Below are 57,671 nucleotides of genomic sequence, written 5' to 3'. Positions count from 1 at the left end.
CTACTCCGTGAGTGCCTGGGTGGAGATTGAGCCGGGCAAGGAGCGGGAGACAACGCTTTCCATCGAGGGCGGTGTGGAACCGGCAACCGAGACGGTGAGCAGCTCCGGAGCGGAGAACTTCATCGCCGCGGATGAGAAGCACGGCACCCACTTCCAGCGCCTGCGGGTTCTGATCGATGTTCCCGAGCGCGGTGCGGCTCCCAAGCTCACCATTCAAGCTGCCGACGGCGAAGCGCCCGTGCGCGTGGATGACATCCGCGTGAACAAGACTGAGCGGGTTCCCACCGAAGGTGTGCTGGCCGAGGACTTCGAGAACGTGGACCAGGGCTGGGGCCCCTTCGTGAAGGGCAACGCCGGGGGAGCGAATGATCCGAGGACGCATCTGTCCGAACTGAACGCCCCGTACACCCAGAAGGGGTGGAACGGTAAGGCAGTTGACGATGCGATCGACGGCAAGTGGTCGCTGAAGGCGCACGAGGAGAACCGCGGCCCCGGCGGCGGTCCCGGCCTTGTGTACCGTACGTCGAACTACACGGTGCCGATGACTCCGGGCCATGAGTACCGGGTGTCCTTCGACTACCAGAACGCCCTGGCCGACCAGTACAACTGGGTCGGCGGGTATGACGGGACGAACGGTGTTGTGCAGACCCAGTCGCAGGCCCTTCCACAGGCGCTTGAGACCACGCGGTTTGAGCACACCATCGTAGCCGGTGGTTGTGGCGAGGCGTGGGTTGGCCTGGAGCGCTCCGGCGGCTCAGGGGGTGCGGACTTCATCCTGGACAACCTGCTCGTGGAGGATCTCGGTCCGGCCGAGGCCATCCCCGCCTGTGCGCAGCTTTCCGTTGACATGGTCCCGGATGTGGTGACCCAGAACGCCGAGAACGAGTTCACCACGACCTTCACGTCGGACGAACCGGCAGTCATCAACGACGTGGCCGTGAACCTCGACCTTCCCGAGGGCTGGACCGCGGAGGCGGAGACGCCGAATACCGCCGCCACTCTGGCGCCGGGCGCTTCGCTGACCACGAAGTGGCAGGTCACCGCCCCGGCGAGTGCCGACGGAAACTACACCATCGGTTCCGACGCAACCTACACCACAACCAGCGAACCCGTCGGGGAACGCACGGCACGTGGCGAAGTGAGCGTGTATACGCTGCCGCAGGCGCCAACGGAAACCGTGTTCGCCAGCGACCACCAGTGGGTGAGCGCCTCCAACGGGTGGGGACCGGTTGAGCGCGATCTCTCCAATGGCGATCAGGGTACCGGCGACGGTACGCCGCTGACCCTCAACGGCACCGCCTACGAGAAGGGCCTCGGTGCGCACGCTGCGAGCGACATCGAGTATTTCGTTGGTGGCCAGTGCACCCGCTTCACCGCCGATGTCGGTGTTGATGACGCTCAGCCGACACGCGGAACCATCCAGTTCGAGGTGTGGGCAGACGGGCGGCGACTCACGCAGACCCCGGTCATGCGTCCGGACAGCCAGACGATTGAGCTCGACGTCGACCTGACCGGTGCCCGGTACGTCAATCTCATCGTGGGCAACGCCGGAGACGGCGTTGGCAACGATCACGGTGACTGGGCAGATGCGCAGTTCCACTGTGGATAGGAAACGCCGCTAGATCGTCAGTCGGCTGATCCATGGTTGAGGCCCCGCACCATTACAGTGCGGGGCCTCAATCGTGTCCGGACTTTCCGTCGTGTGTCCACTGCCGGCCCCCCATCCAAGCGAGACTGCTGCACTCAACCCGCGGATCCGTTTCCTCCGCGCGTTCGCCGCGGTTTCCGCACATCTTCGTATGCGCGGAGTCAACGGTTCCGTTGGAAAGGTGCAACGTGTGAAAGTCGGGGCCTACGGGTGACGAGTCCCGACGCCGCGCAAGACGGCGCGGTAGCCGTCGCGGTACGTCGGGTAGGTGAACTCGAAACCGCTGCGCTGCAGCAGCGAACTGTCGCAGCGCTTGCCGGTCGCGGGCTGCAGGGCTGAGTCGTCGTCGTCGTGCTCGTGCCGGAAAGGAAGCCCGAGCTCGTCCGCAAGGAAGCGGTGAACGTCGGCAAGGAGCGCGGGTTCGCAGTCGCTTCCCAGATACGCGGGCGCCGGAATCTCAAGGCGTGCGAGGTGCACGATGGCGGCGGCGGCGTCGTCGCGGTGAATCCGGTTGGTCCAATGCGGCGCGGACTTCAGAGCGGCGCCGGAACGTACCTGGTCGATCAGCCGCGTGCGGCCCGGCCCGTAGATCCCCGAGAGACGCAGCAGTACCGTCTGCGGAGCCCGGTCGGTGAGCATCGTCTCGGTCTCACGGAGGATCTTGCCGGTGGGAGTCGCGGGCTCGGGGAGCGCCGATTCATCGATCCACGCGCCGTCGTCGTTCCCGTAGACAGCGGTGGAGGACACGAAGATGATCCGACGCGGCTTCACGCCGTCACGCTCGAAGGCGTTCAGCAGGTTGACCGCACCGTCGTAGTACGTCGAGCGGTAGGCAGCCTCTGTGCGACCGCCTGCTGTCAGGGCGATTACGACGACGTCGGTCGCCTCCGGGAGTGCGGGCAGGGGACGCGTCAGGTCCACCGCGGCACCATCGATCTCAGGAGGAAGTTTCTCCGGGGAGCGCCGCCACCCCACCACGCGGTGCCCCGAGGCGGCAAAGTTAAGCCCGGTCTGCGTGCCGAGATCTCCGCAACCGGCAATCAGAATGGTCATTCCCCGAGCTTCCCATACACACAGGTCAGAGAAGGGGAACGTCCCGGGGCCGGCGGCCTCTCACGACGATGATCACCACGAAAGCAATGAGGGCCAGCGCGCTTACGGCGTACAGCACCTTTCCCCATGGAGCATGGTCGCCGCCACTGATTCCGAACGTGTCCGCAAGGCTCATGCCATGGGTGAACGAGGCGGACCAGTAGGAAGGAGTACCCATCACTACAAGCAGCAGGTGCGGGATAATCACGTTCAGCGGGCGTGCGTCCGGCCGCCGCAGGACGACAATCAGAACAAGGACGGCGAGCAGCGGCCCAACAGCAGCCCAAATAATCACGCCGGTGGGTTCCAGCGGCTCATTGGCCCCGGCTGCCGCGGCGTGGATCTCCTCCAGCGTCATCCCCGGCATGGCGGCGAGCGGATTCCATACGGTTATCTGCAGCAGCCCCACCACCGCGTAAGCGGCCAGCACCAGCACTCCGATAATCCCCGCAAACCATATATGGCCACGCCTTTGATTCCCCATAGCCCAACACTACGTGTGGGCTTCCCACGCGTAGTGAGCGAAACGGACACGGGACCGAGGAGAGTGGGCTGCGGGGAGGGAAATGTCGCCCACCCCGGTCCGGGTTGCTCCCGGCTCAGTGAAAGCCGGGCATGCCAGACTTGGCCCATGGCCTCCAGGTTGCTCATCATCGCGGACACCCACCTGCCCAAGCGGGCCCGCCGCCTGCCTCCGGTTCTCTGGACGGAAGCGGAGGCCGCCGACGTCGTCATCCATGCCGGCGACTGGGTGAGCACCGAACTCCTCGAGGAATTTGAGCGGCGGACGCGGAAGGTCATCGGCGTCTACGGAAATAACGACGGCGCGGACCTGCAGGCCCGCCTGCCCGAGATCGCGCGGGCAGAGCTGGAAGGCGTACGGTTCGCCGTCATCCACGAAACGGGCTCCGCCGCAGGCCGGGAGAAGCGCATGGATGACCTGTTCGACGACGTCGACATCCTGGTCTTCGGGCACAGCCACATCCCGTGGGACACCCTCACACTGGGCGGCATGCGGCTGCTCAACCCGGGCTCGCCCACCGACCGGCGCAGGCAACCGCACTGCACCTACCTGACGGCCGTTGCGCGGGACGGCGTGCTGGGGGAAGTGCAGCTGAAGAACGTCACAGCCCGGTAACTCCTTGGGCTGCTCCTTTTGGTCAGCCTGCTTAGTTGGTAGGAATGAATGAAGAAACTTCCCGAATTTCCGAAGGAGAACCACGTGGAAACCCCTCATGCACCCAAGCCCAAGGCGGCGCGCCTCGCGGCAGTCGCCGTCGTCGCGTCCCTCGCCCTTGCCGGTTGCACAGCAACCGATGAGCCCGCCGAAGAATCCAGTTCTCCAGCGGCGGAGACGGGCCAGACGGGTAGTGACGCCGTCGATACTCCGGCCGCGACGGTCGCCGACATCCCCGGAATCATCGACGACGTCCAGCCCTCAGTGGTGACGATCTTCCTGGAAAGCGGCGGCCTCGGGAGCGGCGTGATCTATACCGAGGACGGGCTCATCCTCACCAACGAGCATGTGGTGCGCGGGGCCGAGGAAGTGCAGGTGGCTTTCGCTGATGGCCAGCGCGTGACCGGCACGGTGGTCGCGACCGACGTCGTTACCGACCTCGCTCTCGTACAGGCGGACCGCACCGGGCTGCCGGCCGCCGAGTTCCAGACCGAACTGCCCGAGGTGGGGGAGCTGGCGATTGTGATCGGCAGCCCGCTCGGCTTCGAGAACACCGCAACGGCGGGCATCATTTCCGGCCTGCACCGCGAGATCCCGGGATCCGCGACCAACAGCCAGTCACTGGTGGATCTCGTCCAGACCGACGCCGCGATCAGCCCCGGCAATTCCGGCGGCGCAGTGGTGAACGGGGAGGGGCAGGTTGTCGGCATCAGCGAGGCCTATATCCCGCCGCAGGCAGGCGCCGTGTCCCTCGGTTTCGCGATCCCGGCGGGTACCGCCGTCGAAGTCGCGGAGGAACTGCTGGAGGACGGCACCGCCGAGCACGCGTTCCTCGGCCTGGCCCCGCGCACTGTGACGCCGCAGATCGCCCAACAGCTGGGGCTCGACGTCGAACAGGGCGTGGCAGTGCTCGCGGTGGAGGAGGGCAGCCCCGCAGCGGAAGCCGGCATCGAGACCGGGGACATCATGGTCTCCCTGGACGGCGAGCCGCTCGCCAGCTCAGAGCAATTGCTGGCGGCGCTCCGCGGGTTCAACCCGGGCGAAACCGTAACAGCGGAAGTGCTGCGTGAGGGTGAGACGGTGGAAGTCGAAATTACCCTCGGCGAACGTCCCGTAGAGGAGGGCTGATCCTCATTGACCAGCCCTCCGGCGTGAGGTGCTGCGGTTCAGCATGAAGGAAAGGACGAACGCGAGGATGGCGGCGGCGAAGAGCACGAACTTCGCCGTCGTCAGGAAGCTGGCAAGCGAAACTTCTGAAGCCGTCATTTCAACTGAGGCGAACATTGCCTCGATTGCGAAGTTCTCAGCGATATCCGTTGCCGCATAGAGGACAGCGACGGCATAGAAGATCCACCGCAGCCCGCTGCCCCCGCTGAAGCGCTGAACCAGCAGAATGATCAGGGCCGCGAAGGCCACAGGGAAGAGGAGGTCCCACAGGTAGTGCACGCTCTGGTAGCGCTCAATGACGGGGGCGCTCAACAGATCGCGGACCGCCTGGGCGTAGTCGGCGTCGTACCCTCCCACCATTGTGTCCGGAACCTGGACTCCGATGGCGCGCTCCACGGACTGCAACTGCAACCAGCCAAGTGCCAGTGTTGCTGCCGAAACCACACCGGCCGCGATGATGCCCAGCGTACGACGACGGTGGGCCTTATGCCCGCGCTGTGCATCGTCCGCGCTGAACCTTCGCTTGTCCGCTCTCATTTCGCTCATATCTCCCATTCTTAACTGATAAGCAGGCTGACTGATCTCACGATTCGGTTACATTCGCTCGCTGCGCCCGCCGGGACGCCCACAGGATCACGCATACGCCGGCAAGCAGTGAACCGGCCCCGCCGGCAGCCATATCGCCAATCGTGTCCACATAACCGACGTGGATGGACGAGGAAATGAAGGCGTTCCCGAACCACTCCAGGAACTCCCACAGCACCGCAATGGTGAAGCCGAACGCCAGCGTCAGCGTGATGAGGCGCCAACGGTTCCGCAGGCCGCTGCCGTCAACCATGGGATGAACAATGTCGGCCCGGTCAAGCAGGAAGCATGCCATCGCCGCGCACGCGCCTGTAGTCAGCAGGTGCACGGGAATGTCCCACCAGGAGATCTGCGCATACCAGCCAGCGACGCCGCTCCACGCGGCTACGAGGACGGTGGCGCTGAAGGCAAGGTCGAAGCCACCGGGCACCCGGGCAATGCGCGGCACCAACAGGAGGACAAACACCACCACGAACCGGATGATCTCGGTGATGTCCCACCAGATGGCTGAGGCAAAACAGCTCAGCAGGGCCGCCGCCCGGACAACATCTGCCAGGCGGCGGCCTTTCCTGCTCACGGGATGCGCCGCGTTGTCAGCGCTCACAACATCCCCCAAACTCGCTTCGCTCGCTCGGGGACCTGAGCGTTGTCAGCTGTCTGCATCAACGGAGGTGTCCACTTCACTGGCGACGATGTAGTTCTCGCCGTCATAGTCGGCGTACGCGTCGTCCTCCAAATCCAGTCCGGTTTCTTCCTCGACCGTCGGAAGATCGAATGACTCCATCACGGTGCCAGTAACGGACACCGTCAGGCCCGGCTCCACTTCGGTCATCTCGCCCTCGGTGACCACCAGGAGCGCCTCTACGGTGGTGTCATCGGTGCCGGCAATCGTGAATGAGGTGTCCGAGACGATCTCGTTGACGTCAGCCGATACGGTCACTTCCTCACCGATGTAGCTGGAGTAGGCGTCGTGGAACTCGGAATCAAGCGCACCGTTGTAGGGTGCAACCTCCTCGTCCTCGTCCACTACGTCCTCCACGTCTGCGCCTTCCTCAGTGCCGGAGGTGCTGTTGCAACCCACGAGGCTCAGTGTGGCCAATGGGATGAGGCCCGCGAGTGCCAGAGTTCGGGTCCGTGACATGTGCTTGCGCGTGTTCATACCGGTCTCCTCTTCGGTTGACTGTCGCTCCGTACGCAGCGTTCCTGCTGTGTGGTTTCCGCGGCGCACTATTGACGCTAAGCATGCTTGGCATCCGCTTCAACCCGGCGTGATCGGCCTGTGATCGAGTGATCGATGGAGAAACGCAGGGGTGCTTTTCCGGGGAAACTGCGGATCCACACCATTGCGGGGAACGACGACGACGGCGGGTCCCGGCGCTGTGATCCGCGCCACTGGGGATCGTTATTTCCGCGTTACCGGCGCACGGCGGCGCACCGCAGCGCGGCTCGGGCGACGCTGTGCGGCCCGGCGACACCGTTACGACTGGGCCGCCGGGCCGAAACGCGGCCCATCAGCCGTTGCGCGTGAGTTTCTCGACCAGCTTGCGCACGCGGTCGACCTCCCGCGCCGCTTCCTTCGCGGCCCGCTCAGCTTCCGTGCGTTCGCGGGAAGCGTCGTCTGCGTCGTCGTCGATCGCGTCAATGTCCTGTTCCAGCGAACGGATCCGCTTGCGGAGATCCTTGACGCGATTGGCCAGGTCCTCCCGGTCGCGGTCCAGTTGCTCAACGCGCTCCGTTGCGCGAACGAGTGCCTGTTCGGCTTCTTCCGCGCGGTCTTCGGCGTCTTTCAACTCAGCGCGGGCTTCCGCTGAAGTGTCGTTCGCTTCCTCATCCGTATGGTCGCCGTCCTTATCGCGACCGTTCTCATCGGAGGCGTGACCGGCGTTGAACGGTCCACCGACCGCACCGGCAAGGTCCACGGCTTCCCAGCCCGACGCCTCGAGCGGCCGGATCAGGCGGGCCGTGCCGACGGCAGCGGCAGCACCGGCGTCGGCCATTGCCGCGCGCAGCGTCTGCTCGACCTCCGTGGCCACGGCAGCACTCGCCGGGTGGCCCAGCTCCGTGGCCAGCGCCGTCCCGTCCTTCACCAGCGCTGCGATCAACTGCTGGCGCTGCGTCCCAAGCTTCTTCAGCTCGCTGCGGTCCAGCTCGTTCTGCGCCTGGCGCATCGCGGCGCCCAATTGCAGCGCTTCAGCCAACTGGGACCCGCGGTGCAGGCTCATCATGTTGAGCAGCCAGGCCGACGCCGAGGGTTTGCGTAGCGCCTTGACCTCCTTGGCGAGGTCCTTGTCCGCAAGCGACTTTGCCCGCTCATTGCGGGAAGCTGTGAAGTCATCCAGCGGCTTCGAGTACAGGTCAGCTGCGATCTCGGCGAGGTCAGTCACTTCGGCGTTGGACTCCAGGGGCGTCTATGTCGGGACGGAATGTCAATGCAGGGAAGGAATGGACGGACCCGGCTCCGGGAACGGCCGGTCAGGTGAGGGGCCCGGATCCGGTTCGGGCGGAATATTGGGTGAGTCAGGGCCGGGACCGGGCAGCGGGTACGGGTCGGGCGAGGGCTGCGGCTCCGGAGCCGGTTCACCCGGCGGCCGAGGTTGGGAGGGATCCGGGTGGGGCTCATTCGGCGGCGTGGTGGTCATGGCGTGTACTTCCTTTCGTGCGTCAACGGGTGGTTGGGTAGGCAGCACGGGCGCTCAACAGCAACAGTACGCCCGCGGGCCGGTGCCGGGAATAAGTTCCGGAACATCTGGCTTGGAACCACTGTGCGGTTCTCGCCCCACACCAACCAGCAACTTTCCCAGGGGGATTTCCGTGTCGCAAAGTACGGACCAGGTGACCGCACCAGCCGGTGAGATCTCGGCACGCGACCGGCTGGTCATCTCCCTGCTGCTTGTCTCGGCGTTTGTGGTCATCCTGAACGAGACAATCATGGGCGTCGCGCTCCCGCGCCTGATGGAAGATCTGCAGATCACGGCTACCGCCGGCCAGTGGCTGACGACGGCGTTCATGCTCACCATGGCGGTTGTCATTCCGATCACGGGCTTCCTGATCCAGCGCTTCAACACAAGGCCCGTGTTCCTTGTGGCGATGAGCCTGTTCAGTCTGGGAACGCTGGTCTCCGCGATGGCTCCGGGCTTCGAGATGCTGCTGGTGGGCCGCGTGATCCAGGCGAGCGGTACGGCCATCATGATGCCGCTGCTCATGACCACGGTCATGACCCTCGTGCCGCCGTCGTCGCGCGGAAAGACAATGGGCAATATTTCGATCGTCATCTCGGTTGCTCCGGCGATCGGCCCCACCATCTCGGGAATCATCCTCAGTGTCTTGGACTGGCGGTGGATGTTCTGGCTCGTGCTGCCGATCGCGGTGGCTTCCCTGGTGCTCGGTGGAATCCGGATCCAGAACGTGACAACGCCGCACCGCGCACCCATCGATGTGCTCTCCGTGATCCTCTCGGCCTTCGCGTTCGGTGGGATCATCTACGGCCTTAGCCAGTTCGGCGAGGCGGCCGGCGGCTCCGCCGTTCCGGGCTGGGTGCCGCTCGCCGTCGGGCTGGTGGGGTTGGCCGGCTTCGTGAGCCGTCAACTGGTGCTTCAGCGCCGCGACCGGGCGCTCCTTGATCTGCGGACCTTCCGTTCGCGCACGTTCACCGTATCCATTCTTGTGTTGTCGATCAGCATGATGGCCCTCTTCGGAACCATCATCCTGCTCCCGATCTACCTGCAGGACGTCCTCGGCCTTGAGCCCGCTCAGGCAGGACTGATGCTGCTGCCGGGCGGTCTCGCGATGGGGCTCCTGGGACCCGTGGTCGGCCGGATCTTTGACCGGCATGGTCCGCGCGTACTTGTAGTTCCCGGAGCGGTGATCGTCGCAGCGGTGTTCTGGTCGTTGACCCTGGTGAGTGAATCCACGCCGGTTCCGTTGGTGCTGGCTCTTCACGTGCTGTTGAGCGTGGGCCTGGCCGGAATGTTCACCCCGCTGTTCACCTCCGCGCTCGGGTCGGTGCAGCCCAAGCTCTACTCGCACGCGAGCGCCGTGGTCGGGACCGTCCAGCAGTTGGCCGGTGCAGCGGGTATTGCCCTGTTTGTCTCGGTGATGGCCATTCAGAGCGGCGCGCTGACAGCCGGGGGCGCCTCTGAAATACCGGCTCTTGCCGGCGGAATCCGGATGGCGTTTCTCTGCGGAGCGGTGATCTTCCTCTTTGCGGTGGTTGCGGCGCTCTTCGTGCGGAAGCCGGCAGCTCCCGCCGGGCCGGATGCTGCAACCGTGCGCCCCGCTTCAGCAGAACCGGTTGCTTCACCGGATCACGACGACGACGCGCCGTCGTTCACTTCCGCGCACTGACCTTCCGTATCCTTCTACCTGTGTAGATATGTTCATTTGGTGTTCAAGTGAGCAAAATCGCTGGACAGCGTGCGAACGGTTGCCAGAACATAGTGGGACGCATCACAGCCGATGACGATTATGAGAACAGCATCCTCGCCCTGTCTCATCGGCTCCGTCCGAGAGAAGGAAGAACATGCACAACCACGAAATGACGCGTCGCACAGCGATTCAGGTTGGCGGCGTAGCCGGACTGGCTGCTGCCCTGGGATTTGCCGCGGCAGCTCCAGCAACAGCTACAGGGGTCAGCGCCTTCCGCGGACCAGCCAAGGGCACTGAAATCCTCGACCTCGGCCCCGCCGTCGTTCAGTTTTCCCTCATGGCGGCAGTGCGCATCGGCGACACCCTCTATGTCGGCTCCCGTAACCTGAACCCGGTTCGCATCGTTGCGTTCCACATTCCCACCCAGAAGGTTGTTGCCACTACTGAGCTTGGAACCGGGCACACCATCCAGGCACTGGCCGCTGACCCGAGCGGACGCTATCTCTATGCGGGTGTCCTTCAGGACGCAGGCGGCCCCCAGGCGAACCTCTACCGCTGGGACGTGAATTCCCTCAGCACCCCGATTGCGGCGATCGGCCGAATCGGAGACCGCGACGTGCGTGACCTCAGCGTCGCACCGAATGGGCTGGTCTACGCGGTCGGTGGAGGCAGTGGAACAGCACCGGCCCTGTGGGAGTACTCACCGGTCACCGGGCAGGTGGTGAATCTTGGCGTCCCCGACCCGGGCGCAACCCTTGCCCGAGGTGTCGCCGCATCCGACACCACAGTGTTCTTCGGCGCGGGAAGCACCATCGCGGGCGGTGGCAAGACGAGCCGGGCCTGCCTGTATGCCTACGACCGGGCGACCAGGAGATTCACCAACATCACGCCTACCGAGATGCTGCCGGACCCAAGCATCCGCGACCTGTCCATCTTCAACGACAAGCTCCTTGTCGGTACGGCGTCATCATTGGAACCGTCCAAGGTCGCTGCAATCGACCTTGCAGACCTTGGATCCTACACAATAGCGACCTCGATCGGCAAGACAGCGAAGAACTTCGCCATCATCGATGACAACGTCTACTTCGCCAACGAGTTCGGCGTGATGGTCTACTCCCTGGCCACCAACGCGATCGCGCAGCTCGAGTTCGAGGGACCATCCCTGGGTGAAATCTGGGGCGTTGACAGCAGGAACGGCAAGCTCCTCGTCACCTCCGGCTATGGGTTCATCGCCGAGATCGATCCGGTTGCGAAAACCTCGGTGGCATGGGATCTGGGCGAAGCAGGTGCCCCAGCGGATCCGCAGACAGTCATGGGAATCGCCGCAGGGGCCGGATACGCGTATGTGGGCGGCAACGGCGTCATCGCCCGGCACACCCTCGGCACCGACGAGGTCCTCAATATGCAGGCGCCCGGCGAAGCGAAGGACGCCATCGTAGTCGGCGGTGTGCTCTACACCGGCCAATACAGCTCCCAGGGCATCTGGAAGTACGATCCGGCCAGCGGCAAGCCGATCCACCAGGTGGCCACGTTCCCCGCAGCGCAGAACAGGCCGCTGGACGTGGTCTGGGACGAGGTGAACCAGCTGGTGCTGGTGGTGGCCCAGGCGGACACCGAGGGCGGAGGCTCGCTCTGGACCTACGATCCCGCCACCGGAGAATCCCGCTCCTTCATCAATCCCATCGATAACGTTCAGCTGGTCCGTGCGGTTGCCACCAGGGAAGGGATTGCCTATCTGGGCGGAAGCCTGCCGGGCACCGGAGGACCGGGGACGATCGTTGCCTTCGACCCCGTTGCAGGCAAGGAGTTGTGGAGGATCGATCCGCAGCTGGGAGCCGGTACCTCAGCGCTAGCGGTTCAGGGGCGCTACCTGTACGGCCTGTCGCGCAAGGGGCACGCATACGTCATCGATCTGCCCAAGCGCACGCTCGTCCACACAGCAGACGTCCGCTCCGTCAGCAACGGGTTTGCCGCAATGGTCTCGAACCGCGGCGTGGTTTACGGGGTGTCGGACACGACAGTCTTCCGCTTCGATCCCAAGACCTTCGCGGTCACCACCGTGCTGGCTGACACTAAGGGCGGATGGTACAGCGGCTCACACATCACCAACGACGAGAACGGTTACCTGTACACGATGCGCGGCCGCAACCTGGTCAGGATCGACGACCACCCACGTCGCTGATCACGTTCCAGGGTTTGCCTTCAAAGCCCGCCCGTCCCGAAGAGGTTTCGGTGCGGGCGGGCTTTGTTGTGCAGTAACAGGCACTTCTATGTTCAGTTCTCGGAGGATATGCTCATCTGGACATTAGTGAACACAGCAGCAGGTCGATGGAGGGGTAGTTGTGCTCGGAGAAGAACGCCACGAAAAGATCCTCCGGGAACTGGAGCTCCGGGGGACGCTGAAGGTCAATGACTTCGCAGCACGCACCGGCTTGTCGGGAATGACTATCCGCCGGGACCTTGCGCAGCTCGCTGATCAGGGCTTGCTGAAGCGCGTCCATGGGGGAGCGGTACCGGCGGGTATCGGACGGACAAACGCTGCCCCAGGAGGACGGCGCACACGGCCGGTAGCTACGCTCGGGCTCATCGTGCCGACGTCGGGCTATTACTTCCCAGCCGTGATCCGCGGCGCAGAGGCGGCAGCACGAGTCCACAACGCGAGGCTCGTGCTAGGGGTCAGCAACTACTCAGTTGAGGAGGAGAGCCGCCAACTGGAGCGGCTCGTCGCCAACGGTGTGGACGGGATACTCCTGGCTAGTTCCGGCTCAACCGATGATGGTTCGCCCACTCTGGAATTGCTCTCCAGGTTGGGAGTGCCGGTGGTGCTCGTGGAACGTTCAGGTCGCGCTGAGCTTGCCGGGGCAAGTCTTGAATCGGTGATGTCCGACCACAGCTACGGGGCGGAACTTGCCGTGCGTCATCTGGCCTCCCTTGGTCACAACAGGATAGGTCTGGCCGTAGCCACCAGTCCCACGGCACCATGGCTGAGAGAGGGCCATGGAAGGGCTGTGCAGCGCCTTGGGCTCGAACCGGACGCGCCGGTTATCGAGTTCACCCGGGCAGGTCCGGGTATTGGGAACAACCGGGACGTCCTTCGAGCGTTTCTCGACGACTGCGTGGCCAGCGACACCCGCGCCGTGCTGGTGCTTCCCGATGAAGAGGCAATCGCGCTGGTGGGCATCGCCCAGGAGTCAGGGCTCGAGGTTCCGGAGGATCTCTCGATTGTGGCCTACGACGACGAGGTGGCTGAACTGGCAGGTGTGCCTCTGACCGCCGTGGCACCGCCGAAGCGCGACGTCGGATATTCGGCTGTGACGATGTGCATGGAGCGGCTGTCGCACCGCGGAAGCGGCGCGGCCTCGCATGTATTGCGCAGCGTCAATCTTGCGCCGAGTCTCATCGTCCGCGAGTCCACTGGGGCTGCCCACACAAGCGCCGTGACCATAGACGGCTAGTACCGGGACCTGGATGTTCAATATTGTTCAACTCAACACAATGTGATTGACCTGATCAGTTCTGAACACATTCAATGGTGGGACTAGAAGCTTTGTTGTGAGGAGAAACACAATGCGCAAGTCCCGTTCAACAACCCTCGGAGTCGGCCTTCTCGCCGGCGCCCTTTTCCTCTCTGCATGTGGCGGCGATGTCGGCGCCCCTGCGGAAGACGCATCACCTGCAGGCAATGCCAGCGGAGAAATCAGGTTCTCGTCCGCACTCGCCGGCATGGACAAGGTGGCAGAAGCGTTCAATGAAAGCCAGGACAGCATCACCGTCACTTTCGAAGAGGCAGCCAACACGGCCAACGGCGGCAACGCGCTGCTGACAACCGCCATCGAGGCCGGCAACGCCCCCGACGTCGCAATGGTCGAATACGCGTCCCTGCCCCAGTTCGTAACCTCCGGCAACGTCATCCCACTGGATGAGGTGCTGCCAGCCGAAATGATCGATGGGATTGAGCCTTCGATCACAGACCTGGTCACCCTCGGTGACCAGACCTGGGCTGCACCGTACGACACCCCGCCCATGGTTGCCTGGTACCGGGCAGACATGCTGGAGGTAGCAGGCGTGGAGCTGCCCACCAGTTGGGAGGAATTCGAAGCAGCCGGGCTCGCGGTGCAGGAGAAGTTCCCCGGAGTGGCGCTGGCTTCCTTCAACCCCAACGAAGCACCCATGCTCGCGGGCCAGGCCTGGGCCAACGGAGCGCAGTGGTTCGCCGCTGAGGAGGACACCTGGAAGGTCGGCATTACTGACGCCGCCTCCCTCGAGGTCGCTGACCGCTACCAGGGCCTGATCGACCAGGGAATCCTGAAGGTCGTCAACGCATTCAGCGACGAATGGACCGCCGACATCACAAACTCGAAGGTCGCAGGTTTGTTCGGCGGAAGCTGGAGTGCAACCGGTATCCGAGCACGCGCTGAGGGCCAGGAAGGCAACTGGGTTGCTGCACAGCTGCCAAGCGAAGGCGGGTCCCTCCTCGGTGGATCGAGCTTCGTGATTCCGAAGTCCTCCAAGAACGCTGCTGCCGCCGCCAAGTTCATTGAGTATGCGGCCACGAATCCGGCGGCTGTGGGAGCCCGGGGCGACACCGGCTCTGCCTACTTCGCCGACCCGGACCTGACCGCGGCAGCCAAGGAAGCCTATGACGCGACCTTCTTTGGCAACGACATCTATGAAGTGTTCGACGCCGCAGCAGCAACGATCAACTCCGGCTGGCAGTGGGGACCGAACTACGAAATCACCAACACCGCCCTGAAGGATGCCTTCAGCAAAGTTGCGCCGGACGGCCCGTCAGTGGCTGATGCTTTCGAAACCGCCCAAGCGGCAACCGTGGAAGGCCTCGAGCAGTCCGGCCTTTCCGTCACCGAATAGTACACATCCCACATGCGTCCCGGGCCCGCTTCAGAGCTGGGCCCGGGACGCAAGGGACAACCTTTACAAGGAGATCTGGGATGTCCAGTCCGGATACTGCGGTCGTGGTGAGCGCGGCGAAAGCGAAGCCGCTGACGCGGAAGCCGCGCAAGAACGTCGATAAGGGAGGCGGAGGCCGCACGGCTTCCATATTCCTCATACCCTTCTTCGCCCTGTTCATCCTTACGATGATCGCTCCGGTGATCTACTCGCTGGGGCTCAGCTTCTTCTCCGAAAGAAGTAGCGGATTGGGATTCGGCGGCGCGGAAACACTGTTCGTCGGCCTCGAGAACTACCAGCATGTGCTCGGTTCGGAAACCTTTGTCAGCGGCTTCGTCCGTCTGGGCCTGTACTGCCTGATGTACATCCCATTGATGCTGGGCGGAGCCATTTTCCTGGCACTCCTGCTGGACTCGGTGGTGGCACGGGCAAAGAAAACCTTCCAGGTACTCCTGTTCCTGCCGCACGCCGTCCCCGGAGCAATCGCCGCACTGATCTGGACCTACCTCTACAGCCCGGGCGTCAGTCCTATTGTCTCGACTCTCGCCAACGGTGGTATCACCATCGACTTCTTCTCCACCGAGCTGGTGTTGCCGGCCATGGTGAACATTGGAGTCTGGGAGTGGACAGGTTATAACGTCATCATTCTCTTCACCGCCCTGCAGGCTGTTCCGCGCGACGTACTGGAGGCCGCCGTCGTCGACGGTGCTTCCCAACTGCGCACTGCGATCAGCATCAAGTTGCCGCTGATTGCCCCCGCGCTCGGTGTGATCATGTTGTTCACTACGATCGCGACCCTGCAACTCTTCACCGAGCCGCAGATTCTCACCAAAGCCACGCCGGCGGTGACCGGCACGTTCGTTCCAAATATGTGGGCGTACGACGCCGCATTCAACAGGCAGGACCTGAACCTCGCCGCTGCAGCCTCCATCATCATCGCCCTGCTGGCCGCTGTACTTTCATTCGTCGTCACCCGATTCAGTTCCAGGAGTAGCAAGGGATGAGCACGCTAACCAGACCTCCGCAGACTTCAGCCACTCGCAAGCGCCGTCCCGAGCCGGAGCGTGTTGAAACCACCACCCGGCAGCCGATGGGCAGCAAGGTCACCGTCAACACCCTGCTGATCCTCGGGTCCGCCTACATGATCCTGCCCATTACCTGGCTGCTATTCGCGTCCACCAAGAGCGTGGACGAACTGTACGGTCTGAACGCGCTCAGCTTCGGCGGCGCCCTCATCGACAACGTGGTTGCCGTGTCCACCCAGGACAACGGCCTGTTTTACCGCTGGATCCTGAACAGCTTCCTGTACGCCGGAGTAGGCGCAGTATTCGGTGGGCTCATCTCCGTGATGGCCGGTTACGCGTTTGATAAGTTCCGGTTCCGTTTCAAGAACCAGCTCTTTGCCTTCGTCCTGGTCGGGGTGCTGATTCCGAACACCGCAACTGTTCTTCCCCTCTACCTGCTGGCTTCCACGGTGAATGCCACCAACACTATTTGGGCGATGATCCTGCCTGCACTCTGCAACCCGTTCAGCGTTTATCTGGCCCGCGTCTTCTCAGCGTCCTACATTCCGGACGAAACTCTCGAAGCCGCCCGCGTTGACGGTGCGGGTTCCATCCGGTCATTCATCTCAATCTCATTGCCGATGATCATGCCGGGTTTCATCACTATTGCGTTGTTCCAGTTCGTGAACGTCTGGAATAACTACATGCTTCCCCTGGTAATGCTGTCCAGCCAGGAGCTTTTCCCCGTAAGTTTGGGTATGGCTACCTGGCAGGGCTATACAACGCTTCTACCTGATTACGTACCCATGGTGATTACGGGCTCGCTGCTCTCGATCATCCCGCTGATCGCTGCGTTCATTATGTTGCAGCGGTTCTGGAAGGCCGGTCTTTCGGCAGGGAGCATCAAATGAGTCTCAACGTCGCGTTCAGCATGGGCGAGGATGTTTTCGCCCGGATCTTCCCTCCGCGGAGGCGGGCCCATCTCGGCCCCAGCCTGCCGGTGCTCGCTGATGAACCCCTCACTACCTTCAGCTCGCCCCTGGCTGACGCTGTGCTGCCCGAAGTGGAGGTCCTGATCACGGGTTGGGGCGCTCCCATGGTGGACGACGCCGTGCTGGACCGGGCGCCGAACCTGCGTTACGTCATCCATGCCGGCGGCTCCGTGAAGCACCACCTGGATGCCGCCTGCTGGGCCCGGGGAATCGAAGTGAGCACGGCTGCTACCGCCAATGCCATACCCGTGGCCGAGTACACGGTCGCGGCCATCCTCATGGCGAACAAGAAAGTGCTGCAGCTCAACGCCGCCCTGAAGTCGACAAGGGGTCACATCAATCCGGACGCCATGTTCCCGGAGATGGGCAATTTCGAGAAGCGGGTGGGTCTGGTTGGCGCATCACGCATCGGCCGGCATGTGATCGAGCTTCTGAAACCGTTCGCGCTTGAGGTGGTGGTGGCAGATCCCTACCTTGATGCTGATGCAGCGCGGGATTTGGGGGTCACCCTCATGGAGTTGGACGAACTGGCTTCCACGAGCGATGTGATCTCCCTCCATGCCCCATCCCTGCCCTCAACGCACAACCTGATCAGTGAGCGGGTCATCGGGCTGATGAAGCCCGGCGCTACCTTCATCAACACGGCGAGGGGTGAACTGGTTGACCAGGATGCCCTCATTCGGCGTCTGTGCAAGCAGGACCTGTACGCCATCCTCGATGTGACCACGCCGTGGGATCTGCCGGCCGACAATCAGCTCTATGACCTTCCGAATGTACTGCTGACACCGCACGCCGCGGGTTCGCTGGGCACGGAACTGCAGCGCCTGGCGGTCACCGCAATCGAGGAAGCGAACCGTGTGGCCGGGGGAGGCGAACTGGTTCACCGCGTCGCCGTGGAGGACCTGTTGCTCATGGCCTAGATGGAACTGCGAACAAACGACGACGTCGGCACCCAGGTCAGGTGCCGACGTCGTTGTTTGCTTGGGTCATGCTCGGGGACCCACCGCGATCCGCACCAGGTTGCGGCCCTTGATCGCGTAGAACTGTCCACGCTCGTCAACAGCCGCCCGCGGGATTCCGTACCACTCGCCGTTGAGGTCTGAAACGAGGTCGGCACGGACGAAGGTCTTCTTGTCGAAGCGGAAGAACGCCTTGTCCGAGGCCCCGTAGACCTGTCCGCGGCTGACCAGGAGCGTGCCGTAATTCGGCACCATGGGCCCGTGATTGGCCTGGTGGATGATCTGGCGGGTGGCCAGGTCGATTACGAAGAAGTCCCCGCGGAAGCACATCACGTAGAGGTGGCCGCCGCGGACCGTCAGCCCGGTAACACCAGTGGGGGCGCTCTGCGGGGTGATCCGCCACAGCTCCTGCTGCGCGATCGGGTCCCAGGCCACCACGGTTCCACCACGATTGTCCGTGGTTTGCCCCCCAAGGTAAGCGATGCCCTCGTGGCAGACCACCGCGCGCACCATCTGCTTGGCATCGATCGGGTTGACCGCGTTGGTGGTCTCGTTCGTCGCCGGGTCGAAGGTCATCACCGATCCGCCGTCCAGTGTGTCGGAGCGGTACCCCACTACAGCGATCTGGTTCACGTCGTCCCAAACGATCTGGTGCGGACGGTTCTGGTTCGGGTAAGAACTGGCGACCTTACGTGCCGTCCCGTCGTCGATGTCAGGATCGTAGGTCAGAATGCCGCCGCTGTTGTACTGGGCGAAGATCGCCACACCCTCCCGGACCAGGGTGTCCTTTGCCTCGCCGGGGGTCAGGATGCGGGTCTGCTCACCCGTGGTGAGGTCGTGTCGGCCTACAGCGTTGGTGCCGCCCACATAGACCGACTTCGCACCCGCGGCCACCGACATCGCCAGCTGCGGACCGACAGGCGCTCCACCAGTCACGAGGTCGTAGATCTTGCCCTGAGTAGTTACGGGATCGATCTCGATGATCAGCCCGAAAGCGGAGACCACCATTACCTTGTCGCCACGGATCCATAGTCCCCAGAGTTCACCCATGTCCAGCCCGGCGGGCGTGATCAGACGACTCGTCCCGGTGGTCAGCGAGTACTCCCGGACACCACCCGTGCCCGACCAGTAGATCTTGTCACCGAGCTTCTTCGGCATCCGGCCGCCAGTTCCCTCGATCACCCGCTGTTTGGTCGGGTCGGCCAAGTTGATGAATGCGAGCGCGGCGTAGCCCCCGCCCCGGCAGTGGACACACAATTCGTCACCCATGATCTCCAGCTCACGGATTTCGATCTTGCCCCCGAACTGCGGTGGCAGGATGGAACGTACCTCACCGGTGGCCCGATTCAGGGTGAAAAGACCGGCCTTCGTACTGGTTGGCGTGACCCCCTGGACCGCACCAGTACCAATGTAGACAGTTGTCTCGGTGGCTGCCAGGCTGCGAATCATCGGCACGTTCGGGTCCGGAGTAGCCACTACGGTGAGCTGTCCGGTCGAAGGGTCGTACTGCCGCAGCTTGGGGCCCTTCTCCTGGCCGCCGAAGAAGACCACCCCGTCGGGTGAGACAGTGATGGCGTACGGGTCCAGCCCGGGGATCGCGGCGAGATCCTCCTTGGGCGCCCCTGCCTTCGACAGATCCAGTCGGATGAATCCGGGACCGGGGGCGGAGTCGTACTCACGGATGGCGGAGTAGACGTAGCGGCCCTCCGGATCTGCCGCCAACAGTTGGGTGCTGATTCCGGGGCACGGCGTGATGCTGGTGACCTTCTCGGTGGTGAGGTCAAAACCGACAATTTGCATTGGTTCGATGTTGCGGGAGGCGACATAGACCTTGTCGTTGCCGACCGGGATGCCGGCCGCCAGCGAGAAGTTCAGCACTGCAGGGCCCAGGTCGGTGACGGTCACCCCTCCGGTCCTGCCTGGAGCGGCGAAGGCCATGCCGGGCGAGACGCCGGCGGCGAGGGACAATCCGCCCAGTCCGCCGATGGCACCCAGCTCAAGCAGACGGCGACGGGAGAGAGATGGGGATGGGGTTTGGTTCATGTCGAACTCCTTTGTCTGACGCGGCGACTTCGTTGAACGGCCGTGTGAAAAGGTATAGCAACTGCACTTGAACAAGATCCACAGTTTTCGCTCACTCGAACAGAAAGTGAACATCGATGCAGTTGGAACCGTAGGGTGACTTAGTCCCGGATCCGTATCGCGGTCTCCCGAAGGTATAGGTCAACCCGGGTGTAGGCGTCCCGTGTCAGGGCTTTCCACAGTTCGAGCGCAAGCCGCTGGTCCTCCGACTCCAAGCGCGATATTGCATCGGCTGTGAGCACCATTACTTCGACTTTGCCGGATGCCTTCACCGTGGTTTCCTGACGGTCGTCGCTGCCGAGGGCGAGTTCGCCGAAGGTCATGCCTGCGCTGAGGGTGGTGAGCTTGACGCGGTGACCCGTGGGGCCCTGCACGGATGTGGTGATCTTCCCGGACAGAATGAAAAACACGCCACCAAAGCGCTGCCCGATGCGTCGAATTACCTCGCTGTCCTGGTACTCGCGCGGTTCCATGCGTTCGGCCAGCTTCCGCACGTCATCGGGGCTCAGCGGGTTCAGCGCCGGGCATTCGGCGATGTCCACGCGGCTCGGCAGGCTCAGTTCGTCGCCATATCTGGTGATCAGCTGATTCTCGCACCACTCGACGGCGGCGGTCCGGGTGTCGAAGGTCGGCACCGCGCGGTCAACGTCCTCGAAAGTTTCAGAGAGGGTACCTTCGCTGTCTATGAGGACGAGTTCCCGTCCGTCGTCGACCAGGTTCTCCCGGGCTTCTGCAAGCAGGCGCAGCGACACATCTGCAACTTCATCCACTCGGCGGAGGTCCAGAATCACCAGCTCGACGTTCTCTTCCAGCGCGCTCAGCTCACGGACCATCGATTCCGTTCCGGCGAAGAGGAGGTCACCGTTCAGCTCAATGACCCGAGCACGGTGGCCATGGTTGCGAAGAATGTCCGTGGCCTCATCATTGCGGCGAATGCCCGATGGCGACGCGGTGATGTCATAGGTGGAACGGATAGCCGATTTACCGGTGCGGGCAGCACGCACGAAGTGAAGCTCCATGTCGCGGGAGAGCCGCTGGCTTGTCGCCATGCCGCGTACACTGCTGCCATGTTCGTCCAGTGGCGGTGAATAGACGGCGAGCCCTACCTGACCAGGGAGCACCGCGATCGTACCGCCACCCACGCCGCTCTTGGCAGGCATGCCCACCGTGCTGATCCAGGCGCCGGCGTCGTCGTACATTCCACAGGTGGTCATCACTGAAAGCACGCGCTCAATGGGCACTATCTCCATCACCTGTTTATCCGTCATCGGGTTACGGCCGCTGTTCGCCAGTGTTGCGGCCATGATCGAGAGGTCCAGGCAGTTAACCAGCACCGAGCATTGGCGGAAGTAGTCTTCCAGGACCGGAGTCGGGTCATCCTCAATGATGTTGAAGGATCTCAACAGATGGGCAAGGGCCCGGTTGCGGTGCCCGTGCTCCAACTCCGACTCGAAGATCGCGTTGTTCACGCTCAGCTGCCGTCCGGCAAAAGCCGAGTACGTGTTGAGGACGCGCTTGAAGCGTGCATTGCCGCCGGACCCTTTGATGAGTGAGGTGGCAGTCAGCGCCCCAGCGTTGATCATCGCGTTGGAAGGGCGGCCGGTGCCCTCGGCCAGCGACATCTCGTTGAACGAGTCCCCGGACGGCTCTACGTCAACTTTCTCGTCCACCGCCTCAAGACCGAGATCCGCCAGCGCCAGACCGTAGGTGAACGGCTTCGAGATGGACTGGATGCTGAACTCTTCCCGAGTGTCTCCCACCTCGTAGATGTAGCCGTCCACTGTCGTAAGACAGATGCCGAAGTTATCGGGATTGACGTTGGCCATCGCCGGGATGGTGCTGTAAGGCTTTCCGTCCTTGAGGCTTGAAATCTCCTGGTGGATCCTCTGCAGGTAGCGTTCGATCGGCGATTCCATAGTTGCAAGACTATTGTGGTCCGCGCCGCGGTGACGACCGTCGTCCGTACCTACCATCGCGGGGTATTACGCTTGCTTCCTACACGCGACGGACGGGAGAACTGATGGCACTGCTGCCCACGGCCGAATTGCACCTGCATATTGAAGGAACGCTGGAGCCCGAGCTGATCCTCGCGCTTGCGGAACGCAACGGTGTCGAGTTAGCGTACGCCAACCTTGAGGATTTGCGCGCACAGTACCAGTTCACGGACCTGCAGTCCTTCTTGAACCTCTACTACGCGAACATGGCTGTGCTGCAGACCGAGCAGGATTTCGCGGACATGACGCGTGCCTACCTCCGGAGGGCAGCTGCGGCCGGAGTGCGGCATGCGGAGATCATGATGGACCCCCAGGCACATCAGTCCCGTGGAATAGCCCTCGAGACCTGCGTCAATGGGGTTGCATCGGTGCTGGCAGGAAGCGAGGAGGAATTCGGCGTCAGTACTGAATTGATCGCAGCGTTCCTGCGGGATGAGCCGGCCGATGAGGCCTTGGTTGTGCTTGAGAACCTGTTGGCGATGGATGCGCCGATCATCGGCATCGGCCTGGACTCGGCCGAAGTGGGCAATCCGCCGCGGAACTTTGCTGCTCTCTACGAGCGCGCACATGCAGCCGGCCTCAAATGCGTTGCTCACGCCGGAGAGGAGGGTCCGCCGGAATATATCCGCGAAGCGCTCGACCTGTTGAAGGTGGCTCGCATAGACCACGGCATCCGCTGTCTGGAGGACGAAAACCTGGTGGAGCGACTGGTCGCGGACCAGACGCCACTGACAGTCTGCCCCTTGTCCAACGTGCGGCTCCGGACGGTCGATACGCTGACCGATCACCCCTTGCCCCAAATGCTGGAGCGAGGTCTGAATGTCTCCGTGAATTCCGACGATCCTGCCTACTTCGGCGGCTACCTGGACGAGAATTTCAACCAGCTTCAGGGCACCTTTGCCTTCAATGATGATCAGCTGGTTCAGCTTGCAAGGAACTCAGTGCGCTCTGCCTTCATCACTGACGCGCGCCGACGCGAACTGCTCGCCGAAATTGAGGCTTGGCAGATAAAGTCTTCCGGTCGCTTGGAGGTTCCTACTTCCGCCGACCACCGTCGATGATCAGCGCAAGCGCGATGCCGAACATCCAGACGTCCTTCGCCACGGGTGTGCCCTGCTGACTCGGGCGTACGTCGTCGTCCTCGGTCATTTCGGGTGTGCGGAAGTACATGGCGAGCAGCCCGCCCGAGAATGCGGCGAGACCCAGTCCCACGAGCCGGCTCGGAACGAACGGCAGCAGGAGAGCCGCACCCAATCCCGTCTCAACCGCTGAGATGACTTTGCCGAATTTCTCCGGATCGAGCTGCTTCACCTGCGGAAAGGCGTTGGCCGCCATGCCCTGCAGATAGCCCGCGCTGTCACGATCGATGTTCCGTTTGGTCAAACCGGAATTGAGGATGAAAGCGCCCGTACTGAGGCGGAGCGGAATATGGCTCGCGATCACTGAAACCTCCTGCAGAGTTGTGGCCTGGACTTCGAGCCTATGTCCGTCCCGCCGTCGAACGCCAGTGTTTGACGATTCAAATAGTGACCGCTCCGTGATCGTTGTGTGATGCAACCTTTACCTCCGTGTGCTTATGGTGGTCGCTGGCTACGCCGGGAGATCCGGCTAGGGTCACGGCTGAGTGATACGTAACCATGGTGAAGAAGGTCTTGATGTGCTGGAATTTGTAGGAGACAGGTTCAACCAGATCCTGTTCTCGAGTTGGCAACACATGAGCCTAGTGGTGCAGTGCCTCATTCTTGCCACAGTTCTCTCCGTGGCAATTGCAGCGCTGGTGTATCGCAGCGGCGCGCTGACGTCCCTGGCCAACAGTGTGTCTGCCGTCGGGCTAACCATTCCGTCCTTCGCGCTGATTGGCCTGCTCATCGCACCCTTCGGTTTCGGTGTGACACCGGCGGTGATCGTTGTGACCTTCTTTGCCACGTTGCCGATTTTGCGCAACGCCGTTGTCGGCCTCACCGGGATCGACAAGGGCGTCGTTGAATCCGCGCGCGGTATCGGCATGAGCAGGGTCCGCACGCTCGTCCAGGTGGAGCTCCCCATGGCCTGGCCTGTGATCCTGGCAGGAATCCGGGTATCCGCGCAGATGGTCATGGGCATCGCAGCCATCACCGCCTACTCGCTGGGCCCGGGACTCGGCGGCTTCATCTTCTCCGGCTTATCCCGGCTTGGCGGCGCGAATGCCGTCGAATCCGTGGTCACAGGCGTCGTCGCCGTGATCATTCTTGCCCTCATCCTTGACCTTCTACTCGTCGGCCTCGGCCGCATCACAACCCCGCGAGGTATCCGTGTCTGAGACCATCCAGAAGCCCGACAACACAGGTCCCGCAAGTACGGGAAATGCCGTCACCGGCGCAAGCATTCTGCTGGACAAGGTGACCAAACGCTATCCCGGTCAAGAGAAGCCCGCCGTCGACGGCCTCACCATGGAGATACCGGCGGGCAAGATCGTAATGCTGGTCGGTCCGTCCGGCTGCGGCAAGACGACCACGCTGAAGATGATCAACCGGCTGATCGAGCCGACCGAGGGCCGCATAGTCCTCGACGAGGATGACGTCACCGACATCGACGGCGACGCGCTCCGCCGGCGCATCGGTTACGTCATCCAGGCCGGCGGTCTGTTCCCGCACATGACGGTCGCCACGAACATCGGGATCGTCCCCAAGATGCTGGGCTGGAGCAAAGAGAAGATCGCGGCTCGCGTCGACGAACTCCTCGAACTGGTCTCCCTTGACCCCGCCACCTACCGCGACCGCTTCCCGAAAGAACTCTCGGGAGGTCAGCAGCAGCGCATCGGCGTAGCCCGCGCGCTAGCAGCGGACCCTCCGGTCCTGCTGATGGACGAACCTTTTGGGGCGGTTGACCCGATCACCCGGCAGCGGCTGCAGGATGAGCTCCTCAACATCCAGGAAGAGCTGCAGAAGACAATCGTCTGCGTGACCCACGACTTCGATGAGGCCGTGAAGCTGGGCGACTGGATCGCTATCTTCACCGAGGGCGCACAGTTGGTCCAGTACGACACCCCGGAGCGGATCCTCGCAGATCCCGCGAGCGAATTCGTCGAGAACTTCATCGGTTCCGGTGCCGGCCTGAAGCAGCTCACCCTCACGCGCGTTAACGAGGTAGAGCTGGCCGACGCCGTCGTCGCCGATATCGGCGACCTCGGCAGCGACGTACTCTCCCGGCTCGATGAGGCAGGCCACGACCACGCCGTGGTAGTCGATTCGCGACGCCGGCCCATCCAGTGGCTGACCCGACGGCAGCTCTCGCGCCTTGAGCGGGTGAACGACGACGTCGACGCCAAGCTTCCCGTGGTCGGTGACCGCGCCACCCTGAATGACGCGTTGGACACCATGCTGGTTTCGAGTGCCGGCGCCGCGCTCGTGACCGGCCGACGTGATGCGTTTCTTGGCGTGATCGACGTCGAAACGGTGATGGATGCCATCACCCGGGCGCATAAGCAGGCCATGACGGCGCACTCCGACGGGCGTCCGGTGGGCATCAACACCGGTACGCTCGACGCCGTTCAAGCGCAGTCTGCTTCAGTGGGGGAGCGCCCGGGTGAGTGACACAACAACCACGCAGCTATCACCGCCGCAGGCACCGGAGGAGACCGCCAAGGTCCATTCTGAGGTGAAGCGCCCCTCCTGGCGTCCGCTCATCTCCCAGTTGCTGGGCATCCTCGCGGTGTTCGGTGCTGTGGTGGCCTGGCTCCTGACAGCCGCCCTATCTGATGTTGAGCTGAACACCCTGGCACCGGACAAACTGCTCGGGAACGCGCTGGATCACCTGGTTCTGACCGCTGTATCCGCCCTCATCACGCTCCTGATCGCGATTCCGCTCGGGATCCTGCTCACGCGCACGGCGTTTCGACGCTTCACAGGCCCCGTGCTCGCGGTGGCGAATATCGGCCAGGCGGCGCCGGCGATCGGCCTCGTTGTGCTGCTGGCTATGGCTATTGGATTCGGTTTCACCGCCGCGATGATTGCACTGGTTCTCTACGCGATCCTGCCTGTCCTGCGGAACACCATGGTTGGCATCACGCAGGTCGACCAGCGTTTGGTTGAGGCAGGTCGCGGGATGGGGATGAGCGCCGCCTCCGTGCTGTTCAAGGTGGAGCTACCACTGGCCGTGCCGGTGATGCTTGCGGGTATCCGGACAGCCCTGGTGCTGTTGGTAGGCAGTGCGTCGCTCGCGGCCTTCATCAACGGTGGCGGCATGGGCATCCTCATCATCACGGGTGTGAACCTCAGCCTCACCACCGTCCTGGTCGCCGGGTCCATTCTGGTGGCCCTGCTTGCACTGTTTGTCGACTGGATCGGGCGCGTGGTCGAACACGTCGCCCGGCCGAAGGGACTCTAGATGCTTTTCTCCGCACTTCCCGGCGCCGTCCGCCGAGGCGCGGCAACCGCCGTCGTTCTCTCTGCCGGTCTCCTGGCAACGGGCTGTGGGCTGCAATCGGCCACCTCGTATGTTCCTGCTGCCGGGCCTGGCAGCATCACCGAGGTGGTCGACGGCGCGCCGCTGACCGTTACTTCCAAGAACTTCACCGAGCAGCTAATCCTCGGAAAGATTTCGGTCCTCGCAGCGCAGGCAGCGGGCTTCGATGTCACCGACCTCACCAACGTGCCGGGCAGCCAGCCGGTGCGCGAGCTGATGCTCTCCGGCCAGGCGGATGTCACCTGGGAGTACACCGGCACCGCCTGGCTCACCTACCTCGGTAAGAAGGAAGGTATCCCCGACCAGGAGGAGCAGTGGCAGGCGGTATACGAGGCTGACCTCGCCAACGGGCTGACCTGGGGCGAACCCGCTCCGCTGAACAACACCTACGCGCTCGCGGTGCGCAGCGAGGCCGTGGAGGAGCTCGGCGGCATCAGCACCATTTCGGAGATCGCCGAGCTGCCCGTGGAAGAGCGGACGTTCTGCGTGGAGGCTGAATTCAACTCGCGCCCTGACGGTCTGACACCGATGCTGGCGCACTACGGCATGGAGCGCGGTACGCCTGAAGGTGTGCCGGAGGACAACATCGGCATCTACGACACCGGCGCTGTGTACTCCGCCACGGACAACGGCGACTGCAACTTCGGCGAAGTGTTCTCCACGGACGGCCGGATCGACGCCCTGGACCTGACCATCCTCGAGGACGACCGCAGCTTCTTCCCCGCCTACAACGCCGCACCGGTGTACTACACGGAAACGCTTGAGGAATACCCTCAGCTTGCCGAGGTGTTCGGCCAGATTGCGCCGACGCTCACCGACGAAGCACTGCGGGAAATGAACCTCCTGGTCGACGTGGAGGGCGAGGAGCCGGCGGACGTGGCGTTCGACTTCATGGTGGAACAGGGCTTCATCACCGAGCCGGAGGGCCCGCTCGGCGAGGAGTAGATCTTGACGGGCTATCTGAACAAAGTCTGAACCGCACCAATCGAAGTAGCTGCCGCCCCTGCACCGACCACCGATGCGGTGATGACTCGTACAACTTTCTTGAAGCTGGTACCCGCTGTAGCCTTCACGATTTTTTCGGAGTGTTCTCCCGAATACACTTCAGCAAGGAGTCGCTGGGTTGTAAGTAACGACTCTTGAGCGGAGGCTTTTGTTCTTCTGCCATCTCTAGCGTTGTGCTCGATAATCGTCAAATATTCGTTCGTTCGATTCCAAGCCGCCCGGCACTGGATACAAACTTGAGGCAGCTCCTGGAGAACCTGTGGTGCACATGCATGCTCGAGCTCTCCTCGAATGCGTTAGCGACCGCCATCAGAGCTCTCGCATGCATCGCGAATGATTCGACGGGCATCGTTGCGTGGTAAAGGTGCTCCAACACGAAAGCAATTATCAGCCCAACCAACAGACCGCCGGGTAGCGCGAAGATGAAGAGAACCCGGTTCTCGCTTATTACGCCATGTGCCATGAGTAAGCAACATACAGTCATGCCGACAGCCATCGCGTTCACGAAGAAAAGGGTTTGTCGTTGCGTTGATAGATGAGCCAGCATTCGGTATTGGTCGGGGCGTGTCACCGGGAGTGGGGACTCGTTCTCGTAACCGAGGTTGATCGGCAAGAGTTGGAGTGGCGTTTTACTGCGTTCGGGTAGGTACCTCCGCGTGAACCACACGAACGTCATCCGAACGATCACAGCAACGAACAGCAGTGCTAGAACCCAGTACAAAGCGACTGCCGTCCACAGAACAATTTCCAAGATTTCCCCTCCAACGAAGCGCGAGACAACTTTCGAGGAGATCCTATTTGCCGGTGACGACGTTTTGCTTGCAGGGCAGCTAAAGCCCGAGCCCTGCCGCTACCGAATTCCACGCCCACGCGAGTGACCCCGCGATCACGACGGCGAAGAGCACCAGCCACGCAACGGCCGGGACACCAGTGGAGCGGTGCAAGAGGTGGGCGTCTGATTGTCCGCGCTCCCGCCGTCGTCGTACGTGGACTGCGGCGACCTTGCCGAGGTCGCGTACCGCGCCGACCAGCAGCGCAATCCCAAGGGCCACAACAACGTGGCCGGTGAATTCGGGCGGCACCCCCAACACCAGAACGGTGGATACCGCCACCGAGCCCAGCAGGATCAACACGCCGCCCGCGTTGCGAATGAATAGCAGCGACACGAGCAGCACCAGCGCCCCCACCGACAGCGCAGCCGGCGCCCAGCCCGCGAAACCTGCCCAGACCAGAACGGCACCGACGACGGCGGGTGCCGGGTAGCCCCAGAAGCTCACCCAGGCGGTCCGCCAGCCGGGGCGGCCGAACGACGTCGTGAGTCCGGAATGGTCGAAGTTCAGGCGGATGCCGGTCACCCGGCGGCCGGTCATCAGCGCAGCGAAGGCATGGCCAAGTTCGTGTACGACGGTGCTGAAGAGCCCGAAATAGCGCCACGTTGCCAGGGGAATCGACAGTGCCGCCGCGATGAGCAGGATGATCCCCACCTCGGTCAGGCTCAACTCGGGCGGCTGGCTCCGGGTAAAGCCCGCCAGAATCCGATTCCACCACTGCGCTATCAGTTCCACCTGACGGATGGTACGCGACCGTGCTGGGTGCTCTCCGCGCTGATTCCGTGCAGGTATGACGAGCTACAGCGGCGTGTTGCTCACGACACGCCGCTGTTCGCCGGGCAGTGGGCGGCAGACCTGCACGAAATCGCGCGGGACACGGAACGAAGCAAGCCAGCACCACAACGACAGCGAATTACTTATGCACGGCGGGACGACGGCGAAGTATTAACAGACTCGCCGTGTGATGTTCATCTCTTGGCAGGAATCTCTCTGCTTTGATGAAGGTTAAATGAAGTGAAAGCTATTCGAGCTATCGAGAAGGCGATCATGAACTTCCGGACGGCCGAGCATCCGCGGCCGCAGCATTTCATCCTGCACATGAGCGACACCCACCTGGTGGGCGGGGCCGAACCACTCTACGGGGTGGTGGACAGCGAGGCCCGGCTCCGGCAGATCTTCACCGAACTGGAAGCCTCCGGCTGCAGGCCCGAGGCGCTTGTATTCACCGGCGATCTCGCGGATAAGGGCGAGGCGCAGGCCTACGCGAAGCTCCGCGCGATCGTGGAGCCGGCAGCCCACAAGCTCGGCGCGGAGGTGATCTGGGCGATGGGTAACCACGATGACCGAGCAACCTTCCGCACCGAGCTCCTCGGCCAGCCGGCCGACGCCGCGCCTGTTGACCGCAGCTACCTGGTCAACGGCCTGCGCATCATCACGCTGGATTCCACGGTTCCGGGGCACCACCACGGCGAGATCAGCCACGAGCAACTGGTCTGGCTGGCCAACGAACTGCTCACCCCCGCGCCGGCCGGGACCATCCTCGCCCTGCACCACCCGCCGGTGCCCTGCATCCAGGATCTGTCGGTCCTGGTGGAGCTGCGCGACCAAAGCCGGCTCGCCGACGTCGTGCGCGGTACCGACGTCCGCGCCATTCTGGCCGGTCACCTGCACTACTCAACCAGCGCCCTTTTCGCGGGCATCCCGGTGTCGGTGGCCTCGGCCACCTGCTACACGCAGGACCTGGCGTACGACGACGGCGGCACCCGCGGCCGCGACGGTGCGCAGGCTTATAACCTGGTCCACGTGTATGAGGACACCGTGGTCAATTCGGTGGTGCCCATCGGCACCCACAAGGCAGTCGGAGAGACCGTGCCGCGTGAAGAGACGCGCCGCCGCCTTGAAGCCGCCGGTGTACGGATTGAAGACGCGGCGCCCGCACGCGAGCTGACGGGCGTCTGACCTACTTCTCCCAGGGCGCTTTCACAGGGAAGTACTTCTCCAGGAAATCCGTGACAGCTTTTGCCCGCTCCTCGGCGGGGACTTCGGGGAAGCTGCCGTCGTTGAGGCAGAACAGGTCCGCGTTCCGCTTGTCCAGCAGTTTGTGCAATCTGCGCAGCCCGGAGCGCATGGTTGTGTCGATGTACTTGACCCTCGCCGATTCCTGCGTCACCGCACGGCCGGTCAGCAGTGCGTAGTAGTGGTACAGCGAATTGGTGACGGAGATGTTGTCTTTCGCACGGAACGTGGAGGCGGCCGTCGAGGCGAACTCCTCAGCGAACTCCTCTTCCATCTCGAACAGCACGCTCTTGCGCAGCGGAGCCGCCGTGTGCTCGAGGTGGCGGGTGGTGATGCGGCCAAAACGCTCATGCAGCAGGCGCCGGTTCACCCGGGCAGCGTTTTCGAAGCCGCTGCGTTCGGCGTCGTTCTCGCCCAGCCCGATCCGGGTGTCTGCCTGGATGAACTTGGTGATCCCGCCGGGGGAGTAGAACATGTCCGGCCCAACAGGACGGCCGAAGAACATGTCGTCATTGGAGTAAAGGAAGTATTCCGAGAGGCCCGGAATGTGGTGGAGCTGGGCTTCCACGGCCTGCGAATTGTGCGTGGGCAGCACGGACGGGTCCTTGAAATGCTCCTCTGATCGGACCAGCGTCACCGAGGGATGCTCCGCGAGCCACTCCGGGCGGTCCGAGTCCGTTGCGATGAAAATCCGGCGGACCCACGGCGCAAACATGTATACCGAGCGCAGCGCGTACTTCAGCTCATCGATCTGCCGGTAGCGTGCCTCGTGGTCATCGCCCTCGCCTACGACGGCATCCTTCATGCGGGCGGCGCGTGCGGCCAGGTACTCCGGGGAACTGCCGTCCACCCAGGAGAAGACGAGGTCAATCTCGAAGTCGATGTCCGTGGCGTGATCCGCGAACATGTTGTCGATGGTGGGCCACACGAGGCCATGCCGGGTGACCGAGCCTCGCACCACTTCGTTGGACGGCAAGGTGCGCCGGGTCAGGGAGTTTTCCATCGGCAGCACAATGTGGTTCCCGTCGAGGGACCACAGCTCTATCTGCACGCCCGCCGAGGGACCGAAGGTCAGGCCGCCGATCGGCTCGATGCGCGGCCGGAACAACCGGAAGATACGGGCTTTGTCACTGGGCGAAAGGGAGCCGTCAGCGACAAGGAGGGTGGTACGCCGCTTCGTGTCCACGGTGCGGGAGTAGAAGGGCTCGTTCCGGCAGGCCTCCACGAGGGCAACCCTTAGTTGCTCGCGGTATTTCAGGTCGATGGCGACTACCGGACGTTCGTCATTGCCGCGCACCAGCAGGTACTCGATTCCGGCGCGCTCCAGCGCTTCCCGGATGAACAGCAGATCCTCCACCATCGCCTGATGCGGCGTTGTATCGGTGTTGATGAGGGCGAACCGGCGCTTGACTGTAGTGATGTCGTCGCGGTCGTTCAGTCGTTCAACGGCGGCGGTGGAGGCGGATTCGAGGAGTTCGACGTCGTTCTCCACTTCGGGGGCGCCGAAGTACACATCATGCTGGGCGGCGGTATCTGTAATGGGATCCTCCATCGGGGAAAGTTCAGCGGGGTCGGCACGGCAGGCTGAGCGGCTTGCGCGGGTGCTGCTCCAATGATAAGCCTGCCTAGGAGAAGCCCCCGCATGCTACCGCGGAGGCTCTACAACGAAAGGGCACCATGGCCAGGCACACCTTTACCAACCTGCTCAGCAAGCAGGTCGGCAACGAATTCGCCGCATCCCAGCAGTACCTTGCCATCGCGGTGTGGTTCGACGGACAGGACCTTCCCCGGCTTGCCGCTCACTTCTATCGGCAGTCCCTCGAGGAGCGGAATCATGGACTGATGTTGGTGCAATACATGCTGGACCGCGGTCATGAGGTGCAGATCCCCGGCGTCGAGGAAGTGCGGAACACCTTCTCTTCCGTGGAGGATCCAGTAGCGCTCGCACTCTCGCAGGAGAAGCAGGTAACCCGGGATATCGAGGCGCTGTTTGCCCAGGCACGCTCGGAGAATGATGCGCTCGGTGAGCAGTTCATGCTGTGGTTCCTCAAGGAGCAGGTCGAGGAAGTGGCGTCGATGTCCACGCTGCTGGCCATCGTGCAGCGCGCGGACAACCTGTTCGACGTCGAGAACTTCCTCGCCCGGGAGGTCGTGGGCGACGCCGGTAATGACCCGAATATGCCGCCCACGGCCGGCGGCGCGCTGTAGCCATGGAGACCTTCCCCATGGACTGGCAGCGGGCGCTGGTCCTGATGGCTCACCCTGATGACGCCGAGTACGGCACGTCCGCCGCCGTCGCCGAATGGATCGCGCAGGGCAAAGAGGTACGTTACGTTCTTGCCACCAGGGGCGAAGCCGGAATCGCCGGAATGCCGCCCAGTGAGAGCGGCCCGGCCCGCGAGATTGAGCAGCGCGCCGCCTGCGACCGGGTGGGAGTTGAGGTCCTGGAATTCATGGACTATCCTGACGGCCGGATCACGGAGTCGCTACAGCTCCGCCGCGATCTGGCGGCGGTCATCCGCCGGCACCAGCCCGACGGCGTCGTCACCCTGAACCACGGCGACTCCTGGGGCCCAGGCACCTGGAATTCCGAGGATCACCGGGCGCTGGGGCGCTCGGTTCTCAACGCGGTGGCGGACGCGGCGAATGAGTGGATCTTCCCTGACCTTGACGGCCCGCCCCACAAGGTCAAGTGGACGGCGATCATGAGCATGAATCCCACGCACGCCACGCCGGTCAGCGAGGAGAGCGTCGAAAAAGCGATCCTGTCCCTTGCCGCACACGAGCAGTACCTCCGCGCCCTGGACAGCCGGCCCGTAGAGGAGCAGGCCACCGAGCAGGTGCGCTGGGCGACAGGGCGCGGCGAGGGCGGTCCGAGCGTCGGGTTCGAGCTGATCGGCCTCTAGAACCCTTCATCGAGCGGGAGCTGAGGACCATCTTCCGACGGGAGCGTGGTTCTCAGCGCCCACTCGATTCGAGCGAAGGCGCCTCGACGGCATAGAACCGCCGCGTATCCTGCAGCAGCGCCGGATACGCAAAATCCGTGCGCCGCAGCCAGCCCGAGAAATCGATGCGTCGCCGCGCCGCCTGGGCGCCGTCGTCGTCCGTTGAAAGCGCACCCAGCGTGCCCGTCTGCAGCCGGGCGCCACCATCAACGACGACGGCGGCAGCGTCCCCATCGCGCGCAAGCGCGGTGAATGCCGTGTACTGTCGCGACCACTTGGGCACGGCCCTACCGGCCGGGGGATGGTTCGGAAGGTGCAGCGTGTCGCCGTCGGAAATGTCCACCGGTCCATGCCAGATCCACAAACGCTCGCCGACCGGCTCAACTGGAATCAGCTCGAGCTCGGGCTCCGGCCAGGTGTAGGGCAGGTTCTCGGGGATGCCGGGGAACCGGTCCCGGTAGAAGTCCGGCGCCTTCTGGATCAGGTTGGACTGGTGGCTCAGATGCACCTCCGTCTGACCGAGCCACGGCGGCATCGCCGGCTCCGGCCCGGTCCCGGCGTTGAACGCCGCAGCGGAATCCGGTGCGAACTCGCTGATCAAGCCGGCCGTGCTGTCCGCGTGACCGCGCGAGACCCACTCCCGGACCATCGCCAATCCGTACACCGTGAGGGCTGGGACGTAACCCATCCACATGCGGGTGGCGGGGTGGCGTCGCCAGCCGTAATCGGGCAGCACGAGGGCCCGGAGGACCTGCAGGGTCTCGACCCGTTGTTTTCCGAGCCGTGCCTGGTCCAGCACTGCCGCGCTTGCTGCGAAGTCGGGATAGGGCAGGAAGGTCTGCATGCGGCCAGTGTGCCACATGTCCTAAGCCTGCTTCCTATCGCACAGTGCGGTAGCGTCCGGAATGCGTTCTGCTGTTCAGGTCGATAGCTTCGGCGTAGTAGGACACCAGTTGCTCGCACAGCACCGGCCAGGTGCGTCCCTGAACCGCTGAGTACGCGGCCCTGCCAAAGGCCCGGCGCTTGGTGTCATCACCCAGCAGGTCCATGACGCCGGCGTGCAACTGGTTCAGCTTTCCCGGTTCATACAGCCAGCCGGTCCGTGAGGAATCGACCAGGTCCAGCGGGCCGCCACGTCCGGTCGCCACCACAGGTACTCCGGAAGCCATGGCTTCCTGAATGGTCTGGCAGAACGTCTCCGATTCACCCGGATGCACGAAGACATCGAACGAGGCCATGATCCGAGCCAGTTCGTTCCCGGTCTGGAAGCCGGCAAAAACGGCTCCGGGCAGCTTCCGCCTCAGCGAATCCTTGGCCGGTCCTGACCCGACGATCACCAGTCGAGTGCCCGGGATGGCGTCCAGCCCTGCGAGGTCCTCCACCTGCTTCTCGGCAGCCAACCGGCCCACGTACCCGATGATCCGAGACCCCACCGGTGCCACCGAACGCCGCCACTGCCCGTCCCGCTTCGCCGGAGTGAAACGGGCGGTGTCCACCCCGCGGCGCCACAGCCGCAACCGGGGAATGCCGCGGTTCCCCAATTGCTCCAATGCGAACGACGACGGCGCCAGCGTCAGCGTGGAACCGGCGTGGATGTTCTCTACCCGCTGCCACAGCACGTTCTCCAGCCAGGGCACGCCGTAGCGGGAGGCGTAGGCGGGTATCTCCGTCTGGTAGACGGACACGGTCGTCAGTCCCAATTGGTTCGCGGCCTGAACCGCCCGCCACCCGAGCACAAAAGGGGAAGCGATATGGACGACGTCGGGTGCGAAGTCTGCGAGAATCCGGCGGACCCTTGCAACCGTTCCCGCGGCCAACCGCACGGTCGGGTAGCCCTTCAGCGGGAACGAAGGCAGGGGAATTACCGGGTAGCCCTCGACCGTCGCAAGGGATTTCTCGTCCGACCACGACGACGACGGCGCGATCACCAATACCTCGTCGCCCCGGCTGCGCAGGTGCTCCAGCACCTTCAACAGGGAGTGTGTAACCCCGTTCATGTGCGGAAGGAAAGATTCGGCAACCACTGCGACTCTCACGCCACAGATCCTGCCAGCGGCGTCTGTGCACCCGGCGAGCAGGAGGTTGCATCCCGGTGAACAGTGCCTTTAGTACGCGGTGTACTGCTCTCCGACGGGGAGCTCCAGGTCCAGCCGGTTGTCAGGGCCGGGCAGGGGACAGGCCCACGCTTCGTCGTAAGCACAGGAGGGGTTGTACGCGAAGTTCAGGTCAACGATCAGGCGCCCCTCGCGCTCGCCGAGATGTGCTCCCTTGACCGTGTCCAGCAGGTACCGCCCGCCGCCATAGCTTCCGCCGGCGCCGGACGAGCCGTCCCGGAGCGGCAGGAAGAGGCCGCCGCCGTAGGACTTCAACCGCCATAGCGCCAACGATCCGACGCCGTCCAACACCACGCTCCCCAGCCGGGCGAACGGCACTACGCCGTCAGTTCCGGTGGGAACCTCCATCAGCTGACCGGCGCCGTCGTCGTCGATCGCCGCCTCGAACCGGTAATCGGCGTTGTAGGCCGCCACTGTGAGGCCGGTGAACCGTGTGCGTGCCTCGGACGGAAGGGGCGACGCCGGATGGCTGGCGAACAGGCGGTCCCGCTCGGTGCGCCAGTGGGCGTGGGCGAGCGCCGGCGATCCGTCCGCTGCGGCGTCCCGAACCTCCCGGTACAGGGCGAACACCCGACGACGCCAGTCTGCCGTGTGCAGGGCCGTTGCTGCATGGTTCATGTTGCCACCCTAACGGTTGCCTCGGCGTACTGTATCTAGGGTGACGATTGCCCTTTTCCTGTTGGTCCTCGGCCTCATTCTGGTCGGTGCCGTTGCGCAGCGCATTGCGGGGCTGGGTTTCGCGCTACTCGTGTCCCCTTTCCTGGTGCTGATCCTCGGCCCGCACGAGGGCGTGCTGCTGATCAACATCTGCGGCGTGGTTTCCTCCGCGCTGATCGTTCCCCGGGTGTGGCGGGACATCGACTGGAGCATGTTCCGCTGGCTCACCGTCCCCGCCGTGTTCGGTTCCGTGCCCGGCTCGATTGCCGCCGCAGCCCTTCCCAGCGCTCCGCTCGCGGTGACCGTCGGCGCCGTAGTGCTTGTGGCGTTGACGCTCTCACTGGTGATGCAGCGCTCCTCGGTGGTGGTTACCGGCAACGTGCCCAAGGCGGTCGCGGGGATATCTGCGGGGCTCACCAACTCGATGGCCGGGGTCGGAGGGCCGGCCGTGAGCGCCTATGCGCTGCTGTCCCGCTGGCCGCAGCGGCCCTTCGCCGCCACTCTGCAGCCCTTCTTCGCCGTCATAGGAACGGTGACCGTCACTGTGAAGCTGCTGATCGATCCCACGCAGGTACCTCCGCTGGATGCCTGGATGTGGGTGGTGATTCCGCTGACCATTGTCGTGGGAATCTTCGCCGGCGAGCAGCTGGCCCGCTTCATCCGCGACCGGCACGCCCGTTTCGCGGTCATCATCATCGCGTTCCTGGGGGCGGCAACGGCGTTCGTGAACGGGATTCTCGACCTCGTCGGCTAGCGTCCGCGTGAGCCAGCTCGCCCGAGTCGTTGAGGGGCTCCCGCCCATCCCGGTGGCACCATTGAAGGGATGAGACTTCCCACCAAACCCCGAGCTGTGCCGATGCCCCTGTGGCTGCAGGGCGCGTTCGAACTGGGGCAGGCAGCGGTGGTCTCAGCGCTGGTCGTCGTGATTCCCCTGGCCGGTGTCTGGCTGACCGGCGGCTTCGCTGCCAGGGAGGCTCTGGGAACCCTTCGGCTTGCCTCCCAGGCGTGGCTCGTGATCCACGGAGTACCCCTGGAAATCACCCTGCCCGACGGCGGGACGGGCACCCTCTGGGTGGTCCCGCTCGCGCTCACACTTCTTCCGTTCCTGCTGGCGTGGCGCGCCGGGCGCAGGCTTGCCCGCGCCTCCTACACGGACCAGCTGTGGCAGGCGCTCCTCGGCGCACTCGTGGTGTACGCCGCGTTTGGGTTCGGTGCGGCCTTTCTAGCCGACGACGGCGCCACCTCGGCTTCACCTGCTGCCGGTGCTTCGGTGCCCCTCATCGCGGCAGGTCTCGGCATGATCATCGGTGCTTACCGGGAGGCGGGATCCTGGGGGAGGCTTATCGGGGTCGATCTCGCTGAATGGATCTCAACCACCAGCCAGCATTCCCGCTGGGCCGGCTCTTACGTATGGTCCGCGGTCAGGGCCTCGTTCCTGGCCGTTGTCGCCGCGCTCGGCTTGGCCGCTCTCCTGCTCGCTGTAACACTGGCAATTCACTGGGCCAGCATCGCAACCATCTACGAGCGGCTGGACGCGGGGATAGTTGGCGGGGCAGTGGTCACCATCGGTGAGTTGGGTTTCCTTCCGAACCTCGCCATCTGGACGCTCTCCTGGTCCTCCGGTGCGGGGTTTGCGCTTGGAACCGGCAGTTCCATTACGCCGCTGGCAACAACGGCTGGCCCGCTTCCGGCCGTCCCGATTCTCGGCGCCGTGCCGTCAGGAACGCTGGACTATGGAATGGCGGCCCTCGCGCTGCCGGTCGTGGCAGGGGTGCTCGCGGGTTTGTGGTTCTTCCGGGAAGGCGAGAACCATTTCGATGAGTGGCTGCAGCTGAAGGTGCGTGCGAGGTGGTTCACGGCAACGGCCTCCACGCTCACCCTCGGTGCCTTCATCGGCGTCATGGCAGGGCTGGGTGTTGCCGTGCTCGCATTGCTTTCCGGTGCGTCGGCGGGCATCGGGCGGTTCGTTGAGCTTGGACCGGACCCGATGTGGACGGGACTGTGGGTGGCCGCTGAGGTGGCTGTCGGCGTCGTCGTCGGTTATGCGGCAGGTCCGCTGCTGGAGCGCGAGAACGGGTAGATCCCTTCACGGGTGCTGCCGGATCTAAAGCGGCTACGGGTTGAGGAAGCCGTCAAGGTTGCGGAGGCCGTCGTCACACTCGCGCTGAGCCTGGCTTGTGAGGGCACGCGACGTGCAGTCCTCGTAGCGCTCGGTGACGGGCCAGAGCAGGATGGCCGCTCCGAGTCCGAGGGTCAGGAACAGCGACGCGACGAGGCCCACGGTCGTTGAAACCCGCAGCACCGCCGGAGCCTTCTGCTTCACCAACCCCACGAGTGCCAGGACGCCGACCGTGACTGATGCCAGGCCGAAGAGCAACCCCAACACCTTCCACGGAAGCGGGAAATTGGAAGCCAGCAGGGTGCCGAGGAGCAGGAGCATGAACACGCGGAGCAGCGTGCGGGTCGAATTGTTGCTGCTTTCCGGCTGCTTCGGCTGCTTCGGTGGGGCGGAGGGACCTGGCTGGGTCATGGGTTAACCCTAGGCGTTCCGCGGCGAAGTGCGCGCCCACTTCTGCTCCGGCCAATCCGGCGCTCAAGTCGGGGTCCTCGACCGATACCCACCCTGTTCGAGATCTCGCGGCTCTGCGTTCCGGATGCCGTGAAGTCGCGGCGTGTCGCAGTCCGACTCGCTCTTGCTGCCTCCAAAGCCGCGCGATTGGTGCACCCCAACCGGTGTGGAGCGCTGGCGCTCAAGTCGGGGCCCTCGACCAGTACCCTTGAAGCCATGCGCATAGTTGTCCTTGTTTCCGGGTCCGGGTCCAATCTGCAGGCCGTCATCGACGCAGTGCAGGATGGGGACCTACCCGTCGAGATCGCGGCGGTGGGGGCCGACCGTCCGGAAACCTATGGTGTGGAGCGCGCCGCAGCGGCAGGCATCCCAACCTTCGTGGTGGACTTCAAGTCCCATGCGAGCCGTGCCGAATGGAACGCCGAGCTCACCGCGCGCACGGCCGCCTTCGAACCCGATTACGTCATCTCCTCAGGGTTTATGCGCATCGTTGACCAGCGATTCCTTGACCGTTTCCCCAACCGGTACCTGAATACCCACCCGGCGCTGCTGCCCAGCTTCCCCGGAGCCCACGGTGTACGCGATGCCCTCGCCTACGGCGTGAAAATCACGGGCTGCACGGTGATGATCGCCGACGCGGGCATCGATACCGGACCCATCCTCGCCCAGGCTGCAGTGCCCGTGCTGGAGGGCGACACCGAGGAAACCCTCCACGAACGCATCAAGGTCCAGGAGCGGCTGCTCCTCATCGAAACCCTTCGCGAGCTGGCCCTCACCCCATCCACTCAGCAGCAGCGGTAGCGTCCCTTGCGGGTCGCCCGTTCCGGGCTGAATATGTTGTTGTGGTCACCTGTTGACTCCGTCTTTTCTATGGTTCGTTGAGGCCGTTCAGCAGCCGGGGGCAGGGATCACGTTGTGGGCCGTTCACTGTTGCCGCCGGGGTTTGGCGAGCACGAGGACTAGATTTTCTGGTGTTCCGTGTGGTCCCGCAGGCGGCCACCTTATCCATCCGGCGCAAGCAATAGGGAGGGATCAGGTCATGTTGGCTGAAGCCCGGGACGAGGAAGAGATTATTGAAAGGGTCGCGGCCCTGGACATCGGCAAGGCGGAGGTGGTGTGCTGCGTCCGTCTGCCCGCGCCGGGCGGGACGCGGAAGCGGCTGCAGGAGGTGTCGACGCATTCCACGATGAGCGGTTCGTTGGCGGAACTGGCTAACCATCTGGTTGGCCTGGGAGTCGAGCGGGTGGTGATGGAAGCCACCAGCGATTATTGGAAACCGGTGTTCTACCTGTTCGAGGCGCACGGGCTCCAGCCTTGGTTGGTGAACGCACGCGACGTTAAGCACCTGCCCGGCCGGCCGAAGACCGATAAGCTCGACGCGGTCTGGTTGTGCAAGGTCGCCGAGCGGCAGATGCTGCGGCCGAGCTTCGTTCCGCCGTACCCGATCCGCCGGCTGCGGGATCTGACCCGGTACCGGGTCGACCTGGTCGGAGTGCGCACGGCGGAGGAGAACAGGGTGGAGAAGCTCCTGGAGGATGCCTGCATCAAACTCTCCGTCGTGGCTGCGGGTATCTTCGGGGTCTCCGGCAGGGAGATGATGGCAGCACTGGTCGCCGGTGAGCGAAACCCGCAAACGCTGGCTCAGATGGCGCGGTCGCGGATGCGGGCCAAGATGGGCCTGCTCGAGGAGGCGTTCGCCGGGCGCTTCGATGACCACCACCGGTTCCTGCTGGAGCGGGTGCTGGACCGCGTCGATGCCGCCGAGGCCGATATCGCCGCCTTGGACGCGCAGATCGAGGCCGAACTTGCCCCTTTCGCGGACGCGGCGGCACGCCTTGAGGAGATCCCGGGCATCGGAGCCATGGCCGCCGCGGCCATTATCGCCGAGATCGGGGTGAATATGACCCGCTTCCCGACCGCGGCGCACCTGTGCTCATGGGCTAAATTCGCTCCCGGGATCAACACCTCCGCAGGCAAGACCAAGGGAAACGCCTCTTCCGGGAAAGGCAACCGCTATCTCGCCAGATCCCTCGGGCAGGCTGCCGTGAACGCCGGCAAAACACAGACCTTCCTGGGTGAGCGTTACCGGCGGATCGCCAGGCGACGGGGAAACAAACGCGCCGTCGTCGCCGTCGGACGCTCCATCCTGACCATTATCTGGCACGTCTTGAACGACCCCAACATACGATTCAACGACCTCGGCGTGGATTACTACGCTTGCCACACCAACCCCGAGACCAGCAAACGCAACCACGTCCGCCAGCTCGAAGCCTTGGGCTTCAACGTCACCCTCACACCCGCCGCCTGAATCAACAACCACCTCATCCGCCCGGCGACAGCAGCCGGCCGCGTCTCACCGTGACCACCGATCCACACATGTCACCTCATTTTCGGACTAGAAATAGCTAGGTTCCCCGTCGCAGCCAGTCATTTCTGCTGACTCGTTGCACCTATTCGACAGTAATCACGTTGGTCCGGTGGTCGTAGCTGAGGGTGACCGGGCCGCCGTCGTGCGTTAACGGGATATTCGCACCGCCCGGCGCTCCTCCCGCGCCATAATTCACGTCCCAGGTTCCGTTGAGGGCGGCCTTGAACTCGTAATCGCCGGCAGGGACGTCGACGTTGAGCCGCCAGATCCCATCCGCGGGGTCGAGAGTCAACTGTGCTGCGCCGCATGCAGGCATCCAGTCCTCGGCGCAACCGATCTCCGTGTTGAAGCTGCCAGGCGCTGAAACGGCGTCCGGTTGCTCAAAGCTCTCGCCGACCGTCACAGTGCGTACCTCGCTGTAGATACCGCCCAGCTCCGCGCGGTATCTGATCTCCGTCCCGTCGGGGATGCCCGCGATGTCGTCGAAGGCGGTATAGGCGGGGGAGGAGGTGTCGGTCCCGATCCCGGTCCAGGGACCGCCGTCGATGCTTCGTTCGAGCGTGACCTCATGCGTGGCCTTCTCCGGCTCCGCAACCGCGCGGACCTCCACGGTTCCCTGCACTGAAGCGTTCTCCTGGGGAGATTCAAGGCGTACGACGGCGGCAGGCACCTCCGCCTCGACAACAGGGCTTGCCGCGGTGTGCCGCTTGTTGTCCAGTACCACGGCCCGATACTCCAGGTCTGTTCCGGGGTCGAGCGCCGCGACGTCGTGGAGTACGCGGTACGGCGCATTGTCGTCGGTGCCAATGGGTGTCCACGTGCCGCCGTCCGGCCGTGCCTCGAAGGTGACCTGGTAGAACGAGGAGCCATCGACGTCGGCCTGGACCAGCATCCGCCCGTTGTCCGCCTCAGCCGGTGTGGGCGTATCGAGCGCGATTGCGGGCGCGGCCTTCGAACCGGGGATGCGGCTGACGCCCTCGTACACCACTGCCGAAAGCGGGGGCACGGTCACCTCCAGGGTGCCGTTGCGTTGGCTCTTGAGCTGGCGATCGCCGTCGCCGTACACCTTCTTGAACGGACGCCCAGGCAGGTAGGTGGGGATGCTGGCGGTCTGCTCCTCGGTGCTGTTGTTGAGTGCCACCACATACTCACGCTGCCTGCGCGTATCTATCCGCGAGAAGGCGTAGATTCCCGCACCTTCGGCGGCATACCGGTGTTGGTGTGCGCCGTCGCGGAGGGCGGGGTGGTCCTCCGTCGTCTCTGCGAGCTCCTGGATCTTCCGGTACAGCGGGTGGCTGGTGTCAAAGTTGTCCTCGGCGTGCGTGGACGAAGTTCCCAGCAGGTCGTCATCGAGGTACTCCGGCACCTGGCTCGCGAATAGTGTCTGGCGGGCGTCCTGGTCGCCTCCCGGGCCGGTGAAGCCCTGCTCGTCACCGTAGTAGATCACCGGGTTGCCGCGGGAGAAGTACATGAGCTCGTGGGCCAGGCCGTCGCGGGCAAGCAGCTCGGATTCCGGTGCACCGGGGTTATCAGCGGCGATAAACCCGCCGATTCGCCCCATGTCGTGGTTCCCGAGGAACGTGGGCAGGCTATAGGCGTTCGAATCCGCGTCGGTGTACCAGTCATCTGCGAGGAAGAAATCCTCCAGAGTGCCGGCGTCGGCGCTGCGCGACGCGAATCCGCGGGCTGCATCCTGGAACGGGAAGTCCAGCACCGCCTGCATCGAATTGCGGGTGGTGTACTGGGAAGTGAAGTCCTTGGTGGTGTCGAAGACCTCGCCGAACATGAAGAACTCGTCCTTGCCCTGTTCGCGGGCGAATGCCAGGACGTCAGGCCCGAACTCCTGCCAGAACTCGTCATTGACATGCTTCATGGTGTCGATGCGGAATCCGTCCACGCCGAAGTCCGCGATCCACGTCTGGTAGATCTCCTTCATGCCGTCCACCACGGTGGGGTGTTCGGTGAAGAGGTCATCAAGCCCGAAGAAGTCACCGTAATAGGAATCCTCGCCCGCGAAGGTTGTATCGCCACGGTTGTGGTAGAGCGAGGGATCGTTGAGCCAGGCCGGCACCTTGAGGTTCTCCTCGCCGGCTTCGAGTATGGGTGTGTATGGGAAGGACTCTTCGCTGTCGAGCTCCGGGAAGTCCTCGCTCCCGGCAACATCACGGTCATCGAACTCTTCGCCCGCGGCAGTCCGGTAGGGCTCCCGATCCTTGGCGATGTACGGCATCCGGGCTCCCTCCTCGTAGCCGATGACGTCCGCTGTGTGGTTGGTGATGATGTCGAAGTACACCTTCATGCCCCGCGAGTGGGCCTCATCGATGAGCGCCTTCAGATCTGCGTTGCTGCCCAGATGCGGGTCAATCTGCGTGAAATCGGTGATCCAGTAGCCGTGGTAGCCGGCCGAAGCGTCTGCGGTTTGCACCGCCTTGTTCTTGAAACTCGGCGTCAGCCAGATAGAGGTGGTCCCCAGCCCCTCGATGTAGTCCATTCGCTCCAGCAGGCCCTGGAGGTCACCGCCGTTATAGAACCCTTTACGGGTGGGGTCGAAGCCGGAGACCATCGGATCCGGGCCCAGCCCGCCGTCGTCGTTCGCGGTGGTCCCGTTCTCGAAGCGGTCGGCCATCACGAAGTAGAAATTCTCGTCCGTCACCGGTGCGCGCAACGAAGAGAGGGCCGTTGGTCCGTCAGGTCCCGGTTTGGGTTTGGCCTGCGCTGGAAGGGCGGATCCTGTCGCTGCAAGAACAGCAGCAAGAACGACGACGGCGGCGTTGCGCACCAGCATTGAGACCTCCGGGAGAGTGGATCACCTTAGCGTGTCCCAGCTCACATGGGCTGTCAACTAAAGTGCGGCGCCACGGGTTTCGGGTGCCTTCAGGGCCATCCACAGCACCGCGAGCAGTACCAGCAGCCCAGTTGCCGCGAAGGTCAACGGCAGCCCCAGATACGGCCAGAGCAGCGAGCCGAAGATCAGTGGAACCAGGCCGGCACCGACACGGGAAACCGTTGACGCCCAACCGAATCCCGAACCCCGCAGCTCTGTGGGATAGAGCTCCGACACATAGGTGTAGAGAACCGGGATGGCCACCTGAATGGTGAAGCCGAACGCCAGCAGCCAGAACGTCGCAACAACGGGCAACTCCACGTTGAGGGCGAAGATCACCAGAACGACGGCGGACAGCGGGCCGGACACGGCAAGAATCCACTTTCGCCCCACACGTTCCACCAACAGGGCAGCGGCCACGACGCCAAGGAAACCAATGCCAGTCATACCGGCTGTTGTCAGGAAGGCGACCGACTGCCGGAACCCCGCGGTGATCAGGATCTGGGGCATCCAGGTCAGGGCGCCGTAGTAGACGAGGAGGATGGTCAGGAAGAGACCCCAGGCGGCCAGGGTGATGCGCCAGTTGAACCGCCACAGCGCCGTGAACTGCCCGGTCAGGCCACCGAGCGTGAGCCGAGGGTCGTCACCGGCTTCGGGCAGCCGCCATCGCCGTGCGGTTCCACCCGTGCTCGTAACCAGTTGGTTGATCACGGCCTTCGCCTCGTCAGTTCGTCCACGCTGGACCAGATAGAGGGGCGACTCAGGGACCGACCGCCGCACCCAGAAGACAAGCAATGCCGGAAGCACCATCACCAGCATGAGGTAACGCCAGTCGCCGAAGGCGGCGATGAGTAACGCTGAGACCACACCGCACAGGGCTGCGCCGATGGGCCACCACCCATCCATGGCGGTGAGAACGCGGCCGCGGTGCTTCCTCGGTGTGAACTCGCCGACCAGGGCGTAATCGACCGGGATACAGCCGCCCAGGCCGAAGCCGGCGAGGAACCGGAAGATGCAGAACCAGATGAGGTCCCCGGAGAGTGCGCCCAGCACGGTGAACAGGGAAAAGATCAGCAGCGTAGCCGTGAACGCCTTCTTGCGGCCGATGATGTCGGCGATCGACCCCCACGCAAAAGCGCCCACCGCCATGCCGATCAGATTGGACGTGCCCACCCAGGCAGCCTGCCCCGGCGTCAGGCCCCACTCATCCGAAAGCAACGGAATGAGGTAGCCGTTGAGTGTGACGTCCCAGGCGTCGAACATGAAGCCGAGCCCGCCGATCAGGAAAATCCTGCCCTGCACACGCCAGCGCCACGGCAGATCCTGGACAACCTGGTCGCCGGTGGGAAGTTCGGTGTGGGTGCTCACAAGGGCTCTCTCGCATGGGATCCAACTTTTCGAACACCATACCGCCGCGCACGGACAGTCTTGCTTCGTAACCCGTCTGCCCGGCTGAAAGAGAGCAGCAAGCAGTGTTTTAGACTTGGAACGATCCCACTGCACTCATTCCCTGGAGACCTGCGTGACTTTGACCAACCTTGACCGCGTTCCCATCCGCCGCGCACTGATTTCCGTTTACGACAAGACGGGGCTGGAGGAACTCGCACGGGGGTTGCATTCCGCCGGCGTGCGGATTGTGTCGACCGGGTCCACGGCCAGGAAGATTGCGGCCGCCGGAATCCCGGTGCAGGAAGTCGAGGACGTGACAGGCTCGCCCGAGATGCTGGACGGACGCGTCAAGACCCTCCACCCGCGCGTGCACGGCGGGATACTTGCCGATCGGCGGGTGCCGGCCCACATGGATACGCTTGCGCAGATGGAGATTGAGGCCTTTGACCTGGTGGTGGTGAATCTCTATCCGTTCGTTCACACAGTCAAGTCCGGAGCAGGACAGGACGACGTCGTCGAGCAGATCGACATCGGTGGTCCCGCGATGGTCCGCTCGGCCGCGAAAAACCACGCCGCCGTCGCCATCGTGGTTGATCCCGCGAACTACGGCAGTGTTGTGCAGGCCGCCAGTGAGGGCGGGTTCGATCTGAAGACGCGCCAGCGGCTCGCGGCCCGTGCCTTTGCGCACACAGCGTCCTATGACAATGCGGTGGCCACCTGGACAGCGAGTCAGTTCCTCGACGAAGACGGCGACGGCGTTGTGGACTGGCCCGCCTACGCCGGTCTGGCGCTCGAGCGCTCCGAGGTGCTGCGCTACGGCGAGAACCCGCACCAGCAGGCCGCGCTCTACGTGGACAAGGCCGCTCCGGTGGGAATCGCGCAGGCCGATCAGCTGCACGGCAAGGCGATGAGCTACAACAACTTCGTGGACGCGGACGCCGCCCTGCGTGCCGCTTTCGACTTCACAGAACCCGCCGTCGCCGTCATCAAGCATGCGAACCCCTGCGGTGTTGCCGTCGGCTCCGCAGACGCAGCGGATCCAATCGCCGACGCCCACGCCAAAGCGCATGCCTGTGACCCGGTATCAGCCTTCGGCGGGGTGATTGCGGCCAACCGGACGGTCACGGCAGGCATGGCCCGGACCGTGAAGGACATCTTCACCGAGGTTGTCATCGCCCCGGGGTTCGAGCCGGATGCGGTGGAGATCCTCTCGCAGAAGAAGAACATCCGCCTTCTCGCCCTTCCTGAAGGCTATGACCGGTACCCGACGGAAATCCGGCAGGTCTCCGGCGGAGTCCTCCTTCAGGTCAGCGACACCGTGCAGGCCGATGGCGACAATCCGGAGAACTGGATCCTCGCCGCGGGCGAGCCGGCCGATGAGGCAACCCTCGCCGATCTCGCCTTCGCCTGGACCGCGTGCCGTGCCGCGAAGTCCAACGCAATCCTGCTCGCCCGGGACGGTGCCGCCGTCGGCGTCGGAATGGGACAGGTCAACCGGCTCGATTCCTGCCGTCTCGCAGTGGAGCGGGCCAACACGCTCGCAGGTGTTGGCGAGGAGCGCGCGCGTGGCGCCGTGGCGGCGTCGGACGCGTTCTTCCCCTTCGCAGACGGCCTGCAGATCCTGATCGACGCCGGTGTCCGCGCCGTCGTCCAGCCCGGCGGTTCGGTGCGCGACCAGGAGGTCATCGATGCCGCGACGGCCGCCGGTATCACCATGTACTTCACCGGGGCACGCCACTTCTTTCACTAAACCGGTACGTTAGACACGTTGAAGCACCAACATAATTCAGCACATAAAGACCCTCAGGGAGACGCCTAACAATGGCCAGAATCATCTATACCCACACCGACGAAGCGCCCATGCTGGCCACGTACTCGTTCCTGCCGATCATCGAAGCGTACGCTTCGACGGCGGGTGTGGAGGTGGAAACCCGCGACATCTCACTGGCCGGGCGCATCATCTCGAACTTCAGTGATTATCTGACCGAGGAACAGCGCATCGGCGACGCCTTGGCCGAACTGGGGGAGCTGGCCACAAAGCCGGAGGCCAACATCATCAAGCTGCCCAACATCAGCGCCTCGGTGCCGCAGCTGAAGGCCGCCATCACCGAGCTCCAGGGCCAGGGCTACGCGCTCCCGGACTACCCGGACAGCCCCTCGAGCGACGAGGAAGTGGATGTCCGTGCACGGTATGACAAGATCAAGGGCTCAGCCGTGAACCCTGTGCTGCGTGAGGGCAACTCCGACCGCCGCGCACCCCAGTCGGTGAAGAACTACGCCCGTAAGAACCCGCACACCATGGGTACCTGGTCCGCGGACTCCAAGACCAACGTCGCAACTATGAGCGACGGCGACTTCCGTTCCAACGAGTTGTCCGTGGTGATGAAGGCGGACAGTTCCCTCACCATTCAGCACGTCGCTGAAGACGGCACTGCAACGGTTCTGAAGAAGGCTTTCGGTGTGCTCGCCGGTGAAGTGATCGACGGAACCGTGATGCGCGCGGCAGCGCTCGATCAGTTCCTCGCCGAGCACGTTCAGCTTGCGAAGAACGACGGCGTGCTGTTCTCCGCACACCTGAAGGCAACGATGATGAAGGTCTCGGACCCGATCATCTTCGGCCACATCGTCCGCGCGTTCCTGCCCGAGGTTTTCGCCTCTTACGGCGAGCAGCTCGAGGCTGCAGGCCTTAGCCCGAACAACGGCCTCGGCTCCATCCTGAGCGGGCTGGACAAGCTTCCCGAGGACGTGCGCGGTGAGGTTGAGGCCGCCATCCGCAAGGGGCTCGACGACGGCCCGGCCCTGGCGATGGTCGATTCAGACAAGGGCATCACCAACCTGCACGTGCCCAGCGACGTGATTGTCGACGCCTCCATGCCGGCCATGATCCGCACCTCCGGCCACATGTGGGGCCCGGACGGTCAGGAAGCGGATACCCTCGCAGTCCTGCCGGACAGTTCCTATGCCGGCATCTACCAGGTGGTGCTTGATGACTGCCGCGCCAATGGCGCCTTCGATCCAACCACCATGGGTACCGTTCCGAACGTAGGCCTCATGGCGCAGGCCGCGGAGGAATACGGTAGCCACAACAAGACCTTCGAGATCGAGACCGCCGGTTCGGTCCAGATTCTCGACGGATCAGGCGCAGTGCTGATCGAGCACGAGGTGCAGCCGGGCGACATCTGGCGTGCCTGCCAGACCAAGGACGTTGCCATCCGCGACTGGGTGAAGCTGGCCGTTACCCGCGCCCGCGCCTCCGCTACGCCCGCCGTCTTCTGGCTTGACGAGGACCGCGCTCATGATGCCAACCTCATTGCCAAGGTTCGCGAGTACCTGTTGGACCATGACACGGAGGGACTCCAGCTCGAGATCCTCTCGCCCGTCAAGGCCACCGCCTTCACCCTGGAGCGCATCCGCAAGGGCGAGGACACCATCTCCGTCACCGGAAACGTATTGCGCGACTATCTCACGGACTTGTTCCCCATCCTTGAGCTGGGCACCAGCGCCAAGATGCTGTCCATCGTTCCGTTGATCAACGGTGGCGGCCTGTTCGAGACCGGCGCCGGTGGATCGGCTCCCAAGCACGTGCAGCAGCTGGTCCGCGAGAACCACCTGCGCTGGGACAGCCTGGGTGAGTTCCTCGCCCTCGCCGTGAGCTTCGAGCATCTCGCCACCTCCACCGGCAACGCGAGGGCGCAGATTCTGGCGGACACGCTTGACCGCGCTACCGCCACCTTCCTCCTGGAGAACAAATCGCCCAGCCGTAAGGCCGGCGAACTGGATAACCGCGGCAGCCACTTCTACCTTGCACAGTTCTGGGCAAAGGAGCTGGCCGAGCAGACCGAGGACGCAGAACTGGCAGCTGCGTTCTCCGCCGTCGCGAAGGAACTCACCTCGAACGAAGAAACCATCGTTTCCGAGCTGCTTGCAGTCCAGGGATCACCGGTGGACATAGGTGGCTACTACCGCCCCGACATTGAGAAGGTCGTTTCGGTGATGCGTCCTTCCGCAAAGCTCAACGAGGTTCTGTCCTCGCTTAGCTGATCATCTGCTTTTGAAAGGCCCCGGACTCGCGCAATTCCCCGCGTGAATCCGGGGCTTCTCGCTTGGGCGGGAAAGTTTTTCAGGAGTTAGCCCATCCAAGTGACTATTTACACCGAATTGGGAGCATGCGTTCCTTAATTTCTGGGGAAGCGATCCACAGGGGGTGGTGACAGATGGAACGGCACATTCGCCGAGCTGCCGCTGCCGCCCTGCGCATTTCACTTCTCGGCGGCTGCGGAGCCGTGAGTTTCCTGGCGCTTTCCGCCGCTACAGCAACAGCCGACGACGGCGCCAACGGCCTGTCCGGCGCCCTCACCTCCGTGGTCGAGTCAGTTGCGACTCCCACTGAAGCTGTGTTGGAAGAAGTCGGATCGGCAATGAAGCCGGCGGTTGAAGCGGTGGCGCCGTCGTCGTCGGCTGCTCCGTCAGTGTCCGACATCGTCAGTAACGTACCCGAGCTCATCGGTGAAGTGAGCGTTGCCGAGACAGTTGCACCGGTCACCTCCGTAGTTGATTCGGTGGTGTCCCAGGTTCCGGTGGTCAACCGGGTGGTTCCCGAGGGGACAACTTCACGCGTCACGCAGCCGGTTCTTGAAACGGTGGATGCAACCGTGGCACCAGTGCTTCCGCCGGTTCAGCGGATTCTCACTCCCGTTGTCGATGCCGTAGATCCGGTGATCGAGACAGTGGATCCGGTGGTCGATGTTGTTGAACATGTGGTGACGCCGGTCGTGGATCCTGTTGTGGAAGTCGTGGATCCGGTCGTTGATGTGGTTGAGCCTGTCTCGGATCCTCTTGCACCGGCGGCGCCGGCACCCGATGTTGTCGAACCTGTTGTTCCCGAGGGCGCACCAGTGGCTTCCGAAGTTGATAACGAGCCGACAATGCTTGCTGACTCCAGCAGCGTTTCAGAAGTTTCTGTCACGAAGACATCGGTTGCTGCTGACGATCGTCCGGCGGGTGGGCGCGTAGGTCCGTCGAGCATCACCGTTGGTGGCCCGCCGGTCGACCAGACGTCGTCGTCGATATTTGCCTCCGGTGCCGAGTTTGTTGTTCAGGAAGCTCCTTCGTTGACGCTTTCGGACGTCCAGCCAGCCGCCTCGCCAACGGGTTCGCCGATGGTCAGTTCCGGCACCGGTTCTGCCTCCGCTGGATCTGCTGGGCCAGGCGGCGTTGGTGCTGCTGACATGCCATCCTCATTCGATCCTGCATTTTCGTCGACGGACCCCGGACAGTCCCGCAATTCCGCGGCACTGCCCCAGGGGCCAACTTTCGATCCCGGCTCAACTCCCGATTGATGAGCTCATCGCTGCCCTCCATGCGGTAGCAGACGAGCTTCTGTGGCGCTCGAAGCGCCACGTCAAACATCAATTCAGGAGAAAGCATCATGCAAACGTACATACAACGAGGGATCAAAGTATTCCTGCTAGCCGGGGGAATTCTGGTCCTTGGCGCTGGGGCGGCGTCCGCCGCGGAACCCGGCACAGAAGTACTGGGCGGCGTAAGTGCGCCAGTAAGTGTCAGCGGTAACGCCGTTTCGGTGATTGGGGACGCTTCCTCTGAGGGGTCGACGTCGTCATCGGATGCGGAAGTAGCCGCTGGCAGCGAGGCATCGTCCGGCGAAGACGACTCCCTGCTTGGCGGTGTGACGGCTGTGGTTGAGGCTGTGGCGCCCGTGAATGTCAGCGGTAACGCGGTTTCGGTGATTGGTGATTCCTCGACTGAGGGCTCGGATGCGGCTGCTGGTGGTTCTACCTCTGGCGGTGGCGGTGTTGCCGGTTCGGAATCCGGTGGTTCGGATGACGGTCTGGTCGGTGATGTGACGGCTGTGATTGAGGCTGTGGCGCCGGTGAATGTCAGCGGTAATGCGGTGTCGGTGGTTGGGGATTCGTCGACTGAGGGCTCGGATGCGGCGGCTGGCGGTTCGATCTCAGGTGGTGCTGTTGTCGGTTCGGAATCCGGTGGTTCGGATGATTCGCTGCTTGGCGGTGTGACGGCTGTGGTTGAGGCTGTGGCGCCGGTGAATGTTGGCGGTAACGCGGTTTCGGTGATTGGTGATTCCTCGACTGACGGTCCGGATGCGGCGGCTGGTGGTTCTACTTCCGGTGGTGCTGTTGCCGGTTCGGAATCCGGCGGTTCGGATGGTTCGCTGATCGGTGATGTGACGGCTGTGGTTGAGGCTGTGGCGCCGGTGAATGTTGGCGGGAACGCGGTTTCGGTGATTGGTGATTCCTCGACTGAGGGCTCGGATGCGGCTGCTGGTGGTTCTACCTCTGGCGGTGGCGGTGTTGCCGGTTCGGAATCCGGTGGTTCGGATGATTCGCTGGTCGGTGATGTGACGGTTGTGGTTGAGGCTGTGGCGCCGGTGAATGTTGGCGGGAACGCGGTTTCGGTGATTGGTGATTCCTCGACTGACGGTTCGGATGCGGCGGCTGGTGGTGCAACCTCCGGTGGTGCCGACAGCAGTTCGGAAGGCAGCGCCGATGACGGTTTGCTCGGGGACATCGGACTTGATCTCGGCGCTATCGCACCTGTCAATGTTGGGTGCAATGCCGTGTCGGTGATTGGCGACAGCTCATCTTCGAACTGCGAATCAGCGGCAACTGCCAATGGTGGCTCGTCGGGAAGTAATGACGGTGACTCTGCTGGCGGTGGTTCGGATGATTCCCTCGTGGGGGACGTCATCGGGGACGTTGACGCTGTTATCCCCGTGAACGTTGGGTGCAATGCCGTGTCGGTGATTGGCGACAGCTCATCTTCGAACTGCGAATCAGCGGCAACTGCTGAGAATGGTTCATCTGACGGAACCGAGGGCACTGTCGACGACGGATTGCTTGGGGACATCGGTGTGGATCTCGGCGCAATTATTCCCATCAACATTGGGTGCAATGCCGTGTCGGTGATTGGCGACAGCTCCACCTCCGATTGCGGTTCAGCTGCAGGAAACCCGACGGATCCGACGGACCCAACCGATCCCACGGATCCGACGGACCCCACGGACCCTACTGACCCTACGGATCCCACGGACCCAACGGATCCAACGGATCCAACGGATCCAACGGATCCAACGGATCCCACGGACCCCACTAATCCGACGGACCCAACCGATCCCCAGGGACCGACCACGGGTGATGACGGCAACGGGACTGACGGCCCGGCTACGGGTGATGACGGCAACGGGACGCCCGGTGCCGGAACCGACAACGGCAACGGCAACGGCACCGACTCCAGGATTGTGCTGGCCAGCGCAGGCGTCACGGCCGGCGCAGGCGTCGCGGACCGCGCCGTAACGAACGCAACGAACGCTGCGGGCACAGCGGCCCGCGGCGGTCTCGCTCAGACCGGCGTCGATTCGTCGCTGTTGCTTCTGATGTCAGGCCTGCTCGTCGTAGGCGGCGTTGCTCTGGTCTCACGCCGGGTTCGCACCGCGCGGATCTAATGGCGAAGGCAAGTTGGCCGGAGCAGATCGAGCTCCGGCCAACTTACTGCGCCAGAAGCCGCCGTCTATTAAGAGGCCGAGCACGGAGCCAAACCGAACCTTAGGTGCCTGGCGTAACAATTCCTGACTGAGTAAGTTGCGCGGAAATGTTCGTGTTACTGCTTGAACCATGGATTCGCAACGCCCCGCTGTGTCGTCAGAGGAACGCAACGCCCGCATAGCCGTCACCCTATTTCCGCTGCTGGTTCTGGGCGGAGGCGCGGTAGCTCTGCTGATGCCAACGGCGTTCACAGGATTGGCTCCCGCAATCAACCCACTGCTGGGCGTCATCATGTTCGGGATGGGCCTGACGCTTACTCCGCCGGATTTCGCACTGATTGCCAGGCGACCTATCCCGGTGGTGATTGGCGTCGTCGCTCAGTTCCTCGTGATGCCGCTGCTGGGACTCCTGGTCGCCTCCGTCCTCGGACTTCCTGCCGCGCTGGCGGCCGGTGTGATTCTGGTCGGCTGCTGCCCTGGCGGCACGGCGTCGAACGTTGTGTCCTATCTCGCGAAGGGTGATGTGGCACTGTCCGTCGCGATGACAACCGTGTCGACGCTGCTGGCTCCGATATTCACGCCGCTGCTGACCCTTTGGCTAGCCGGACAATACCTCCCGGTCGACGCCGGCTCCATGGCATGGTCCATCGTGCAGATTGTGCTGATCCCCGTTGCGCTCGGCCTGGCCGCGCGCCTGCTCCTTCCACGGCTCGTGGCGGCGGCACTGCCTGTCTTGCCCTGGATCTCGGTCTCAGCCATCACGCTCGTGGTCATGGCGGTAGTAGGTCTGAGCGCGGACGCCATCTTCTCCGCAGGCCTTCTAGTACTCCTCGCGGTGATCCTCCACAACGGGCTCGGCTATGCGCTCGGGTATACCGCGGCCCGGCTGTTCAAGCTCCCTGTTCCAGCCCGCCGCACAACTGCCGTCGAGGTCGGAATGCAGAACTCGGGCCTGGCCGCGGGGCTGGCACGCACGCACATGACACCGGAATCGGCTCTTCCGGCAGCCATCTTCTCGGTGTGGCACAACGTCTCCGGTGCGCTGCTGGCAGCATACTGGCGCCGCCGGGGCCCGGCTGACGAGGTGCAGCCAGCACACGAAGCGGGCGTCGCCAGCTGAGGCGATCGGCGCCCGCTCGTGCGGTTCGCCCGCTTACCGGTTGTCGTTGGCGTAGCGAACGCCGAGCTGTGCCCTGACGCCGTCGAACATGCGCATGGTGTCGAGGGTGTGCTGCAGTGGCATGGTGGGGCTCTCCAGGAGTCCTGACTGGATGCAGCGCGTGGTCTCGCGCAGCTCGTACGCGTACCCGTTGCCTACCCGTTCGAACTCCTCCACCCGTGATTCCCCTTTGAAGGCCTGAATGACGAGTTCCCGCGGGTTATGAAGCGGAGACGATGTCCGCAGCCACCCCCTGCTGCCGGCGACAGTGGCCTGGCTGGGGCCGGAAGCCACCAATGACGACGACAGCTGGGCCTGCGCCCCGCTCGCGTAAGTGAGGGTGAGCGCATTTTGTGCGTCGACGCCGTCGTCGTTCAGTGTGGCTTCCGCGGAGACTGACGTCGGGAAGCCCAAGGCGCCAAGTGCCCATGTCGTCGGGTAGATGGTGAGGTCGAGGAGGGCGCCGCCGCCTGCCAGCGGGTCCCACAGGCGGGCGGCCGGGTCATAGGTCGAGGGGAAGCCGAGGTCGGCCTGTACCCAGCCGATTTCTCCGAGTTCGCCGGAGTGAATGATTTCCCAGGCACGGTTGAGGCTCGGCAGGAAGCGCGACCAGACCGCCTCCATGAGGAACAGGCCCTTCTCACGCGCCAGGTCGATGAGTTCTTCAGCCTCTCGCGCGTTGACGGTGAAGGCCTTCTCACAGAGCACATGCTTACCCGCCGTCAACGCAGCCTTGCACACCTCGAAGTGCTGCCCGTGCGGGGTGGCTACGTACACCACGTCCACCTCCGGGTCCTGGGCGAGGAGAGCTCGAAGCCGCGGGCGCCGCCGTCGTCGTAATGGGCGGTCTTGAAGCCGTGAGCTTCCGCGAAAGCACGCGCCCGTTCTTCACTGCGGGAACTGACCGCCTGCAGTACGGCGTCCTCGAGCTGCGCCAGATCCTCTGTCACCGATCGCGCAATGCCGCCGGTCGCTACAACGCCCCACCGCAACGGTTCTCCGGTGGCGGTGAGAGGGGAGGGCGCACCGGGCTCGGCGCATGGCGGCACAGGGAAGCGGATGTCAGTTGTCATCTCCTCATACTTCCCAATGCTTCCGGTCGCGTCCACCCGTTACGTCGCGCGAACCGTCGCCGCAGACCTCCTCCGCAGCACCAGCGGCAGCACGCTCAGGAAGCACAGCACCGTCATCGCGAGAATCAGCATGCGGTAATCGATGATGCTCAGCAGCGCTGCCGCGAGAACGGATGCGCCCACTTGCGGGACGTTGATCATCATGTTGGTGGCAGCGGAGGTGCGTCCCTGCATCGCGGGCGGGGTTTCCTGCTGGCGCAGGGTAACGAAGGCGATGATCGCCCACGGAACGCCGATACCCAGCAACACCGTTGAGCCAAGAACCACGCCGAGCACGGGCACGCCGGAGCCGAGGACCGCCACGCTGAGCAGCAGGATCCCGACGACGATCGTCCGTCGGATGCCCAGCCGCCGGATGACCATGCTCGCGGTAAGCCCGCCAACTACTGACATCAGGCCCTGGCAGCTGATGAGCACGCTGAGGAACTCCGGCGGCATGCCAAGGCCCTGTTCGGTGGTTGCGAAGATGGTGACGTTCAGGACGCCGGTCGCTCCGACGGCGATGACCAGCGTCAGCAGAGCCGGGCGGAGCAGTGCGTGCGCGAACAGGAACCGGAAACCTGCGGTGCTGGTTCCCCAGAAGGACTCCAGCCCGCGCTCGTGCACCGATTCGGCGACCCGCAGCCTACTGAGTACGGCTGCGGCAACGAGGAACGACACACAGGTCATCCCCACCACCCAGTCCATTCCCCAGAGCCCCAGGATCCCCGCACCAATCAGCGGCGACACAATACGCAGCCCCTGATCGATGCTGCTGAGCATCCCGTTGGCGGGGGCGAGCATGCGGTCCGGCACCAGGTCCCGCAGCACACCGGATTGGGCCGCCGCGGTCACATAGGACGCGTTCGCGTAGACAAAGATCACCACGTAGATCAGCCAGAGGTGGTCTGCGGAGCGCACCAGCAGCAGGGCCAGTACGACGACGGCGGCAGCCACGTTGGTCACGGCCAGCACCGGCACCCGTCGGAAGCGGTCGGCGAGCTGCCCGGTCAGCGGAGCCAGCAGTGCCGGGAGTCCCAGCGCTGCGAAGACCAGCCCCGCTGCGGCGTCGCTTCCGGTGAGCTGCTTCACCCAGATTGCGGCGGTGAGATAGAGCGCGGAGTCACCGAAGTTGCTGAAGATCCAGGCCAGACCGAGCCGCCGGAAGGCCGGTGTACGCAAAACCCCGCGGTTGGTCGCGACGTCGGCGTGGGGCTGTACGTCGGCGCTCATGTCGTCTGCTCGGGATTGCCTGGTTCGGCCCCGCCGCGGTCAGGCTCTATGTTGAGTACCGCGAAGATCTGGACGGGAAGCGAGCCTTCGGGACGCTGCTCGGGGTGTTGCCACCGGCCGTCGAAGCGACGGCTGAGCTCCAGAAGATCATCGCGGAACTTCCGGATTTCCTCGTGGGTGGCGTAGAAACTTGAGCGCATGATCGAGGCGACATCGATGTCCTCCACGGGCAGCTGGGGAGCCCGTTGCAGCCACGACTGGATGCGGTCCGCCTGGCGGTGTACGTGAATGCTGGCCATCGCCGATACCGCGTGGACCGAGCCCGGAGCATTCCTATCGATGACCTGCGAGCGGCTGTGCGAAACCGACTTCCAGGGTTTCTCGCGTCCAGGCCGGCCAACCTGCTCGATGTAGCCGTGCTTGGCGAGCATGCGCAGGTGGTAGGAGCAGCTCGCGACCGATTCTCCGATTGCCGCAGCGCACTCTGTGGCGGTCGCCTCGCCTTTGTCATCCAGCACGTCGAGCAGTTCGAGGCGCACGGGGTGCGCCAGGGCCCGGATGCGAACGGGGTCGCTGACAACCAGCTCATCTGCTGGCCCGCGGTAGGTGACGCCGTCAGGGAAAGTGCGGGCGCCGTCGTCGTTGGTCATGACACCCAGTATGGCTATCTAAAGATCTCTTTAGCAAGAGTTCTTTAGAATCATTTCTCGAGTGTTGCACGGTGTGCTGCGGCAAGCTCCTGATAGCGGGCGGCATTCTGCTTCACACCCTCCAGTTCCTCGTCGCTCAGTTCCCGCCGCACCTTGGCGGGCACTCCCGCCACCAGCGAGCGTGGCGGTACCTGCGTTCCTTCGAGTACGACGGCGCCCGCGGCCACGAGCGATCCCTCGCCGATACTCGCTCCGTTCATGACGGTGGCGCTCATGCCGATGAGGCAGTCGTTCCCGATGGTGCATCCGTGGACCACGGCGCTGTGTCCGATGCTCACGCGGTCGCCGACCGTCGTCGGGAAGCCGGGATCGGCGTGGAGGACGACGTTGTCCTGGAGGTTCGTGCCTTCGCCGACGGAGATCGACTCGGTGTCCGCGCGAACGGAGACACCGTAAAAGGCGCTGGAGTTTTTACCGAGCCTGGCGTCTCCGATTATCGATGCGGTCGGTGCGACGAAAACGGACTCCGCGATGGACGGTGTGTGGCCTGCGAATGTGATGATGTGTCCCATGCGCCCAGCGTATCCGGTGCCAAATTTCGGTCGATATCGTCAATCTCGCCACATCTTCTGACGCAAATGGCGATTTCGACCGAAATTGCGAGGGCGGGCAGTGGGTGACTATGAACTGGCACGACTTGTCCTGCACACACTCGCGTTGTCAGGCGAGTTGTCCACATACATCCGGCGATTCACTAGTGTCCTGCGCCGGTAGTTCGTTGCATTAGTCGTGATAGGGATTCCAGGATCTCATCGGCGGTCTTGGTCCACACGTAGGGTTGCGGGTCCTCGTTCCAGGCTTTCAC

General features: G+C 63.7%; 49 protein-coding genes and 1 pseudogene (1 of these 50 running past the window's edge). 27 read left to right on the top strand and 23 right to left on the bottom strand.

The window, feature by feature from the left end; genetic code table 11:
* Nucleotides 1-1,609 carry the end of an endo-alpha-N-acetylgalactosaminidase family protein gene (locus ACX80C_RS15490; RefSeq protein ID WP_459327347.1) on the top strand. Its footprint begins 2,276 nt before the window's first position, so 1,609 of the gene's 3,885 nt are visible here — the last part of the coding sequence; the start codon falls outside the window, past its left edge; its stop codon occupies nucleotides 1,607-1,609.
* A 243-nt stretch (nucleotides 1,610-1,852) separates the two neighbouring features.
* Here ACX80C_RS15490 and ACX80C_RS15485 read toward each other — a convergent pair whose 3' ends face one another.
* Together ACX80C_RS15485 and ACX80C_RS15480 are read right to left on the bottom strand one after the other, a co-directional pair.
* Nucleotides 1,853-2,701 carry an NAD-dependent epimerase/dehydratase family protein gene (locus ACX80C_RS15485; protein ID WP_459327346.1) on the bottom strand — a complete coding sequence of 283 codons (849 nt, stop codon included), beginning with the start codon at nucleotides 2,699-2,701 and terminating at the stop codon, nucleotides 1,853-1,855.
* 25 nt (nucleotides 2,702-2,726) lie between these two features.
* Nucleotides 2,727-3,224: a hypothetical protein gene (locus ACX80C_RS15480; protein ID WP_459327345.1), complete on the bottom strand. Its 498-nt coding sequence runs from the start codon at nucleotides 3,222-3,224 to the stop codon at nucleotides 2,727-2,729.
* A gap of 147 nt (nucleotides 3,225-3,371) precedes the next feature.
* Here ACX80C_RS15480 and ACX80C_RS15475 point away from each other — a divergent pair, with 147 nt between their 5' ends.
* The gene (locus ACX80C_RS15475) at nucleotides 3,372-3,878 is read left to right on the top strand and encodes a metallophosphoesterase family protein (protein ID WP_459327344.1); all 507 of its coding nucleotides are present in this window, start codon (nucleotides 3,372-3,374) and stop codon (nucleotides 3,876-3,878) included.
* An 84-nt stretch (nucleotides 3,879-3,962) separates the two neighbouring features.
* The gene (locus ACX80C_RS15470; RefSeq protein WP_459327343.1) at nucleotides 3,963-5,045 is read left to right on the top strand and encodes a S1C family serine protease; all 1,083 of its coding nucleotides are present in this window, start codon (nucleotides 3,963-3,965) and stop codon (nucleotides 5,043-5,045) included.
* Between the two features lie 3 nt (nucleotides 5,046-5,048).
* Here ACX80C_RS15470 and ACX80C_RS15465 read toward each other — a convergent pair whose 3' ends face one another.
* The 5 genes from ACX80C_RS15465 to ACX80C_RS15445 form a co-directional block, all read right to left on the bottom strand.
* Nucleotides 5,049-5,630: a hypothetical protein gene (locus ACX80C_RS15465; protein ID WP_459327342.1), complete on the bottom strand. Its 582-nt coding sequence runs from the start codon at nucleotides 5,628-5,630 to the stop codon at nucleotides 5,049-5,051.
* Nucleotides 5,631-5,667: 37 nt separating this feature from the next.
* Nucleotides 5,668-6,273, bottom strand: a complete 606-nt coding sequence (locus ACX80C_RS15460; RefSeq protein ID WP_459327341.1) for a hypothetical protein — start codon at nucleotides 6,271-6,273, stop codon at nucleotides 5,668-5,670.
* A gap of 45 nt (nucleotides 6,274-6,318) precedes the next feature.
* A complete protein-coding gene (locus ACX80C_RS15455) occupies nucleotides 6,319-6,828 on the bottom strand; it encodes a hypothetical protein (protein ID WP_459327340.1) in 510 nt (169 codons plus the stop codon).
* Between the two features lie 352 nt (nucleotides 6,829-7,180).
* On the bottom strand, nucleotides 7,181-8,053 hold the full coding sequence (locus ACX80C_RS15450; protein ID WP_459327339.1) for a transposase: 873 nt from the start codon (nucleotides 8,051-8,053) through the stop codon (nucleotides 7,181-7,183).
* A 42-nt stretch (nucleotides 8,054-8,095) separates the two neighbouring features.
* Nucleotides 8,096-8,308, bottom strand: a complete 213-nt coding sequence (locus tag ACX80C_RS15445; protein WP_459327338.1) for a hypothetical protein — start codon at nucleotides 8,306-8,308, stop codon at nucleotides 8,096-8,098.
* A 166-nt stretch (nucleotides 8,309-8,474) separates the two neighbouring features.
* Here ACX80C_RS15445 and ACX80C_RS15440 point away from each other — a divergent pair, with 166 nt between their 5' ends.
* From ACX80C_RS15440 to ACX80C_RS15410, 7 genes are all read left to right on the top strand, one after another.
* Nucleotides 8,475-10,013 (top strand): MDR family MFS transporter, encoded by a 1,539-nt coding sequence (locus ACX80C_RS15440; protein WP_459327368.1) that lies wholly within the window; start codon nucleotides 8,475-8,477, stop codon nucleotides 10,011-10,013.
* A gap of 175 nt (nucleotides 10,014-10,188) precedes the next feature.
* Complete coding sequence (locus tag ACX80C_RS15435) at nucleotides 10,189-12,216, top strand: outer membrane protein assembly factor BamB family protein (protein WP_459327337.1); 2,028 nt, start codon at nucleotides 10,189-10,191, stop codon at nucleotides 12,214-12,216.
* Between the two features lie 160 nt (nucleotides 12,217-12,376).
* Nucleotides 12,377-13,489, top strand: a complete 1,113-nt coding sequence (locus ACX80C_RS15430) for a LacI family DNA-binding transcriptional regulator (protein ID WP_459327336.1) — start codon at nucleotides 12,377-12,379, stop codon at nucleotides 13,487-13,489.
* Nucleotides 13,490-13,601: 112 nt separating this feature from the next.
* A complete protein-coding gene (locus ACX80C_RS15425) occupies nucleotides 13,602-14,903 on the top strand; it encodes an ABC transporter substrate-binding protein (protein WP_459327335.1) in 1,302 nt (433 codons plus the stop codon).
* Nucleotides 14,904-14,983: 80 nt separating this feature from the next.
* The gene (locus tag ACX80C_RS15420; protein WP_459327334.1) at nucleotides 14,984-15,946 is read left to right on the top strand and encodes a carbohydrate ABC transporter permease; all 963 of its coding nucleotides are present in this window, start codon (nucleotides 14,984-14,986) and stop codon (nucleotides 15,944-15,946) included.
* Nucleotides 15,943-16,857 carry a carbohydrate ABC transporter permease gene (locus ACX80C_RS15415; RefSeq protein WP_459327333.1) on the top strand — a complete coding sequence of 305 codons (915 nt, stop codon included), beginning with the start codon at nucleotides 15,943-15,945 and terminating at the stop codon, nucleotides 16,855-16,857. The genes ACX80C_RS15420 and ACX80C_RS15415 overlap by 4 nt, the downstream gene beginning before the upstream one ends.
* Nucleotides 16,854-17,858, top strand: a complete 1,005-nt coding sequence (locus tag ACX80C_RS15410) for a hydroxyacid dehydrogenase (RefSeq protein ID WP_459327332.1) — start codon at nucleotides 16,854-16,856, stop codon at nucleotides 17,856-17,858. Before ACX80C_RS15415 ends, ACX80C_RS15410 begins: the two co-directional genes overlap by 4 nt.
* A gap of 66 nt (nucleotides 17,859-17,924) precedes the next feature.
* Here ACX80C_RS15410 and ACX80C_RS15405 read toward each other — a convergent pair whose 3' ends face one another.
* Together ACX80C_RS15405 and glsA are read right to left on the bottom strand one after the other, a co-directional pair.
* Nucleotides 17,925-19,940, bottom strand: a complete 2,016-nt coding sequence (locus ACX80C_RS15405; RefSeq protein ID WP_459327331.1) for an NHL repeat-containing protein — start codon at nucleotides 19,938-19,940, stop codon at nucleotides 17,925-17,927.
* Between the two features lie 140 nt (nucleotides 19,941-20,080).
* On the bottom strand, nucleotides 20,081-21,895 hold the full coding sequence (gene glsA, locus ACX80C_RS15400) for a glutaminase A (protein ID WP_459327330.1): 1,815 nt from the start codon (nucleotides 21,893-21,895) through the stop codon (nucleotides 20,081-20,083).
* A gap of 104 nt (nucleotides 21,896-21,999) precedes the next feature.
* On the opposite strand from glsA, the gene ACX80C_RS15395 reads away from it, so the two are divergent.
* Nucleotides 22,000-23,034 carry an adenosine deaminase gene (locus tag ACX80C_RS15395; RefSeq protein WP_459327329.1) on the top strand — a complete coding sequence of 345 codons (1,035 nt, stop codon included), beginning with the start codon at nucleotides 22,000-22,002 and terminating at the stop codon, nucleotides 23,032-23,034.
* On the opposite strand, the gene ACX80C_RS15390 is transcribed toward ACX80C_RS15395, so the two are convergent.
* Nucleotides 23,009-23,416: a hypothetical protein gene (locus ACX80C_RS15390; RefSeq protein WP_459327328.1), complete on the bottom strand. Its 408-nt coding sequence runs from the start codon at nucleotides 23,414-23,416 to the stop codon at nucleotides 23,009-23,011. The two genes, ACX80C_RS15395 and ACX80C_RS15390, sit on opposite strands and share 26 nt — an antisense overlap.
* A gap of 76 nt (nucleotides 23,417-23,492) precedes the next feature.
* A complete protein-coding gene (locus tag ACX80C_RS15385) occupies nucleotides 23,493-23,684 on the bottom strand; it encodes a hypothetical protein (protein WP_459327327.1) in 192 nt (63 codons plus the stop codon).
* A gap of 3 nt (nucleotides 23,685-23,687) precedes the next feature.
* Here ACX80C_RS15385 and ACX80C_RS15380 point away from each other — a divergent pair, with 3 nt between their 5' ends.
* The 4 genes from ACX80C_RS15380 to ACX80C_RS15365 all read left to right on the top strand — a co-directional run bounded on the left by ACX80C_RS15380 (nucleotide 23,688) and on the right by ACX80C_RS15365 (nucleotide 27,361).
* Entirely contained in the window at nucleotides 23,688-24,272 is a 585-nt protein-coding gene (locus ACX80C_RS15380) for an ABC transporter permease (protein ID WP_209067344.1), read from the top strand.
* A complete protein-coding gene (locus ACX80C_RS15375) occupies nucleotides 24,265-25,545 on the top strand; it encodes an ATP-binding cassette domain-containing protein (RefSeq protein WP_459327326.1) in 1,281 nt (426 codons plus the stop codon). Before ACX80C_RS15380 ends, ACX80C_RS15375 begins: the two co-directional genes overlap by 8 nt.
* A gap of 64 nt (nucleotides 25,546-25,609) precedes the next feature.
* Nucleotides 25,610-26,338, top strand: coding sequence for an ABC transporter permease (locus ACX80C_RS15370; RefSeq protein WP_459327367.1), 729 nt, complete (start codon nucleotides 25,610-25,612; stop codon nucleotides 26,336-26,338).
* The gene (locus ACX80C_RS15365; protein ID WP_459327325.1) at nucleotides 26,339-27,361 is read left to right on the top strand and encodes a glycine betaine ABC transporter substrate-binding protein; all 1,023 of its coding nucleotides are present in this window, start codon (nucleotides 26,339-26,341) and stop codon (nucleotides 27,359-27,361) included.
* Nucleotides 27,362-28,251: 890 nt separating this feature from the next.
* Here ACX80C_RS15365 and ACX80C_RS15360 read toward each other — a convergent pair.
* A complete protein-coding gene (locus tag ACX80C_RS15360) occupies nucleotides 28,252-28,986 on the bottom strand; it encodes a M50 family metallopeptidase (protein ID WP_459327324.1) in 735 nt (244 codons plus the stop codon).
* A 312-nt stretch (nucleotides 28,987-29,298) separates the two neighbouring features.
* On the opposite strand from ACX80C_RS15360, the gene ACX80C_RS15355 reads away from it, so the two are divergent.
* Nucleotides 29,299-30,210, top strand: coding sequence for a phosphodiesterase (locus ACX80C_RS15355; protein ID WP_459327366.1), 912 nt, complete (start codon nucleotides 29,299-29,301; stop codon nucleotides 30,208-30,210).
* Nucleotide 30,211: 1 nt separating this feature from the next.
* Here ACX80C_RS15355 and ACX80C_RS15350 read toward each other — a convergent pair whose 3' ends face one another.
* On the bottom strand, nucleotides 30,212-31,819 hold the full coding sequence (locus ACX80C_RS15350; protein ID WP_459327323.1) for a stealth family protein: 1,608 nt from the start codon (nucleotides 31,817-31,819) through the stop codon (nucleotides 30,212-30,214).
* A 125-nt stretch (nucleotides 31,820-31,944) separates the two neighbouring features.
* Here ACX80C_RS15350 and ACX80C_RS15345 point away from each other — a divergent pair, with 125 nt between their 5' ends.
* Nucleotides 31,945-32,475: a ferritin gene (locus ACX80C_RS15345; RefSeq protein ID WP_459327322.1), complete on the top strand. Its 531-nt coding sequence runs from the start codon at nucleotides 31,945-31,947 to the stop codon at nucleotides 32,473-32,475.
* Between the two features lie 17 nt (nucleotides 32,476-32,492).
* Nucleotides 32,493-33,173, top strand: coding sequence for a PIG-L deacetylase family protein (locus tag ACX80C_RS15340; protein WP_459327321.1), 681 nt, complete (start codon nucleotides 32,493-32,495; stop codon nucleotides 33,171-33,173).
* A gap of 52 nt (nucleotides 33,174-33,225) precedes the next feature.
* On the opposite strand, the gene ACX80C_RS15335 is transcribed toward ACX80C_RS15340, so the two are convergent.
* The 3 genes from ACX80C_RS15335 to ACX80C_RS15325 form a co-directional block, all read right to left on the bottom strand.
* Complete coding sequence (locus ACX80C_RS15335) at nucleotides 33,226-34,056, bottom strand: MSMEG_6728 family protein (protein WP_459327320.1); 831 nt, start codon at nucleotides 34,054-34,056, stop codon at nucleotides 33,226-33,228.
* 34 nt (nucleotides 34,057-34,090) lie between these two features.
* Nucleotides 34,091-35,248 (bottom strand): glycosyltransferase family 4 protein, encoded by a 1,158-nt coding sequence (locus ACX80C_RS15330; protein ID WP_459327319.1) that lies wholly within the window; start codon nucleotides 35,246-35,248, stop codon nucleotides 34,091-34,093.
* A 69-nt stretch (nucleotides 35,249-35,317) separates the two neighbouring features.
* Nucleotides 35,318-35,944, bottom strand: a complete 627-nt coding sequence (locus ACX80C_RS15325) for a DUF1684 domain-containing protein (RefSeq protein WP_459327318.1) — start codon at nucleotides 35,942-35,944, stop codon at nucleotides 35,318-35,320.
* A 40-nt stretch (nucleotides 35,945-35,984) separates the two neighbouring features.
* Here ACX80C_RS15325 and ACX80C_RS15320 point away from each other — a divergent pair, with 40 nt between their 5' ends.
* Together ACX80C_RS15320 and ACX80C_RS15315 are read left to right on the top strand one after the other, a co-directional pair.
* The gene (locus tag ACX80C_RS15320) at nucleotides 35,985-36,737 is read left to right on the top strand and encodes a TSUP family transporter (protein WP_459327317.1); all 753 of its coding nucleotides are present in this window, start codon (nucleotides 35,985-35,987) and stop codon (nucleotides 36,735-36,737) included.
* Nucleotides 36,738-36,806: 69 nt separating this feature from the next.
* Complete coding sequence (locus ACX80C_RS15315; protein ID WP_459327316.1) at nucleotides 36,807-38,063, top strand: cell division protein PerM; 1,257 nt, start codon at nucleotides 36,807-36,809, stop codon at nucleotides 38,061-38,063.
* A gap of 33 nt (nucleotides 38,064-38,096) precedes the next feature.
* On the opposite strand, the gene ACX80C_RS15310 is transcribed toward ACX80C_RS15315, so the two are convergent.
* Entirely contained in the window at nucleotides 38,097-38,513 is a 417-nt protein-coding gene (locus tag ACX80C_RS15310) for a hypothetical protein (RefSeq protein ID WP_459327315.1), read from the bottom strand.
* A 255-nt stretch (nucleotides 38,514-38,768) separates the two neighbouring features.
* On the opposite strand from ACX80C_RS15310, the gene purN reads away from it, so the two are divergent.
* Nucleotides 38,769-39,353: a phosphoribosylglycinamide formyltransferase gene (purN, locus tag ACX80C_RS15305; protein WP_459327314.1), complete on the top strand. Its 585-nt coding sequence runs from the start codon at nucleotides 38,769-38,771 to the stop codon at nucleotides 39,351-39,353.
* Nucleotides 39,354-39,591: 238 nt separating this feature from the next.
* A complete protein-coding gene (locus ACX80C_RS15300) occupies nucleotides 39,592-40,860 on the top strand; it encodes an IS110 family RNA-guided transposase (protein WP_459327313.1) in 1,269 nt (422 codons plus the stop codon).
* A gap of 142 nt (nucleotides 40,861-41,002) precedes the next feature.
* Here the strand turns inward: ACX80C_RS15300 and ACX80C_RS15295 are convergent, their stop codons facing one another.
* Together ACX80C_RS15295 and ACX80C_RS15290 are read right to left on the bottom strand one after the other, a co-directional pair.
* A complete protein-coding gene (locus tag ACX80C_RS15295; RefSeq protein ID WP_459327312.1) occupies nucleotides 41,003-43,705 on the bottom strand; it encodes an alpha-amylase family glycosyl hydrolase in 2,703 nt (900 codons plus the stop codon).
* 57 nt (nucleotides 43,706-43,762) lie between these two features.
* Nucleotides 43,763-45,112 carry an MFS transporter gene (locus ACX80C_RS15290; RefSeq protein WP_459327311.1) on the bottom strand — a complete coding sequence of 450 codons (1,350 nt, stop codon included), beginning with the start codon at nucleotides 45,110-45,112 and terminating at the stop codon, nucleotides 43,763-43,765.
* A gap of 154 nt (nucleotides 45,113-45,266) precedes the next feature.
* Between ACX80C_RS15290 and purH the strand changes: the two genes are divergently transcribed.
* The 5 genes from purH (at nucleotide 45,267) to ACX80C_RS15265 (ending at nucleotide 53,772) form a co-directional block, all read left to right on the top strand.
* Nucleotides 45,267-46,883 (top strand): bifunctional phosphoribosylaminoimidazolecarboxamide formyltransferase/IMP cyclohydrolase, encoded by a 1,617-nt coding sequence (gene purH, locus ACX80C_RS15285; RefSeq protein WP_459327310.1) that lies wholly within the window; start codon nucleotides 45,267-45,269, stop codon nucleotides 46,881-46,883.
* Nucleotides 46,884-46,954: 71 nt separating this feature from the next.
* The gene (locus ACX80C_RS15280; RefSeq protein WP_459327309.1) at nucleotides 46,955-49,174 is read left to right on the top strand and encodes an NADP-dependent isocitrate dehydrogenase; all 2,220 of its coding nucleotides are present in this window, start codon (nucleotides 46,955-46,957) and stop codon (nucleotides 49,172-49,174) included.
* Between the two features lie 173 nt (nucleotides 49,175-49,347).
* A complete protein-coding gene (locus tag ACX80C_RS15275; protein WP_459327308.1) occupies nucleotides 49,348-50,472 on the top strand; it encodes a hypothetical protein in 1,125 nt (374 codons plus the stop codon).
* Nucleotides 50,473-50,561: 89 nt separating this feature from the next.
* Entirely contained in the window at nucleotides 50,562-52,613 is a 2,052-nt protein-coding gene (locus tag ACX80C_RS15270) for a beta strand repeat-containing protein (RefSeq protein WP_459327307.1), read from the top strand.
* Nucleotides 52,614-52,782: 169 nt separating this feature from the next.
* On the top strand, nucleotides 52,783-53,772 hold the full coding sequence (locus tag ACX80C_RS15265) for a bile acid:sodium symporter family protein (RefSeq protein ID WP_459327306.1): 990 nt from the start codon (nucleotides 52,783-52,785) through the stop codon (nucleotides 53,770-53,772).
* A 33-nt stretch (nucleotides 53,773-53,805) separates the two neighbouring features.
* On the opposite strand, the pseudogene ACX80C_RS15260 reads toward ACX80C_RS15265, so the two are convergent.
* From ACX80C_RS15260 to ACX80C_RS15245, 4 genes and pseudogenes are all read right to left on the bottom strand, one after another.
* Nucleotides 53,806-54,884 (bottom strand): annotated as a pseudogene (locus ACX80C_RS15260) (Gfo/Idh/MocA family protein).
* Between the two features lie 39 nt (nucleotides 54,885-54,923).
* Nucleotides 54,924-56,156 (bottom strand): MFS transporter, encoded by a 1,233-nt coding sequence (locus ACX80C_RS15255; protein WP_459327305.1) that lies wholly within the window; start codon nucleotides 56,154-56,156, stop codon nucleotides 54,924-54,926.
* Complete coding sequence (locus ACX80C_RS15250) at nucleotides 56,153-56,806, bottom strand: winged helix-turn-helix domain-containing protein (RefSeq protein ID WP_459327304.1); 654 nt, start codon at nucleotides 56,804-56,806, stop codon at nucleotides 56,153-56,155. The genes ACX80C_RS15255 and ACX80C_RS15250 overlap by 4 nt, the downstream gene beginning before the upstream one ends.
* A 50-nt stretch (nucleotides 56,807-56,856) precedes the next feature.
* Entirely contained in the window at nucleotides 56,857-57,378 is a 522-nt protein-coding gene (locus tag ACX80C_RS15245) for a gamma carbonic anhydrase family protein (protein WP_459327303.1), read from the bottom strand.
* Between the last annotated feature and the right edge of the window lie 293 nt (nucleotides 57,379-57,671).

This window comes from Arthrobacter tecti (assembly GCF_054511355.1).
This window is presented reverse-complemented; position numbering and strand designations above follow the sequence as displayed.

Bases quoted from the DNA above. Each gene is read 5' to 3' on its own strand.
- ACX80C_RS15485 (WP_459327346.1), bottom strand. From the start codon at position 2,701: ATGACCATTCTGATTGCCGGTTGCGGAGATCTCGGCACGCAGACCGGG.
- ACX80C_RS15480 (WP_459327345.1), bottom strand. From the start codon at position 3,224: ATGGGGAATCAAAGGCGTGGCCATATATGGTTTGCGGGGATTATCGGA.
- ACX80C_RS15475 (WP_459327344.1), top strand. From the start codon at position 3,372: ATGGCCTCCAGGTTGCTCATCATCGCGGACACCCACCTGCCCAAGCGG.
- ACX80C_RS15465 (WP_459327342.1), bottom strand. From the start codon at position 5,630: ATGAGCGAAATGAGAGCGGACAAGCGAAGGTTCAGCGCGGACGATGCA.
- ACX80C_RS15455 (WP_459327340.1), bottom strand. From the start codon at position 6,828: ATGAACACGCGCAAGCACATGTCACGGACCCGAACTCTGGCACTCGCG.
- ACX80C_RS15445 (WP_459327338.1), bottom strand. From the start codon at position 8,308: ATGACCACCACGCCGCCGAATGAGCCCCACCCGGATCCCTCCCAACCT.
- ACX80C_RS15435 (WP_459327337.1), top strand. From the start codon at position 10,189: ATGCACAACCACGAAATGACGCGTCGCACAGCGATTCAGGTTGGCGGC.
- ACX80C_RS15425 (WP_459327335.1), top strand. From the start codon at position 13,602: ATGCGCAAGTCCCGTTCAACAACCCTCGGAGTCGGCCTTCTCGCCGGC.
- ACX80C_RS15420 (WP_459327334.1), top strand. From the start codon at position 14,984: ATGTCCAGTCCGGATACTGCGGTCGTGGTGAGCGCGGCGAAAGCGAAG.
- ACX80C_RS15415 (WP_459327333.1), top strand. From the start codon at position 15,943: ATGAGCACGCTAACCAGACCTCCGCAGACTTCAGCCACTCGCAAGCGC.
- ACX80C_RS15410 (WP_459327332.1), top strand. From the start codon at position 16,854: ATGAGTCTCAACGTCGCGTTCAGCATGGGCGAGGATGTTTTCGCCCGG.
- ACX80C_RS15405 (WP_459327331.1), bottom strand. From the start codon at position 19,940: ATGAACCAAACCCCATCCCCATCTCTCTCCCGTCGCCGTCTGCTTGAG.
- glsA (WP_459327330.1), bottom strand. From the start codon at position 21,895: ATGGAATCGCCGATCGAACGCTACCTGCAGAGGATCCACCAGGAGATT.
- ACX80C_RS15395 (WP_459327329.1), top strand. From the start codon at position 22,000: ATGGCACTGCTGCCCACGGCCGAATTGCACCTGCATATTGAAGGAACG.
- ACX80C_RS15380 (WP_209067344.1), top strand. From the start codon at position 23,688: ATGAGCCTAGTGGTGCAGTGCCTCATTCTTGCCACAGTTCTCTCCGTG.
- ACX80C_RS15365 (WP_459327325.1), top strand. From the start codon at position 26,339: ATGCTTTTCTCCGCACTTCCCGGCGCCGTCCGCCGAGGCGCGGCAACC.
- ACX80C_RS15355 (WP_459327366.1), top strand. From the start codon at position 29,299: ATGAACTTCCGGACGGCCGAGCATCCGCGGCCGCAGCATTTCATCCTG.
- ACX80C_RS15350 (WP_459327323.1), bottom strand. From the start codon at position 31,819: ATGGAGGATCCCATTACAGATACCGCCGCCCAGCATGATGTGTACTTC.
- ACX80C_RS15345 (WP_459327322.1), top strand. From the start codon at position 31,945: ATGGCCAGGCACACCTTTACCAACCTGCTCAGCAAGCAGGTCGGCAAC.
- ACX80C_RS15340 (WP_459327321.1), top strand. From the start codon at position 32,493: ATGGACTGGCAGCGGGCGCTGGTCCTGATGGCTCACCCTGATGACGCC.
- ACX80C_RS15335 (WP_459327320.1), bottom strand. From the start codon at position 34,056: ATGCAGACCTTCCTGCCCTATCCCGACTTCGCAGCAAGCGCGGCAGTG.
- ACX80C_RS15325 (WP_459327318.1), bottom strand. From the start codon at position 35,944: ATGAACCATGCAGCAACGGCCCTGCACACGGCAGACTGGCGTCGTCGG.
- ACX80C_RS15315 (WP_459327316.1), top strand. From the start codon at position 36,807: ATGAGACTTCCCACCAAACCCCGAGCTGTGCCGATGCCCCTGTGGCTG.
- ACX80C_RS15310 (WP_459327315.1), bottom strand. From the start codon at position 38,513: ATGACCCAGCCAGGTCCCTCCGCCCCACCGAAGCAGCCGAAGCAGCCG.
- purN (WP_459327314.1), top strand. From the start codon at position 38,769: ATGCGCATAGTTGTCCTTGTTTCCGGGTCCGGGTCCAATCTGCAGGCC.
- ACX80C_RS15300 (WP_459327313.1), top strand. From the start codon at position 39,592: ATGTTGGCTGAAGCCCGGGACGAGGAAGAGATTATTGAAAGGGTCGCG.
- ACX80C_RS15295 (WP_459327312.1), bottom strand. From the start codon at position 43,705: ATGCTGGTGCGCAACGCCGCCGTCGTCGTTCTTGCTGCTGTTCTTGCA.
- ACX80C_RS15280 (WP_459327309.1), top strand. From the start codon at position 46,955: ATGGCCAGAATCATCTATACCCACACCGACGAAGCGCCCATGCTGGCC.
- ACX80C_RS15275 (WP_459327308.1), top strand. From the start codon at position 49,348: ATGGAACGGCACATTCGCCGAGCTGCCGCTGCCGCCCTGCGCATTTCA.
- ACX80C_RS15270 (WP_459327307.1), top strand. From the start codon at position 50,562: ATGCAAACGTACATACAACGAGGGATCAAAGTATTCCTGCTAGCCGGG.
- ACX80C_RS15265 (WP_459327306.1), top strand. From the start codon at position 52,783: ATGGATTCGCAACGCCCCGCTGTGTCGTCAGAGGAACGCAACGCCCGC.
- ACX80C_RS15255 (WP_459327305.1), bottom strand. From the start codon at position 56,156: ATGAGCGCCGACGTACAGCCCCACGCCGACGTCGCGACCAACCGCGGG.
- ACX80C_RS15250 (WP_459327304.1), bottom strand. From the start codon at position 56,806: ATGACCAACGACGACGGCGCCCGCACTTTCCCTGACGGCGTCACCTAC.
- ACX80C_RS15245 (WP_459327303.1), bottom strand. From the start codon at position 57,378: ATGGGACACATCATCACATTCGCAGGCCACACACCGTCCATCGCGGAG.